Origin of the sequence: Aeromonas sp. 600282, from assembly GCF_049175755.1 — a bacterium.
Classification (GTDB): Bacteria; Pseudomonadota; Gammaproteobacteria; order Enterobacterales; family Aeromonadaceae; genus Aeromonas; species Aeromonas veronii_A.
The window spans coordinates 1-57,671 of record NZ_JAAKVR010000020.1 but is presented as its reverse complement, the minus strand read 5'-3'; the positions used below and the strand labels follow the sequence as shown (position 1 = coordinate 57,671).

General features: G+C 60.9%; 48 protein-coding genes (1 of these 48 running past the window's edge). 15 read left to right on the top strand and 33 right to left on the bottom strand.

Annotated elements, in window-relative coordinates; all coding sequences use genetic code 11:
* From G5137_RS17610 to G5137_RS17590, 5 genes are all read right to left on the bottom strand, one after another.
* Positions 1–708: the 5' portion of a PfkB family carbohydrate kinase gene (locus G5137_RS17610; RefSeq protein ID WP_216979891.1), read on the bottom strand. It extends 132 nt beyond the left edge of the window; only the first 708 of its 840 coding nucleotides appear in the window; it begins with the start codon at positions 706–708; its stop codon lies off the left edge, out of view.
* 106 nt (positions 709–814) lie between these two features.
* The gene (locus G5137_RS17605) at positions 815–1,786 is read right to left on the bottom strand and encodes a LysR substrate-binding domain-containing protein (RefSeq protein WP_033114758.1); all 972 of its coding nucleotides are present in this window, start codon (positions 1,784–1,786) and stop codon (positions 815–817) included.
* 155 nt (positions 1,787–1,941) lie between these two features.
* Positions 1,942–2,670 (bottom strand): glutamine amidotransferase-related protein, encoded by a 729-nt coding sequence (locus G5137_RS17600; RefSeq protein ID WP_421255735.1) that lies wholly within the window; start codon positions 2,668–2,670, stop codon positions 1,942–1,944.
* An 86-nt stretch (positions 2,671–2,756) separates the two neighbouring features.
* Positions 2,757–4,253 carry a CoA-acylating methylmalonate-semialdehyde dehydrogenase gene (locus G5137_RS17595; protein WP_227341755.1) on the bottom strand — a complete coding sequence of 499 codons (1,497 nt, stop codon included), beginning with the start codon at positions 4,251–4,253 and terminating at the stop codon, positions 2,757–2,759.
* Between the two features lie 81 nt (positions 4,254–4,334).
* Entirely contained in the window at positions 4,335–5,666 is a 1,332-nt protein-coding gene (locus G5137_RS17590) for an aspartate aminotransferase family protein (RefSeq protein WP_421255734.1), read from the bottom strand.
* A 186-nt stretch (positions 5,667–5,852) separates the two neighbouring features.
* On the opposite strand from G5137_RS17590, the gene G5137_RS17585 reads away from it, so the two are divergent.
* The 5 genes from G5137_RS17585 to G5137_RS17565 all read left to right on the top strand — a co-directional run bounded on the left by G5137_RS17585 (position 5,853) and on the right by G5137_RS17565 (position 10,594).
* A complete protein-coding gene (locus G5137_RS17585; protein ID WP_042012327.1) occupies positions 5,853–6,395 on the top strand; it encodes a cupin domain-containing protein in 543 nt (180 codons plus the stop codon).
* A 125-nt stretch (positions 6,396–6,520) separates the two neighbouring features.
* Positions 6,521–8,017 (top strand): aldehyde dehydrogenase, encoded by a 1,497-nt coding sequence (locus tag G5137_RS17580; protein WP_216952314.1) that lies wholly within the window; start codon positions 6,521–6,523, stop codon positions 8,015–8,017.
* Between the two features lie 125 nt (positions 8,018–8,142).
* Positions 8,143–8,313: a hypothetical protein gene (locus G5137_RS17575; protein ID WP_005341999.1), complete on the top strand. Its 171-nt coding sequence runs from the start codon at positions 8,143–8,145 to the stop codon at positions 8,311–8,313.
* A gap of 118 nt (positions 8,314–8,431) precedes the next feature.
* Positions 8,432–9,355 carry an EamA family transporter RarD gene (gene rarD / locus G5137_RS17570; protein WP_216952315.1) on the top strand — a complete coding sequence of 308 codons (924 nt, stop codon included), beginning with the start codon at positions 8,432–8,434 and terminating at the stop codon, positions 9,353–9,355.
* Positions 9,356–9,484: 129 nt separating this feature from the next.
* Positions 9,485–10,594 (top strand): YeeE/YedE thiosulfate transporter family protein, encoded by a 1,110-nt coding sequence (locus G5137_RS17565; RefSeq protein ID WP_216952316.1) that lies wholly within the window; start codon positions 9,485–9,487, stop codon positions 10,592–10,594.
* A gap of 129 nt (positions 10,595–10,723) precedes the next feature.
* Here G5137_RS17565 and mgtA read toward each other — a convergent pair whose 3' ends face one another.
* The 3 genes from mgtA to G5137_RS17550 form a co-directional block, all read right to left on the bottom strand.
* Positions 10,724–13,486, bottom strand: a complete 2,763-nt coding sequence (gene mgtA / locus G5137_RS17560) for a magnesium-translocating P-type ATPase (RefSeq protein WP_421255733.1) — start codon at positions 13,484–13,486, stop codon at positions 10,724–10,726.
* A gap of 1,221 nt (positions 13,487–14,707) precedes the next feature.
* Positions 14,708–15,802, bottom strand: coding sequence for a porin OmpA (gene ompA / locus G5137_RS17555; protein ID WP_216952325.1), 1,095 nt, complete (start codon positions 15,800–15,802; stop codon positions 14,708–14,710).
* A 125-nt stretch (positions 15,803–15,927) separates the two neighbouring features.
* Complete coding sequence (locus G5137_RS17550) at positions 15,928–16,494, bottom strand: TetR/AcrR family transcriptional regulator (protein ID WP_266135668.1); 567 nt, start codon at positions 16,492–16,494, stop codon at positions 15,928–15,930.
* A gap of 76 nt (positions 16,495–16,570) precedes the next feature.
* Between G5137_RS17550 and G5137_RS17545 the strand changes: the two genes are divergently transcribed.
* Positions 16,571–17,023, top strand: coding sequence for an HPP family protein (locus tag G5137_RS17545; protein ID WP_266135676.1), 453 nt, complete (start codon positions 16,571–16,573; stop codon positions 17,021–17,023).
* A 49-nt stretch (positions 17,024–17,072) separates the two neighbouring features.
* Here the strand turns inward: G5137_RS17545 and ilvA are convergent, their stop codons facing one another.
* The 5 genes from ilvA to ilvG all read right to left on the bottom strand — a co-directional run bounded on the left by ilvA (position 17,073) and on the right by ilvG (position 23,461).
* Complete coding sequence (gene ilvA, locus G5137_RS17540) at positions 17,073–18,593, bottom strand: threonine ammonia-lyase, biosynthetic (protein WP_421255732.1); 1,521 nt, start codon at positions 18,591–18,593, stop codon at positions 17,073–17,075.
* A gap of 3 nt (positions 18,594–18,596) precedes the next feature.
* Positions 18,597–20,438: a dihydroxy-acid dehydratase gene (ilvD, locus tag G5137_RS17535; RefSeq protein ID WP_257696752.1), complete on the bottom strand. Its 1,842-nt coding sequence runs from the start codon at positions 20,436–20,438 to the stop codon at positions 18,597–18,599.
* A gap of 144 nt (positions 20,439–20,582) precedes the next feature.
* The gene (locus tag G5137_RS17530; RefSeq protein ID WP_421255731.1) at positions 20,583–21,527 is read right to left on the bottom strand and encodes a branched-chain amino acid transaminase; all 945 of its coding nucleotides are present in this window, start codon (positions 21,525–21,527) and stop codon (positions 20,583–20,585) included.
* A gap of 12 nt (positions 21,528–21,539) precedes the next feature.
* Positions 21,540–21,818 (bottom strand): acetolactate synthase 2 small subunit, encoded by a 279-nt coding sequence (gene ilvM, locus G5137_RS17525; RefSeq protein WP_005342011.1) that lies wholly within the window; start codon positions 21,816–21,818, stop codon positions 21,540–21,542.
* On the bottom strand, positions 21,815–23,461 hold the full coding sequence (gene ilvG / locus G5137_RS17520; RefSeq protein WP_421255730.1) for an acetolactate synthase 2 catalytic subunit: 1,647 nt from the start codon (positions 23,459–23,461) through the stop codon (positions 21,815–21,817). Before ilvG ends, ilvM begins: the two co-directional genes overlap by 4 nt.
* A 384-nt stretch (positions 23,462–23,845) precedes the next feature.
* Here ilvG and G5137_RS17515 point away from each other — a divergent pair, with 384 nt between their 5' ends.
* The 3 genes from G5137_RS17515 to G5137_RS17505 all read left to right on the top strand — a co-directional run bounded on the left by G5137_RS17515 (position 23,846) and on the right by G5137_RS17505 (position 27,358).
* On the top strand, positions 23,846–25,360 hold the full coding sequence (locus G5137_RS17515) for a YifB family Mg chelatase-like AAA ATPase (protein ID WP_194494738.1): 1,515 nt from the start codon (positions 23,846–23,848) through the stop codon (positions 25,358–25,360).
* 126 nt (positions 25,361–25,486) lie between these two features.
* The gene (locus G5137_RS17510) at positions 25,487–26,386 is read left to right on the top strand and encodes an acyltransferase (RefSeq protein WP_005356150.1); all 900 of its coding nucleotides are present in this window, start codon (positions 25,487–25,489) and stop codon (positions 26,384–26,386) included.
* 6 nt (positions 26,387–26,392) lie between these two features.
* Positions 26,393–27,358: an acyltransferase gene (locus G5137_RS17505; protein WP_421255729.1), complete on the top strand. Its 966-nt coding sequence runs from the start codon at positions 26,393–26,395 to the stop codon at positions 27,356–27,358.
* Here the strand turns inward: G5137_RS17505 and G5137_RS17500 are convergent.
* Both G5137_RS17500 and G5137_RS17495 read right to left on the bottom strand, forming a co-directional pair.
* A complete protein-coding gene (locus tag G5137_RS17500; RefSeq protein ID WP_224969114.1) occupies positions 27,283–27,789 on the bottom strand; it encodes a DUF523 domain-containing protein in 507 nt (168 codons plus the stop codon). The genes G5137_RS17505 and G5137_RS17500 overlap by 76 nt on opposite strands.
* Positions 27,786–28,436, bottom strand: a complete 651-nt coding sequence (locus G5137_RS17495; RefSeq protein ID WP_005339607.1) for an NUDIX hydrolase — start codon at positions 28,434–28,436, stop codon at positions 27,786–27,788. The genes G5137_RS17500 and G5137_RS17495 overlap by 4 nt, the downstream gene beginning before the upstream one ends.
* Before the next feature lie 74 nt (positions 28,437–28,510).
* Here G5137_RS17495 and G5137_RS17490 point away from each other — a divergent pair, with 74 nt between their 5' ends.
* Complete coding sequence (locus G5137_RS17490; protein WP_005356142.1) at positions 28,511–29,146, top strand: nicotinamidase; 636 nt, start codon at positions 28,511–28,513, stop codon at positions 29,144–29,146.
* 89 nt (positions 29,147–29,235) lie between these two features.
* Positions 29,236–30,414, top strand: coding sequence for a nicotinate phosphoribosyltransferase (gene pncB, locus G5137_RS17485; protein WP_042062464.1), 1,179 nt, complete (start codon positions 29,236–29,238; stop codon positions 30,412–30,414).
* A gap of 72 nt (positions 30,415–30,486) precedes the next feature.
* On the opposite strand, the gene G5137_RS17480 is transcribed toward pncB, so the two are convergent.
* The 9 genes from G5137_RS17480 to rph all read right to left on the bottom strand — a co-directional run bounded on the left by G5137_RS17480 (position 30,487) and on the right by rph (position 40,255).
* Positions 30,487–31,095: a thiol:disulfide interchange protein DsbA/DsbL gene (locus G5137_RS17480; RefSeq protein WP_005356138.1), complete on the bottom strand. Its 609-nt coding sequence runs from the start codon at positions 31,093–31,095 to the stop codon at positions 30,487–30,489.
* A gap of 137 nt (positions 31,096–31,232) precedes the next feature.
* Positions 31,233–32,222, bottom strand: coding sequence for a serine/threonine protein kinase (locus G5137_RS17475; protein ID WP_058058952.1), 990 nt, complete (start codon positions 32,220–32,222; stop codon positions 31,233–31,235).
* A 103-nt stretch (positions 32,223–32,325) separates the two neighbouring features.
* A complete protein-coding gene (gene ccoG, locus G5137_RS17470) occupies positions 32,326–33,777 on the bottom strand; it encodes a cytochrome c oxidase accessory protein CcoG (RefSeq protein ID WP_005356121.1) in 1,452 nt (483 codons plus the stop codon).
* Between the two features lie 191 nt (positions 33,778–33,968).
* Positions 33,969–34,232 carry a YihD family protein gene (locus G5137_RS17465; protein WP_005339598.1) on the bottom strand — a complete coding sequence of 88 codons (264 nt, stop codon included), beginning with the start codon at positions 34,230–34,232 and terminating at the stop codon, positions 33,969–33,971.
* A gap of 30 nt (positions 34,233–34,262) precedes the next feature.
* Complete coding sequence (locus G5137_RS17460; protein ID WP_005339596.1) at positions 34,263–35,417, bottom strand: GGDEF domain-containing protein; 1,155 nt, start codon at positions 35,415–35,417, stop codon at positions 34,263–34,265.
* Positions 35,418–35,544: 127 nt separating this feature from the next.
* On the bottom strand, positions 35,545–35,934 hold the full coding sequence (cueR, locus tag G5137_RS17455) for a Cu(I)-responsive transcriptional regulator (RefSeq protein WP_005356117.1): 390 nt from the start codon (positions 35,932–35,934) through the stop codon (positions 35,545–35,547).
* Positions 35,935–38,364 carry a heavy metal translocating P-type ATPase gene (locus G5137_RS17450; RefSeq protein WP_421255728.1) on the bottom strand — a complete coding sequence of 810 codons (2,430 nt, stop codon included), beginning with the start codon at positions 38,362–38,364 and terminating at the stop codon, positions 35,935–35,937. It lies immediately after the preceding gene.
* 179 nt (positions 38,365–38,543) lie between these two features.
* Positions 38,544–39,197 (bottom strand): orotate phosphoribosyltransferase, encoded by a 654-nt coding sequence (gene pyrE / locus G5137_RS17445; protein WP_139460235.1) that lies wholly within the window; start codon positions 39,195–39,197, stop codon positions 38,544–38,546.
* A 341-nt stretch (positions 39,198–39,538) separates the two neighbouring features.
* Complete coding sequence (rph, locus tag G5137_RS17440; protein ID WP_005339589.1) at positions 39,539–40,255, bottom strand: ribonuclease PH; 717 nt, start codon at positions 40,253–40,255, stop codon at positions 39,539–39,541.
* Between the two features lie 147 nt (positions 40,256–40,402).
* Between rph and G5137_RS17435 the strand changes: the two genes are divergently transcribed.
* Complete coding sequence (locus tag G5137_RS17435; RefSeq protein ID WP_042055361.1) at positions 40,403–41,266, top strand: YicC/YloC family endoribonuclease; 864 nt, start codon at positions 40,403–40,405, stop codon at positions 41,264–41,266.
* Between the two features lie 120 nt (positions 41,267–41,386).
* Here the strand turns inward: G5137_RS17435 and G5137_RS17430 are convergent, their stop codons facing one another.
* Positions 41,387–42,292, bottom strand: coding sequence for a LysR substrate-binding domain-containing protein (locus G5137_RS17430; protein WP_421255727.1), 906 nt, complete (start codon positions 42,290–42,292; stop codon positions 41,387–41,389).
* 120 nt (positions 42,293–42,412) lie between these two features.
* On the opposite strand from G5137_RS17430, the gene G5137_RS17425 reads away from it, so the two are divergent.
* Together G5137_RS17425 and fghA are read left to right on the top strand one after the other, a co-directional pair.
* Positions 42,413–43,540 carry an S-(hydroxymethyl)glutathione dehydrogenase/class III alcohol dehydrogenase gene (locus tag G5137_RS17425; protein WP_058056263.1) on the top strand — a complete coding sequence of 376 codons (1,128 nt, stop codon included), beginning with the start codon at positions 42,413–42,415 and terminating at the stop codon, positions 43,538–43,540.
* Positions 43,541–43,588: 48 nt separating this feature from the next.
* Positions 43,589–44,425: an S-formylglutathione hydrolase gene (fghA, locus tag G5137_RS17420; RefSeq protein WP_421255726.1), complete on the top strand. Its 837-nt coding sequence runs from the start codon at positions 43,589–43,591 to the stop codon at positions 44,423–44,425.
* A gap of 50 nt (positions 44,426–44,475) precedes the next feature.
* On the opposite strand, the gene G5137_RS17415 is transcribed toward fghA, so the two are convergent.
* Positions 44,476–45,198: a head GIN domain-containing protein gene (locus G5137_RS17415; RefSeq protein WP_421231128.1), complete on the bottom strand. Its 723-nt coding sequence runs from the start codon at positions 45,196–45,198 to the stop codon at positions 44,476–44,478.
* 363 nt (positions 45,199–45,561) lie between these two features.
* On the opposite strand from G5137_RS17415, the gene ovoA reads away from it, so the two are divergent.
* Positions 45,562–47,712, top strand: a complete 2,151-nt coding sequence (gene ovoA, locus G5137_RS17410) for a 5-histidylcysteine sulfoxide synthase (protein ID WP_421255725.1) — start codon at positions 45,562–45,564, stop codon at positions 47,710–47,712.
* 79 nt (positions 47,713–47,791) lie between these two features.
* On the opposite strand, the gene G5137_RS17405 is transcribed toward ovoA, so the two are convergent.
* The 7 genes from G5137_RS17405 to ebgR form a co-directional block, all read right to left on the bottom strand.
* A complete protein-coding gene (locus tag G5137_RS17405; protein WP_058056266.1) occupies positions 47,792–48,742 on the bottom strand; it encodes a bile acid:sodium symporter family protein in 951 nt (316 codons plus the stop codon).
* A 293-nt stretch (positions 48,743–49,035) separates the two neighbouring features.
* The gene (locus G5137_RS17400; RefSeq protein ID WP_421255724.1) at positions 49,036–50,481 is read right to left on the bottom strand and encodes an amino acid permease; all 1,446 of its coding nucleotides are present in this window, start codon (positions 50,479–50,481) and stop codon (positions 49,036–49,038) included.
* Between the two features lie 166 nt (positions 50,482–50,647).
* Positions 50,648–50,986, bottom strand: coding sequence for a tRNA-binding protein (locus G5137_RS17395; protein WP_005342042.1), 339 nt, complete (start codon positions 50,984–50,986; stop codon positions 50,648–50,650).
* A 76-nt stretch (positions 50,987–51,062) separates the two neighbouring features.
* Entirely contained in the window at positions 51,063–52,508 is a 1,446-nt protein-coding gene (locus G5137_RS17390) for an amino acid permease (protein WP_421255723.1), read from the bottom strand.
* Positions 52,509–52,610: 102 nt separating this feature from the next.
* Positions 52,611–53,066 (bottom strand): beta-galactosidase subunit beta, encoded by a 456-nt coding sequence (locus G5137_RS17385; protein ID WP_149153830.1) that lies wholly within the window; start codon positions 53,064–53,066, stop codon positions 52,611–52,613.
* Positions 53,063–56,137 carry a beta-galactosidase subunit alpha gene (gene ebgA, locus G5137_RS17380; protein WP_421255722.1) on the bottom strand — a complete coding sequence of 1,025 codons (3,075 nt, stop codon included), beginning with the start codon at positions 56,135–56,137 and terminating at the stop codon, positions 53,063–53,065. Before ebgA ends, G5137_RS17385 begins: the two co-directional genes overlap by 4 nt.
* A 321-nt stretch (positions 56,138–56,458) precedes the next feature.
* Positions 56,459–57,424 (bottom strand): transcriptional regulator EbgR, encoded by a 966-nt coding sequence (gene ebgR / locus G5137_RS17375; protein WP_005342046.1) that lies wholly within the window; start codon positions 57,422–57,424, stop codon positions 56,459–56,461.
* Between the last annotated feature and the right edge of the window lie 247 nt (positions 57,425–57,671).

Sequence of the window (57,671 nt, the reverse complement as noted above, 5' to 3'; positions counted from 1 at the left end):
GATCAATCCGCCAGCGAAAGCATCCCCTGCTCCCGTGGTATCGACCACCGAGACTGGCCGCGCGGCGACCCTAATCTGCTCGTCGCCATGGATGGCCACCGCCCCCGCCTTCCCTTCGGTCAACACAAGCCATTCAAGCTGCTCACCCGCCAACTGGCGGGCATGTTGCCAGGGGTCACTTACCTCGCCGAGATCGGAGCGGGAGGCCACCAGCACATGGCAGGGACGGCGCGCTTGGCCGCCCTTGGGATACTGGGCCAACACAAAGCTCTTGCCGAGCATCTGGCGCATATAACTGATGATGGCGGTGCCGGGATAGTTCACGTAGAGGCAGTCGATCCCCTCCTGTGGCAGATCACCGGGCAGATCGGGACGACGGGGACGGCGAAGTATGGTGCGCTCGCCGGTGGAGTCCACCAGGATCAGCAACTCGCCGGTCTCGCCGCCAAAGCGCTCCACATGGCTGCAATCCAGCCCGTAACCGGCCGCCTGCTCCAGCAGCCAGTCGCCGGTCTCGTCCAGCCCGATGCGTGAGGCAATGGTCACCTCGTGACCCGCCCACACCAGCCCGATGCCGGTATTGGCGGCACCACCTCCCAGCCTGCGTCCCTGATCCACGTATTGCAGCCGGGCCCCCGCCACCAGCGGTTCGGAGAGGGAGAGCACATGATCACAGTTGAGATTGGCAAGCAGCAGAATACGTGACATAGAGACCTCGGACGATGGAGATAGCCCAAAAGAGACAGGCTGAACCCCGAGTAGAGCCCAGCCTGACTGAAGAGACAACCGTAAGCGATCGGTAATCCGATCGGGATCAATAGATGGGCAGTTCCACCCCGGCCAGCAGCTCGTCGATGCGCGCCTGGGTCGGTTGTTGCATCACGCTCTGGATCACCTCCTTGGTGAGGTGAGGCGAGAAAGAGCTGATGAAGTCATACATGTAGTTCTGCAGCAGAATGCTCTTGCTGAAGCAGATTTGGGCCGGACAGGGCTTGAACAGGTGCTCCAGATTGATGGAGACCAGCCCGGGGCTGTCGGTGTCGTTGGCCACCAGCGAGGAGATGATGCCGATGCCAAAGCCCAGCTCCACATAGCGCTTGATCACTCCGGCATCCATTACCGTCATGTAGTAGCTCGGGGTCAGCCCCGCCGCCTGAAACACCTCATCCTGCACCTGCCGACCGGTGGCACCGCTCTCGTAACTGAGGATGGGGTAGTGGCAGAGCTGCTCCAGGGTCGGCTTCTTCACCTTGGCCAGCGGGTGATCCTGCGGCACCACCAGCGAGAGGGTCCAGAGGTAGGCGGGCAGCGCGATCAGCTCCTTGTCGAAGCCAATTTCGTGGGCAACGATGGAAAAATCGGAGTAACCCTTGCTGATCTGCTCCTTGCTCGCCGACATCACCGGATGGAGGTGGAACGAGATTTTGGGGTACTTCTTGGTGAAGTAGGTAACCGACTTGGGCAGCAGATAGCGGGCGATAGTGTGGGTAGTGTGAATGTTGAGGGTGCCCACGGTCGGATCCAGATACTCACGGGAGATCGCCTTTATCTTGCTCTCGATGTTGAGCATCGCCTCGGCACACTTGATGATCTCCTCGCCCACCGGGGTGATGCGGTGCAGATGCTTGCCACGGCGCTCGAAGATCCGCACTCCCAGCTCGCTCTCCAGCAGGCCGATCTGCTTGCTGACCCCGGGCTGGCTGGTATAGAGCGCATCGGACGCCACCGAGACGTTGAGGTTGTGGTCCCGGATCGCGATCAAGTACTTCAATTGCTGTAGTTTCAAGGCTTCACCCTCTCAAGCTGGTACGGCGATCACGCCAGACAAACAGGCCGCCACAAAGGGCGGCCAGTGTATCATCCGATCCCGACATCGCAGCGCTTGATCCTTCATTTTGCTACAAAATCTAGCACCCGAAGGGGGTCGCTGACAAACCGGGCTCAGGCTGCGCCGGCCCGCAGCGGCAGGATCCCCAAAAACTGCAGCAACCACTGCATCATGGTGGTCGAATCCACCTCTCCCTCCAGCGAGGAGAGGCTGCTCTGGTAACGCTCGTCGGGTAACAGGCCTCGGCGCCGCTCGATCAGCGCCCGGTTGTACTCCACCGAAAATTCCGGATGTCCCTGAATGGCAACTATGTTGTTCCCCTGCAGGAACATGAAGTTGGGGCAAAAATCGTTGCCCGCCAGCCGGGTCGCTCCGGGGGGCAGCAGGGCCACCTGATCCTGATGACTGGCCAGAATACGGATCTGATCACGAGACGGCGCCATCCAGGGCTCATCAGCCAACATGGGGTGCACCGACACTCCCAGCCCCCACCCCTTGGTAGACTTCACCACCTCGCCCCCCAGCGCCTGGGCGATCACCTGATGACCAAAACAAATCCCGGCCAGCTTGACGTCGGCATCATGGGCCCGACGGATCCAGCCACGCAACGCCTGGATCCAAGGGATATCGCTATAGGCATCGTGGCGCGAGCCGGTGATGAGCCAGGCATCGCACTCGTGCAGATCCTCCGGCAGCTCCCCATCGATGGCTGACCAGACCCGAAACTCCAGCTCGGGTGCCAGCGGCTGAAACCCCCTGATAAACATCTCGGAGTAGACGGGGCCAAAACGATCCGCCAGATCGGGATCCAGCCGGTCACAATCGAGAATTCCCAATCGCATCTGTTGCTCCTTTACAGAAGTGCCCCCGCAGACCAGCGATCTGCGGGGGCAAGAGAATCAAATCATGGTGGTGAGCCCTGGGCTCATCACTTCATGGTTGGCATGGAGAACTCGGCACCACTGCGCAGGCTCTGGGGCCAGCGCGCCGTCACCGTCTTCATCCGGGTATAAAAGCGAACCCCATCCGGCCCGTGCATGTTGAGCGGCCCGAAGATGGAGCGCTTCCAGCCGCCAAAGCTGTGAAACGCCATCGGCACCGGAATGGGAACGTTCACCCCTACCATACCGACCTGTACCCGCGCCGTGAAGTCCCGCGCGGTGTCGCCGTCGCAGGTAAAGATGGCGGTGCCATTGCCGTACTCATGTTCATTGATGAGTCGCAGCGCCGTCTCGTAGTCCGGCACCCGCACGATGGAGAGCACGGGGCCGAAGATCTCCTCGCGATAGATGCGCATCTCGGGGGTCACCTCGTCAAACAGGCAGCCACCGATAAAGTAACCCTCGTCGTGGCTCAGCGTGCGACCATCGACTCGCAGCGCGGCCCCTTCGGCCACCCCCTGATCCACATAACCGCGCACCTTGGCCAGATGCTCCTTGCTGATAAGCGGCCCCATCTCGTTTTCCGGGCTCTGGCCCAGCCCCGGGCCCACCCGCAGCTTCTCAACGAGCGGTTTCAGTTTGGCTACCAAGGCATCGGCGGTCTCGTCACCCACTACCACGGCTACCGAAATGGCCATGCAGCGCTCACCCGCCGCCCCATAAGCAGCCCCCATCAGAGCTGAGACCGCCTGATCGAGATCAGCATCCGGCATCACCACCATATGGTTCTTGGCGCCGCCCAGCGCCTGCACTCGCTTGCCGTGGGCCGAGGCGGTGGCATAGATGTACTGGGCGATGGGGGTGGAGCCGACAAACGACACGGCGCCGACCCGCGGGTCGGTCAGCAGCACGTCCACCACCTCCTTGTCACCGTTCACCACGTTGAGCACGCCGTCCGGCAGACCGGCCTCCTTGAGCAGCTCGGCCATCCGCAGCGAGAGAGAGGGATCCTTCTCGGAGGGTTTGAGAATGAAGGTGTTGCCGCAGGCAATCGCGACCGGGAACATCCAGAGCGGCACCATGGCCGGGAAGTTGAACGGGGTGATGCCGGCGCAAACCCCGACCGGCTGCATCATGGAGTAGCTGTCTACCCCGCGACCGACGTTGAGGGAGTGCTCCCCCTTGAGCAGATGGGGAATGCCGCAGGCAAACTCCACTACCTCCAGCCCGCGGGTCAGCTCACCCTGCGCATCGGAGAAGACTTTGCCGTGCTCGCGGCTGATGAGCTCGGCCAGCTCGTCCCTGTGCTGCTCCATCAGCTCTTTGAAGCGGAAAAAGACCCGAGCCCGCACCAGCGGCGGGGTTTGCGACCAGTCGGCAAAGGCACGCTCGGCGATGGCGATCGCCTCCTGACACTCGGCGGCGCTGGAAAGCCCAACGCTCCCCTGCTGCTTGCCGCAGGCTGGGTTGAAGATGGCGCCCTGGCGCTCGCTACGACTCTCCTGCGGCTGGCCGTTGATGAAGTTGCTGACCCTGTATGTCATGTATCCTCCGTGATAATTGATGTGGTGATTGCGCTGAACAAGACAACGCAAGGCCCCGCCAGCGCGGGGCCATCAAATGGGTTAGGGTTGTGCCTGCAGGGCATCCTGCAGCAGGGTGAAGAGATCATCGATCTGGCTGCGCTCGATGATGAGGGGTGGCGACAGGGCGATGATGTCGCCGGTCACCCTGATCAGCGCCCCCTTCTCGAAGCAGCGGACAAACACCTCATAGGCGCGCTTGCCCGGCGCATCCGGCATGGATTCAAGTTCGATACCGGCCACCAGCCCGTAGTTGCGCACATCCTTCACATGCTTGCAGCCCTTCAGCGAATGGGCCGCCTCCTCCCAGTAGCCCGCCAGATCCGCGGCGCGGCTAAGCAGGTTCTCGTTGCGATAGATCTCGAGGGTCGCCAGACCCGCAGCAGCAGCCACCGGATGACCGGAATAGGTGTAGCCGTGGAACAGCTCGATAGCCCCCTTACCTACCGCCATCATGTCGTCATAAATATGCTTTTGCACCAGCACAGCTCCCATGGGGATAGCGCCGTTGGTGAGCCCCTTGGCGCAGGTGATCATGTCGGGGATGACATCGAACTCCTGCGCGGCGAAGGGAGAGCCAAGGCGACCGAAACCAGTGATCACCTCGTCAAAAATCAGCAGGATGCCGTGTTTGGTGCAGATCTCCCGCAGCCGCTTGAGGTAGCCTTTGGGCGGCATCAGCACGCCGGTACTGCCGGCGATGGGTTCGACGATCACCGCCGCTATGTTGCTGGCATCGTGCAGAAAAACGATCTTCTCCAGCTCGTCGGCCAGCGCCACATCCTCCTCAGGCAACCCTTTGGTGAAGGCATTTTTGGCGATGTTGAGGGTATGGGGCAAATGATCCACCCCGGTCAGCAGGGAGCCAAACCACTTGCGATTGCCAGGAATGCCCCCCACCGAGATGCCGCCAAAGCCAACCCCGTGATAACCCCGCTCGCGACCAATCAGCCGGGTGCGGGTGCCCTGACCGCGAGCCCGCTGCCAGGCCAGTGCGATTTTGAGCGCGGTATCAACCGACTCTGAGCCGGAGTTGGTATAGAAGACATGGCCAAAGCCCTGGGGAGCGATCTCCACCAGCCGGTTGGCCAGCTCGAACGGCAACGGGTGGCCCATCTGGAAAGTGGGGGCGAAATCGAGGTGGGAAATCTGCTGGGAGACCGCCTCGGCAATCTCGCGCCGACCATGGCCCGCGTTGCAACACCAGAGTCCGGCAGTGCCATCCAGTATCTTGCGGCCATCCTCTGAGTGATAATACATCCCCTCCGCCGACTTCAGGATGCGCGGCGCCGCCTTGAACTGCTGGTTGGCGGTGAACGGCATCCAGAAGGCGGACATGTCGGAGGGAGTATTGATGTCGCTGATCGGTTTCATGGTCACCTCATCCTTAAGGTGTTTAGCAACTATTGGCCATTGCCTATTAAATTAAACACCTGAATCCATAAAAAAGGGCTCATTATCGCCCTGTCTGATGCCACCCCTAGCTAGATGACTCTACAGGGTGGTATAAGATATTTAACACAAATTTAATAATAGTAAACAGTCAAGGAGTGTCTATCGATGGATATCGGTCACCGTCTCAAGGCGGTTCGCACCAAGGCGGCCCTCTCCCAGCGCGAGCTGGCCAAACGCTCGGGCGTGACCAACGGATTCATCTCCCAGATCGAAAAGAATCAGGTGAGCCCGTCAGTTGCCTCCCTGCGCAAGGTGCTGGAAGGGATCCCCATGTCACTGGCCAGCTTCTTTACTGACGAGACCGAAATGGACTCCGAAGTGATCTTTCGCGCCGCCGATATGCCGGATCTCGGCACTCACCCCATCAGCTACCGGCTGGTGGGCCACAGCCGTGCCAACCGTGCCATCGGCATGTTGCAGGAGGTGCTGCCACCGGGCGCCGACACTGGCGACGACATGCTGAGCCACGAGGGTGAAGAGTGCGGCATCGTTATCAAGGGCGAGGTTGAAGTGACCGTGGGTGAGCAGATCTACCTGCTGACACCGGGGGACGGCTACTACTTCGACAGCCGCACTCCTCACCGTTTTCGCAATGTGGGCGAGCAGGAGTGCGTATTGATTTCGGCCAATACCCCCGCCAGTTTCTAACAGGGTGATAAGGGGTCAGCCAGCCGCCAATGTTTAATGAATTGTTACAAAATGGATTTACAAGTGGCAGGATGTTTAGCATATTGATACGCGGACAATGACTTTTGCCGGTTCAAGGAGTGAACATGAGTGACCTGACCCTGGCCCAGTGGCAACACAAGGCCGCCCATCTGACCCTGCCCTCACAAGCCTTTATCAACGGTAGCTATCGGGATGCCGTCAATGGTGCCACCTTCGACTGTATCAACCCGGCCAACGGCAAGCTGCTGACCAAGGTAGCAGCCTGCAATGCCGCCGATGCCGAGCTGGCGGTACAGGCCGCGCGTGATGCCTTCAACGACAAGCGCTGGAGCGGCCTGCCGCCGAAACAGCGCAAGCTGATCATGCAGCGCTTCGCCGAACTGATGCGTCTCAACAAGGTGGAGCTGGCACTGCTGGAGTCGCTGGACATGGGCAAACCCATCGGCGATGCCATGGGCTACGATGCCCCTGCCGCCGCCAACTGCATCGCCTGGAACGCCGAAGCGATCGACAAGATCTACGATCAGGTCGCGCCGGTCGAGGAATCCGCCCTGGCGCTGGTGACCCGGGAACCGCTCGGGGTCGTTGCCGCCATCGTGCCGTGGAACTTCCCGCTGGTGATGGCCTGCTGGAAGCTGGGGCCGGCGCTCGCTACCGGCAACTCGGTCATTCTCAAACCTTCCGAAAAGTCCCCCCTGACCGCCTTGCGTATCGCAGGTCTGGCCAAGGAGGCAGGCATTCCTGACGGCGTGTTCAACGTGCTGCCGGGCTTTGGCCATACCGTGGGCGAGGCGCTGGCCATGCACATGGATGTGGATTGCATCACCTTCACCGGATCCACCAAAATCGGCAAGCACCTGGTGGAGTGTTCCGGCAAGTCCAACCTCAAGCGCGCCTTTATGGAGTGCGGCGGCAAGAGCCCCAACATCATACTGGCGGATGCGCTGGACCTGGATACCGCGGCCAAGAGCGCCGCTGGCGCCATCTTCTACAACCAGGGCGAGGTGTGTACCGCCGCCTCTCGCCTGCTGGTGCAAAACAGCATCAAGCCGCAATTTATGGAGCGACTGCTGGCCCATGCCCGCGAGTGGATCTCAGCCAACCCGCTCGACCCTGCGACCCGCATCGGCGCCATGGTGGATCACATCCAGATGGAGCAGGTGCTGCGCTATGTCGAGATTGGCAAGCAGGAGGGAGCCAAGCTACTGCTGGGAGGCAAACGCACCAATCTTGAGAGCGGCGGCTTCTATATCGAGCCCACCATCTTCGACGAGGTGACACCCGAGATGCGGATCTTCCGCGAGGAGATTTTCGGCCCTGTGCTGGCAGTGACCGGTTTCGACACGCTCGAAGAGGCCATTGCACTGGGCAACGACACCGACTACGGGCTGGCAGCAGCGATCTGGACCGCGGATCTCAACAAGGCGGTGAAGGGTTCCCGCGCCCTGCGTGCTGGCACCGTATTCGTCAACAACTGGGATGGCGGCGACATGACCATGCCGTTTGGTGGCTTCAAGCAGTCTGGTAACGGTCGTGACAAGTCGCTGCACGCGCTGGAGAAGTACACCGAGCTGAAAAGTACCTGGATCCAGCTCGAATAAAGGTATAAATAGCCATCATCATCAGCAATGGGGGAGAAATCCCCCCTTTTGCATTTTGGTCTTCCATCAGGCGGCACAATCGATATAATCATCAAATAAGCAAACCATTAAATATAAAGACAAAAATGCTATTTTTTCTGGGAAGCGTACTTTTTCTGGTGATCGGGTTGCCCCTGCTGTTTTTCGTGCTGGGGCACGGCGAGGCCTACGTGACCTGGGGCCCCTGGATCTCCGCCATCGCCCTGATGTTGTGGCTGTTGATGGACGTCGACAAGATCCGTCGCGGCAAAGGCTGACCAGCTTCCAACCGTATTCTCAAACTTCGTTTATTCGCTTCTTTCCTCGATAAAGGATCGCTACACTGATTTTTTGCGATGTTTTCCCGCATCCAACGCATCAGTAAAGGTCATCCGCATGCCGCAACAGATCCAGCGCCAGGGCGTCATCTACGCCCTGTGCGCCTATACCCTTTGGGGCATAGCCCCCATCTATTTCAAGACCATCTCTGCCGTCCCGGCCGCTGAAATTCTGACCCACAGGATGATCTGGTCCTGCGTGCTGCTGATGGTGCTCACCCTGGCTGGCCGCCAGTGGCACAAGGTGCAGGCAGTGCTGCGTCAGCCAAAAGTGCTGCTCACCCTAGCTTTTACCTCGGTCACCGTTGGCGGCAACTGGCTGCTGTTTATCTGGGCCATCAACAACGGCCACATGCTGGATGCCAGCCTCGGCTACTACATCAACCCGCTGTTCAACGTGCTGCTGGGGATGGTGTTTCTGAGCGAGAAACTGCGCCGCCTGCAGTGGTGGGCGGTGGCGCTGGCCTTTGCCGGGGTGACGATCCAGCTTATCGCCTTTGGCTCCCTGCCCTGGATTGCACTGGTGTTGGCATCGAGCTTCGCCATCTATGGCCTGGTGCGCAAAAAACTGGCCCTCGATGCACTTACCGGTCTGCTGATCGAAACCATGATCATGCTGCCACCGGCAGCAATCTATCTGTGGGGCATTGCCGACAGCCCCACCAGCCATCTCACCCAGAACGACTGGCACCTCAACCTGCTGCTGATCGCTGCTGGCGCCGTCACCACAGCCCCTCTGCTCTGCTTCACCGCCGCCGCGACACGGCTCAAGCTCTCCACACTGGGCTTCTTCCAGTACATAGGCCCCAGCCTGATGTTCATCCTCGCTGTCACTCTCTACGGCGAGGAGCTGGCAATGGACAAGGCTCTTACTTTCGCCTGTATCTGGAGCGCGCTGCTGATCTTCACGCTGGATGGGCTGCGCAACGGCAAGCGTCCTGCTGCAACGAGCAATATAAAGCCTTCAAAATCAAATCAGTAGCTAACAAAGTCATCAGAAGCGATATGCCATTTTCTCGCCCCCTGACCTGTTAAACCGGTAGCCTTGGACTCAATGTGGGAATAGGATCCGCACTCCCTATTCTCCATCCAGCTATAAGGAATTACAGCTATGACTCGAAAATGGTCGCTCCCCATCGTGGCAATCGCGGGGGGAGCGTTACTCTGGCTTGGCAACACCTTTGGTATGAAATGGGCCCTGATGGCCCTGATCGGATTCGGCTTTGGCTTCACCCTCTCCTTCAGCCGCTTCGGCATCGTGTTCGGTTGGCGCGAAATGCTGACCAAGCGCAACAGTTACTATGTGCGGGTTCACCTGCTCACCATCGCCATCGAAATTCTGCTGTTCACCACCTTCCTCTCCTTTAGTCACGCCCTGTTTGGCGATGCCATGGTGGGCAACGTGATGGCTATCGGCATTCCCTTCATCGTCGGTGCCTTCCTGTTCGGCATCGGCATGCAGCTGGCAGGCGTCTGTGCCACCGGCACTCTTTATTGCTGCGGCGAGGGACAACCCCGCTTCTGGCTGGTGCTGATCTGCTACGGAATCGGCACCCTCATCAGCAACCAGTTCCGCCCCGAACTGGAGGCCACCTTCTCCAGCCATGTGGTGCTGGCCAAGGATTTGACCGGCAATATCTGGAGCGGCATGCTGCTCAACCTGGCGCTGGTCGCCGCGCTGTTCCTGCTGTTTCGCAACAGCGAACTCAAGCGTACCGGCGAACTCAAGCCCCTCTTCAGCGGCGGCAACCTGTTCTGGCGCGATGGCCGCTTCACCGTGCTGACCGGCGGCATCATCATCGCCATACTCAACTCCACTGTCGTCGCCCTGCACGGCTCGGCCTGGACCATCACAGGCGCCGTCTATGACATGGCGCTGCGCGGCGCCTCTCTGTTCGGCCTGTTCGAGGGCAACCCCAAGCTGGCCCAGCCACTCTTCATCAATCCCATGGTCGGCATGTTCTGGCTCGGCATTCTGGGGGCCATGCTGGCGCGCTGCATCAGCGGTGGCGGAAACTTCGCCCCGATGCGGATCGGCAACAGTCTGGCATCCATCCTCGGCGGCCTGCTGATGGGGATGGGCGCCATGTACAGCGCCTGCAACCTCGGCGGCTTCTTCGACGGCACCGCCTCCGGCAGCCTGCACGGCTGGGTCTGGATGCTGATGGCCCTCGCCGGCAGCCTGATCGGTATTCGCCTGCGCCCGCTGTTCAAGCTCTAAGCCACAGGCCGGTACTCGCCAACAAGGGAGTCGGGTCACACCAAATAAAGAGAGCCAGTCCGCTTGCGTGGGCTGGCTCTCTTTTTTCTGTCGCGCCGGGATCACACCGGCCCGTCAGCTAGCACGTCATCAGAACCACTGGCCGTGGCGCTTGATGTAGATGCTCTTGACGGTCTGGGTCAGCCCCATGTAGGCCAGCATGGTGATCACCAGCCACATGAAGTACTTGGGCCCATCCAGAGTGATGAAGCCGAAGTGCTCAGCCACAGGCGAGAAGGGCAGGTAACAGCCGATGGCAATGGCGATCGAGGTGGAGAGCAGCACCGGCAGGGTAGCGGTACTCTGCAGGAACGGGATCTTGCGGGTACGCAGCATATGTACCACCAGCGTCTGCGACACCAGCCCCTCGATAAACCAGCCGGAGTTCATGATGGCCTGACCGTTGACCAGCGGATCCATACTGCCGTTGGCGGTGGCATAGAGGGCGCCAGCACCGAACACGAACCACATCAGGCAGTAGGTGCTGATATCGAACACCGACGAGGTCGGGCCGAGCCAGAGCATGAAGCGCTTGATGTTGCTCGCCTCCCACTTGCGCGGCCGCTTGAGGAACTCGGGATCCATCTTGTCCCACGGCAGCAGCATCTGGGAGACGTCATACACCAGGTTCTGGATCAGCATCTGCATCGCCAGCATGGGTGCCCATGGCAGCCAGGCGGAAGCCACCAGCACCGAGAAGACGTTGCCGAAGTTGGAACTGGCGGTCATGTTGAGGTACTTGAGGATGTTGCCAAAGGTCTCGCGCCCCTTGATCACCCCCTCCTCCAGCACCATCAGACTCTTCTCCAGCAGGATGATGTCGGCGGTCTCCTTGGCGATGTCGGCACCGCTGTCCACCGAGATCCCTACGTCCGCATCCCGCAGCGCCGGCGCATCGTTGATGCCGTCACCGAGGAAACCGACGGTGTTGCCGTTGGCCTGCAGCGCCTTCACCACCCGCGACTTCTGCAGCGGGGTGAGCTTGGCGAAGATGGTGGTCTGCTTGACCACCTCGCACAACGCCACGTCATCCATTCCTTCGATATCCTTGCCGAGCAGCGGTAAGCCGGGCTCCAGCCCTACGTCACGACACACCTTGCTGGTGATGATGGGATTGTCACCGGTCAGCACCTTGACCGCCACACCATAGTCGTTCAGCGCACGGATGGCCGGTGCGGCCGAATCCTTGGGCGGATCGAAGAAGGTGAGGAAGCCGCGCACCACCAGATTGACCTCATCACTGGTACGATAGCTCTGCTTGCACTCGCCTGCCGGGATCTCGCGGGTCGCCACGATCAGTACCCGATAGCCCTCGGCATTGAACTCCTCGCTCTGGCGCAGCAGGGCAAGGCGATCGGCGTCGGTCAGATCCCGCACCTCCTGGCCATCGGCGATCTGGCTGGAGACGGCCAGCATCTCTTCCACCGCCCCCTTGGAGACCATCAGCTGCTGGCCACGCTCATCCTGTACGATCACCGACAGACGGCGGCGCACGAAGTCGAATGGCAACTCATCCACCTTGCTGTAACCAGCCGGCTTGCAGCCAGCTCCCAGCACATCGGCATGCTCGATCACCGCGATGTCCATCAGGTTCTTCATGCCGCTCTGATGATAACTGTTGAGCCAGGCCAGCTGCAGGATCCGGTCGTCCCGGTTGCCACGCACGTCGTAGTGGTGCTCGAGGATGATCTTGTCCTGGGTCAGGGTACCTGTCTTGTCGGTGCAGAGCACGTCCATGGCACCGAAGTTCTGCACCGAGTTGAGCCGTTTGACCACCACCTTGCGCTTGGCCATGGCCACCGCCCCTCGCGCCAGGTTGGCGGAGACGATCATCGGCAGCATCTCGGGGGTGAGCCCTACCGCCACCGCCAGCGCGAAGGTGAGCGCCGACATCCAGTCACCACTGCTGATACCACTGAGCATGAAGACGATGGGCACCATCACCAGCATGAAGCGGATCAGCAGCCTGGTGACGCTGTTGACGCCGCGATCGAAACTGGTCTCGATGCGCTTGTGGCTCACCACGTTGCGGGCCAGCGAACCGAAGTAGGTGTCGCTGCCGGTGGCCACCACCACAGCCTTGGCTGTACCGCTCACCACGTTGGTGCCCATGAAGCAGATGTTGGGCTGATCGAGCAACCCCACGTCCCCTGTGCTGTTGCCGTCTGCCGACTTCTCGGCCACAGCTCCCAGAGTGTCATACTTCTCTACCGGCAGTGCTTCACCGGTCAGCACCGCCTGGCTGATGAAGAGATCGCGGGATTCAATCAGCTTGATGTCGGCGGGGATCATGTCTCCCGCCTGCAAGTGCACTATGTCTCCGGCCACCAGCTCGGTCATTGCCACCTCCTTGCGCTGGGGGGTAGCGCCCGGCGAGGGACGACGCTGTACAGTGGCAGTGTTGCGCACCAGTGACTTGAGCGCCTCGGCCGCCTTGGCGGAACGGTACTCCTGCCAGAAGCGCAGCAGACCGCTCAGGCCCACCATGACACCGAGGATGATCACCTTGACCCAGTCCTCATCACCCGGCTCGGCCATCAGCACGTCCATCACGTAACTGACCAGCCCAAGCACCATCAAGACCATCACAAACGGGTTTTTGAACGCCTGCAGCAGCTGGATCAATGGATGAGGCGGTTTGTCGTGGGTCACCTCGTTGGGGCCAAACTGGACCAGACGATTGGCCGCCTCGGTCGCGGTCAGGCCGTCGATATTGCCGCGCACGGCAGTGAGGGTGTATTCGAGGGACTTGTCGGCCTCGTCGAGCACCCGGGAGGAGAGCTTCTCATTGGCACGGCCCGGGGCGACGAACCCCTGTTGCTTGTGCCGGCTGGCAGTATGTTGTTGCTTCATAACTTTAAATCCTGATTTTCGCTTGCAGAAGGGCCCTGTCGCGGGCCAGGCCAGGCGTCAGTACTGATATCGAAAGCTGTGAACCCGACTCGTTGCCGGCACGCTCAACTGGCGCGCACGGGGCGGCTCGTCAGACAAATGTCTGCCGTCGAGCTAACCTGCATGGTTGGGTCAGATCAGGGGTCAGAACACCGCATCCCGTCCCCGCAGGGGGGATCAGGAGTGGGGAGACGTGAACCCCGAGGGTCGAGGTTTGGGCTCTTCGGTCATACGATATCCTCCGAGTGGGGTGGAGAGAGGGCCGGACGAACCATGGACAGCGATACACACTGTCGTTGGCAGGCATGGCCGCGAGTCTGCATTATCAGCGGACCAATCCGGTGATCCCGCAACTAGAGCGGCATCACCCATAAAGAAAATCAGGATTACGACAGTTTGAAATAACTGGATGCGGGCAGGAAATAGTATCAGTGATATCTGGCGGGTAAGAACATCGGAGAAAACCACGCCTATAGAAATATTACAGCGCGACCCTTGCCACCGCCGAAATATATTAATCAATCACATCATTTATTTTAATGTGCAACCTGCCATATCGAAAACGAAATAGTTTTCAATATGAGATTATCCATCTTGTTATTTTACGCTTGATCCCTTCCCGACCACGGCACGGATGCATGGTTCCGACGCTGTGACGGCCCTGACGGGCAGTACCGGGATGCATGATGAAGCGTTCAATTGCAGGGGTCGCGAGGCGCGCATGGCTCGCAGATGAGCGGAACGATCCAGATTTACAACCGGAATCCCTGATGAAGGCGGGATAAAGAGGTTGTGAGAGTCGATGCTGACTCATATAGATGCTGCACTCTATGCTTGTGATTCGAGCAATCAGAGTGAGAGAGAAGATAAAATATTCGGCCTCAGCTCTGGTAAACCCGCATCGCGATTTGCAATCGGCTACAACTGTCGCAGTCCATAATATTTACCTGTCTATTGATAACACGCAGAGATTCTAACCAAAAGGATCTTCAGGCGCAAAGTTTAATTCTATTTTTTTACCCTGTAATTTCCTGGAAATATAATAACTATTCCTATTAGGAAAAGATTCGATAACTCATGATGTTGGCAAATCAGGTCTGCACCACCATCCGATCACGCTGACCATAGAAAACGGGAGGCCTGGCCTCCCGTTCTTCTCGAATCCCATCTCTAGCCGCAGCATCACTGCGCCGGCTGGGAAACCCCTTCCAGATGGATTTCAACCCGACGATCCGGTGCCAGACAGGCAATCAGCTCCTGTTTGGAACGGCTGGCGCAGTTGTTGCCAGTGACCGGATTGGCCTTGCCACGCCCTTCGACCCGTACCTTGTCAGCATACAAGCCTTTGGCTACCAGATAGCTGGCCACGCTCTGGGCCCGCTTCTCGGAGAGGGCCAGGTTGTAGTTGTCGGAGCCGATGCGGTCGGTATAACCGACCACGGTCGCGACGCCATCCTTCGGATTGGCCGCCACAATCTGGCTGAACAGGGCATCGAGCGCCTGGCTGGCGGCTGGTTTCAGGGTCGCCTTGTTGAACTCGAACAGCACATCGGAACTCAGGCTGAAGGTCTTGGGCTCCACCACCACAGCCGGGGCAGGCTCGGCTGCCGGAGCTGGCGCCGGCACAGCAACCTCACCCCCTTGCTGACCGAAACGATAGAGCATGCCGAACGAAATCAGGCCGTTATCCAGCTCGATGCCTGAGCGATCGAGAGAGGCATCTCCCAGCGGCGTAGTGTACTGGTACTCCAGACGGGCGGCCCAGTCACGATCGATGGCGTACTCGGCACCCAGCGCCCCGACAAATGCGGCGCCATGCTTTTTACCGGTCTCGCTGCTATTGGCGAAGCTGATCTCGCTATCCGTCCAGGCATAGGCACCGCCGAGCCGGCCATAAAGATCGAGCACATTCGTTGCCGGGAAGCTGATCTTCATGGTGGCCTGAATCATCTGGCTCTTGGCTTCGGTATTGAGGGTATTGGCGCCGGTGCCCGAGGTGGTGTCGTATTTGCCAAGCCAGTCATAACCCAGCTCGAACCCCAGGTTGGGGTTGAGCTGGTAACCGGCGAACAGACCCAGACCCAGATCATCCGTGTTCTCGCTGGTATTACCCAACGTCTGGGCAATCGACTCGGCATACTGGTTGTGGTCAACGCCATAGTAATTGGACCAACCGGCCTTGCCACCGACATACCAGGTATTATCCTGAGCAGCGGCCTGCACGGCTCCGGCCGCCAGCAAACCACTGACCAATACGGCAAGCATGGATTTATTCATATTTTCGCCTCTGCAATAAGTCGTTATGGGCGCCTGAGTGCGCACTCTCCCTGTGTGAAGCCGTCAGGCGGCCTCTCCGCCGATCAGGGTATCCCATCCGAACGCAGCCTCAAATGACCAGCATCTCAGGAGTGTGAAGCGGCCTGCATTATCGCGCCATCGTCGGCCAAAATGGTCTTTGCCAGCATTCTGGCCTGCTCCAGCGCCAGTGGCTGCTGATAGCTGTGAGCCATCACGATCGCCCCCTCCAGCAACAGGCAAAGCTCGGTGGCCTGTGCCAGAGAACAGTTGAGCTGGTTTATCACCCAGCCCAATAACGCCTGCTTGTGGGCCATCACCAGCTTGCGCACCGGATGGCGTGGGTCGGCAAACTCGGCGCTGGCGTTGATAAAGTTGCAGCCATAGAAATCAGAGCGGCCAAACCACTCTGCAAAACCGTCAAACAGCGCCTGCAGGCGAGCTTCACGTCCGCTCACACCGGCCAGCCGCTGGTCAAGCAAGGCGAAGAACTCCCGGTCACGAACGAGCAGCACCTCCTCAATCAAGGCATCCTTGGTCGGGAAGTGGCGATAGAGGGTGCGCTTGGTACTCCCCGCCTCGGCCCAGATGCGATCTATGCCGGTGGCATGAAAGCCATGACGGTTGAACAGACGGTAGGCCGTCGCCACCAGTTGTTGACGCTTCTCACTCATGATTTGCCTCTTGAAGTACACCGATCTGTCTACCTAATGTGCCTAATCAGTTCTGGCAAACCAAGAGGAAAGCATGATGACAAAATGGTATGGCCCGTTATGGGCAGGTGTGAGCGCCGCACTCACCATCGGCATATTGGGATGGCTCAATCTGAGCTGGCATGTCGCGCTAGTCATGGCACCTTTCGGGGCCAGCTGTGTGTTGTTGTTTTCCCTGCCAGATAGTCCGCTGGCGCGCCCCAAAAACGTGCTGGGTGGTCACCTGCTGACGGCCTGCGTCGGACTGGTCATCGGCATGCTTCCCCTCCCTGCTGAAATGCAGATGGCTCTGGCAACCGGGCTGGCTATCGCACTGATGCAGGGACTGAATATTCTTCACCCTCCGGCAGGCGCCAATCCCTTGCAGATCCTGATGACAGGACAAGAGCCAGCATTCCTGTGGCAAACGGTGCTGCCCGGCACTCTGCTACTGATGGCGCTGGCCCATGGATTTCAATGGCTCAGACAGAAGTTCCCAATTGCAGCTTAAAAACAGAGGGAGGCCAACGCCTCCCTCCTTCTTCATAGCGATCTCGCCATCAACTAGCCAGGAATAACCGGTAGGCGGGGTCGTCGCTCACCTCTTTCCAGCCGTAGCCAATCTCGCGCAGGTAGTCGTGGAAGGCGGCCACGTCCTCGTCCGGCAGCTCGAAGGCGCAGAGCACCCGACCGTAGTCGGCACCGTGGTTGCGGTAGTGGAACAGGCTGATGTTCCAGCGACAGCCGAGGGTCTCGAGGAAACGCATCAGGGCGCCAGGCTGCTCCGGAAACTTGAAGCTGTAGAGACGTTCACCAAGGGGCCGGGCCGGGCGGCCGCCAATCATATAGCGCACATGATTCTTGGCCAGCTCGCTCTCGGTCATGTTGACCACCGGATAGCCGTTGCCGCCGAGCTGATCGATGATCTGGCCCAGCTCCTCGTCACCGCCGGTGAGGCGCACCGAGACGAACAGCGAAGCCTGCTCGGCATCGGCGTAGCGGTAGTTAAACTCGGTCACCATGCGCGGCCCGAGCTGACGGCAGAAGTCGAGGAAGGCCCCCTTGCGCTCGGGGATGGTCACCGCCAGCATGCCCTCGCGCTTCTCGCCGATCTCGCAGCGCTCCGACACGTAGCGCAGGCTGTGGAAGTTGACGTTGGCGCCGGACAGAATGGCCGCCATCCGCCCCCCTTTGATCTGCTCCCGCTCGCTGTAGGCCTTGAGGCCCGCCAGCGACAGGGCCCCCGACGGCTCGGCGATGGCGCGGCAGTCATCGAAGATGTCTTTGAGCGCGGCGCAGATCTGGTCGTTGGAGACGGTCACCACCTCGTCCAGATACTGGTTGCAGAGACGGAAGGTCTCCTCGCCGATGCGCTTGACCGCCACCCCATCAGCAAACAGCGAGACCCGCTCCAGATTGACCGGCTCGCCGGACGCCAGCGCGGCCTTGAGGCAGGCGGAGCCCTCCGCCTCCACCCCGATCACCTTCACATCCGGCAGCAGCTGCTTGATATAGACCGCCACCCCGGCGGCCAACCCGCCACCGCCCACCGGCACGAATACGTGGGTGAGGTGGGTATCCTGCTCCAACAGCTCCTTGCCGATGGTACCCTGGCCAGCGATCACCTCGACGTCGTCAAACGGCGGGATCAGGGTGTAGCCCTCTAGCGTGGCGAGGCGGCGGCTCTCGCCGTAGGCCTCGTCGAAGCTGTTGCCGAACAGCATGACGTTGCCGCCCTGACGGCGTACCGCATCGATCTTGATATCCGGCGTGGTCTTGGGCATCACGATGATCGCCTTGATGCCGAGCTTGGCGGCCGACAGGGCGACCCCCTGCGCGTGGTTGCCAGCAGAGGCGGCGATAACGCCGCGCGCCTTCTGCTCCTCGGTCAGGGTGGCGATCTTGTGGTAGGCACCGCGCAGCTTGAAGGAGTGGACCGGTTGCAGATCCTCCCGCTTCAAACTGACATGGTTGCCGAGCCGCTCGGAGAGTTTTTTCAACGTTTGCAACGGGGTCACTCGCGCCGCCTCGTAGACGGGAGAGAGCAACACCTTGCGTAGATAATCCGCCGCAGAGACCATGATTTATTCCCCCAGCATCGAGCGATCGCGAACCGCGCCTTTATCGGCGCTGGTGGCGAACATGGCGTAGGCACGCAGGGCAAAGGAGACCTGGCGCTGACGATCGAGCGGCTTCCAGCCACGGGCTTCCACGGCGACACGGCGGGCGGCCAGCACGCTGTCGGCCACCTCCAGCACCATGCTGCGGGCCGGGATATTGATGCTGATGATGTCGCCATCCTCCACCAGACCTATGGTGCCGCCAGAAGCGGCTTCCGGCGAGACGTGGCCGATAGAGAGGCCCGAGGTACCGCCGGAGAAGCGACCATCGGTGATCAGGGCGCACGCCTTGCCGAGCCCCATGGATTTCAGATAGGTGGTGGGGTAGAGCATCTCTTGCATGCCCGGGCCCCCTTTCGGCCCTTCGTAGCGGATCACCACTACCTCGCCCGCTTTAACTGTACCGTCGAGGATGCCGTTCACCGCGCTCTCCTGACTCTCGAACACCCGTGCCGGGCCACGGAAGGTGAGGTTCTCCTCATCCACCCCGGCGGTCTTGACAATGGCGCCGTTGACCGCGAGGTTGCCGGAAAGCACGGCGAGGCCGCCCTCCTGGCTATAGGCATTATCCAGCGAGCGGATGCACCCTTCGGCTCTGTCCAGATCCAGCTCCGGCCAGCGGCAATCCTGACTGAACGCCTTGGTGGTGCGGATCCCGGCAGGGCCGGCGCGGTAGAAGTCCACAACCTCCTGACTCGGCTGGCGGCTGACGTCATATTCATCGAGCTGTTCGACGAGGGAGCAACCCAGCACGGTACGGGTATCCCCGTGCACCAGACCCGCTTTTTCCAGCTGACCCAGAATGGCGACCACGCCGCCGGCGCGGTGTACATCTTCCATATGGTACTTCTGGGTGGAGGGTGCCACCTTGCAGAGCTGCGGCACCTTGCGGGACATACGGTCGATATCGGCCATGGTGAAGTCGACCCCGGCCTCCTGCGCCGCCGCCAACAGGTGCAGCACGGTATTGGTGGAGCCGCCCATGGCGATATCCAGCGCCATGGCGTTCTCGAACGCCGCCTTGGTGGCGATATTGCGCGGCAGTGCCGAGGCATCGTCCTGCTCATACCAGCGCTTGGCCAAAGTCACGATGCGCTGGCCTGCCAGCTTGAACAGCTGCTCGCGATCGGCGTGGGTCGCCAGCATGGAGCCGTTGCCCGGCTGGGAGAGGCCGAGCGCCTCGGTCAGGCAGTTCATGGAGTTGGCGGTAAACATGCCGGAGCAGGAGCCGCAAGTAGGGCAGGCACTGCGCTCAACCTGTTCGCTCTGGGCATCCGACACCTTGGGGTCGGCGCCCTGGATCATGGCATCCACCAGATCCAGCTTGATGATCTGGTCGGAGAGCTTGGTCTTGCCCGCTTCCATCGGGCCGCCGGAGACAAAAATGACCGGGATATTGATACGCAGGGCGGCCATCAGCATCCCCGGGGTGATCTTGTCGCAGTTGGAGATGCAGACCATGGCGTCGGCGCAGTGGGCGTTGACCATGTACTCCACCGAGTCGGCGATCAGCTCCCGCGATGGCAGGGAGTAGAGCATGCCGCCGTGGCCCATGGCGATGCCGTCATCCACGGCGATGGTGTTGAACTCTTTGGCAACGCCCCCCGCGGCTTCGATCTCGCGCGCCACCAGCTGGCCCAGATCCTTGAGGTGGACGTGACCCGGTACAAACTGGGTGAAGGAGTTGACCACGGCGATGATAGGCTTGCCGAAATCCTGATCGGTCATTCCGGTAGCACGCCAAAGGGCGCGGGCCCCGGCCATGTTACGTCCGTGGGTGGTGGTGGCGGATCTCAACTTCGGCATTGTCTCTACTCCCTGAATGCCCATATGGGCTCGATGCGTTATGCGGTGATGATACGAGTGGATCGGAATCGACCCTGGTGAAGACTCCTCAGGGAAGCGCTCACCGGAAGCGACTCGGGGAGGCATGACGCCTCCCCTCTCTCATCAGTCGTTGACGGGCGTCAGCCAGCCCCACTTGTCCTCGGTCTGGCCGTTAAACAGGCCGAAGAAGGCGTTTTGCAGCTGCTCTGTCACCGGGCCACGGCTGCCAACGCCCACCTTCATCCGATCGACGGAGCGCACCGGGGTCACCTCGGCGGCGGTGCCGGTCATGAAGATCTCGTCCGCCACATAGAGCGCCTCGCGGGGCAGCGCCTGCTCGCGCACCTCGTAACCCAAGTCACGCGCGAGCGTCATGATGGTGTCGCGGGTGATGCCGGGCAGGATGGCAGCGGTAGCAGGCGGGGTGAACAGTACGCCGTTCTTCACCAGGAACAGGTTCTCCCCCGCCCCTTCGCTCAGGTAGCCATTCACATCCAGTGCCAGCCCCTCGGCGAAGCCGTTGCGCTTGGCCTCGCGGCTGATCAGCTGGGAAGAGAGGTAGTTGCCGCCCGCCTTGGCGCCGGTGGGAATGGTGTTGGGAGCGAGCCGGTTCCATGAGGTGACGCAGACATCCACCCCGTTTTTCAGTCCCTCTTCCCCCAGATAGGCGCCCCACGGCAGAGCGGCGACCATCAGGTCAGCCTTGGCATCCAGCGGCGGATGCAGCCCCAGCCCCACATTGCCGACAAAGGCCAGCGGGCGCAGGTAGCCGCTCTTCAGGCCGTTCTCGCGCACCACGGTGCGGCAGGCTTCATTAACTTCGGACTCGCTGTATGGGACGTCCATCCAGTAGATTTTGGCGGAGTCGAACAGGCGGCGGGTGTGCTCCTGCAGACGAAAGATGCAGGTCCCCTTGGGGGTGTCGTAGGCGCGTACCCCCTCGAACACCGAGGAGCCGTAGTGCAGGGCGTGGCTCATCACGTGCACCTGGGCATCCTGCCAGGGCACCAGTTTGCCGTTGAACCAGATGTATTGCGGGTGAGTGGCGGATTGGGAAGGCTGTGACATTGGCTTGGCTCCTTAAGCTCTGATCCGGGGTTGCTGTTCCAGTGCATCGACCCGGGAGACGTCCACCAGCTTCACCAGCTGGCTCCACAACTGCTGGATGGGACGCACCGACTCGACAGTAACCGTGATCCGCAGCTGTTGGCAATCCTGCTCCATATTCAAGGCGCAGAGATTGAAGCCGCGGTGGCGCACCACCCGCAACACCCGCTCCATCACTTCGGGTCTGGGCTGGGCATGGATATGCAGGGTGTGCTGTGCAAATGCTGGCTGGGCAAGGGTGTGCGGGTTCATGGGCGTTGCTCCATCATCTGGTGGTTGGCGACTCCCGGCGGAACCAGGGGCCAGACGTTTTCTTCCTCTGAAATGGCCACATGCAGCAGGTAGGCACTCTCGCTTGCCAGCAGGCGATCGAGGGCGCCGGCTATCTGCTCCTTGCATGTGATGGTCTCGCCCGGAATGCCGAAAGCGGCAGCCAGGGCGACGAAATCGGGGTTGTCGGAGAGGATGGTCTCGCTATAGCGGCCGTCGAAGAACAGTTCCTGCCACTGGCGCACCATGCCGAGACGCTGATTATCCAGCAGCACCATCTTCACCTTGAGCTGGGCGCGGCGGATGGTGCCAAGCTCCTGCACATTCATCATGAAAGAGCCGTCACCGCTCACCAGCACCACTTCATCCTCCGGGCGCGACATCTTGGCCCCGATGGCGGCGGGCAGACCAAAGCCCATGGTGCCGAGGCCGGCGCTGGAGAGGTGGTTGCGCGGGCTGGTGAAGCGCATATGCTGGGCCACCCACATCTGGTGCTGACCCACGTCGCAGGCCACCACGCTGCTCTCCGGCAGCCGGGCGGAGAGCTGCTTGAGCAGGGCCGGCGCATAGATGGCCTGACCCGGATGGTCGTAGCGAAACGCATATTCGCGGGCCATGGCGGCACAGTGTTCACGCCAGGGGGCAATGTCGAGAGTCATGGCGAGGCGCGGCAGCACCTGTTTGAAGTCCGTGGTGATCCCCACCTCGGCAGCGCGGCGCTTGCCGAACTCTGCGGCGTCCACATCGAGATGGATCACCTTGGCCTCGGGAGCAAACTCCTCCAGCTTGCCGGTCACCCGATCATCGAAACGAGCCCCTACCACCAGCAGCAGATCGCACTGCTGCACCGCGTAGTTGGCCGCCTTGGTGCCGTGCATGCCGAGCATGCCCAGATAAACAGGGCTGTCGGGGTCGAGCGCACCAATTCCCTTGAGGGTGGTGACCGCTGGCATGCCGGTGACGGCAGCAAAGTCACGCAACTGCTGCTCGGCATTGGCCATGCCTACCCCGCCACCGACGTAAAGCACCGGACGCTCGGCGGCAGCCAGCAGGGTGCGGGCCGCGGCCAGATCCGAGGGGTTGAGCACCTCCGGCTCTTCCACTGCAAACAGCGGGCCCTGGGCAGGCACCGCGGCCAGTTGCACATCCTTGGGGAGATCGATCAGCACAGGGCCGGGGCGACCTTCGGTGGCGATGGCGAAAGCTTCTGCCAGCACTCGCCCCAGATCGGCGGCATCGGTCACCATAAAGGAGTGCTTGGTACAGGAGAGGGACATGCCGAGCACGTCGACCTCCTGAAACGCATCGGTGCCGATGGCGGAACAGGGCACCTGACCGCTGATGGCCACCAGCGGCACCGAATCGAGCAGCGCCTCCGCCAGACCGGTCACCAGATTGGTGGCGCCGGGGCCGGAGGTAGCGATGCAGACTCCCACCTGACCGGATGCGCGGGCATAACCGACCGCGGCCATGGCGGCACCCTGCTCGTGGCGGCAGAGCTGATGGGCCAGACCACCGTCATACAGGGCATCGTAGACCGGCATGATGGCCCCGCCCGGGTAACCAAACACCTGGGTCACACCCTGTTTCTTGAGAGCCTGTACCAAAAACTGCGCGCCGTTCATGTGGAAAATCCTGTCCTTTGGTCGAAAAAAAACCCCCGAGCTGTGAGGCTCGGGGGTCGCTTGTTTCGTTCTGTCCGGTGGTGGGTCTATCCCTTGTTCCGTGCAGCTAAACGAGCCCCGAGCGGTGAGATAATAATCACCACTAGGACCACAATAATGCTGACGAAACGGGAGGCCATGTTCATAGTTACAACCGGAAATCCTGTGAAATTGGGGCGGTTTCTACCGCTAATGGCTATTAGAACTAGCACGGTGATTTTTATTGGGCAAGCCTTTTTTCTGTGACAACCCACTGATTTTGGCTATTCCTCAGCCGGAACTCTGGAATAAAAAACCAACAACAAGCAGTTAGTCAGAACATATATCAACTCAAGGACGGGATTTATGTCATTAGCTGTGGTTTATAGCCGTGCCAGCCTCGGGATCGCGGCCCCGCAAGTTACAGTGGAAGTTCACCTCTCCAACGGCCTGCCCGCCTTCAACATGGTCGGCCTGCCGGAAACCTCGGTGAAGGAGTCGCGGGATCGGGTGCGCAGCGCCCTGCTCAACGGCAACTTCGAGTTCCCGAGCAAACACATCACGGTCAATCTGGCCCCCGCCGATCTGCCCAAGGAGGGAGGCCGCTTCGATCTGGCTATCGCTATCGGCATTCTCGCCGCTTCCAAGCAGATACCGGCAAAATATCTGCTCGATCACGAATTTTTAGGGGAATTGGCCCTGACCGGAGAGATCCGCCCCGTACTCGGGGTACTGCCTGCCGTACTCGCCTGCCGGGATGCGGGACGCACTCTGCTGGTGCCGCGGGAGAACGGCCCCGAAGCCTCCCTCATTCAGGATGCCGAGGTGCGCACCGCCCACCAGCTGCTGGCAGTCACCGCCTGGCTGGCAGGACAATACGAACTGCCACTGCCGAATCCCCAAAGCGCGGAGAGCCTGCCCGATGTGCCAGACCTGCAGGATGTGATCGGCCAGTCACAGGCCAAGCGGGCACTGGAGATCGCCGCCGCCGGCAGCCACAACCTGCTGTTCATCGGCCCGCCCGGCACCGGCAAGAGCATGCTGGCGAGCCGATTGCCCGGCATTCTGCCGCCGCTCAGCGAGCAGGAGGCGCAGCAGACCGCCGCCATCCACTCCATCGGCGGCCTCACCCCGCGCGCCGGTCACTGGCACCACAGGCCATACCGCACGCCGCACCACAGTGCCTCGGCAGTGGCGCTGGTGGGCGGTGGCAGCCACCCGCGGCCCGGCGAAATTTCGTTGGCCCACAACGGGGTGCTGTTTTTGGATGAATTGCCCGAGTTCGAGCGCAAGGTGCTCGACTCCCTGCGCGAGCCGCTGGAGACGGGCCACATCACCATCAGCCGGGCCGCCCGGCAGGTGGATTTTCCCGCCCGCTTCCAGCTGGTCGGTGCCATGAATCCCAGCCCCTGCGGCCACTATGGCGATGGCCAGACCCGCTCCAGCCCGGATCAGATCCTGCGCTACCTCGGCAAACTCTCCGGCCCCTTTCTCGACCGCTTTGACCTGACGGTGGAGGTGCCACTGCTGCCCAAGGGGAGCCTGACCGGCAAGGCGGAGCGAGGGGAATCGAGCCAGCAGATCCGCGATCGGGTGCTGGTGGCGAGAGAGCGTATGCTGAGCCGTAACGGCAAGCTCAACAACCTGCTGGATAGCCGTGAGATAGAGGATATTTGCCGCTTATCACCGCAAGATGCCGAATTTTTGGAGAACGCCATCCAGAAGCTGGGGCTCAGCATCCGGGCCTGGCATCGCATCCTGCGGGTGTCACGCACCATCGCCGATCTGGCCGGGCAACCCGCCATCGGCAAGGAGCATCTTATCGAAGCGCTCGGTTATCGCGCCATGGACAGGCTGCTGTCGCGATTGCGCAGCAGCTGACAGCAGGGAAAGGGTGAGTCCGACCCCGTAACGGCTCTGAATGGTCTCACGGGCAATCGGCTGATATTATGGCCACAGATCTGACCACTTGATGGCCCTTTATCGACAGCAAGACGGACCCGACTCATGCCCAACAAGCTGACAGAGCGACTGCGCGGCAGCCTCTCCACCCTGCTCTATTTTTTCAACACCCTCTTCTGGTTTGTCCCCATCTTCTCGCTGGGTCTGCTCAAGCTCCTGCTCCCCCTCAAGGGGTGGCGCACCCTCTGCAACTGGCTGCTGGATGGCTGTGCCAGCTGCTGGATCGGTTTCAACAATCTGATCCAGAAAACCATCATCAAAACTCCTTTCGAGGTGGTCGGAGTGGACAAAGGGCGCCGGAATGAGTGGTATATGGTGATTGCCAACCATCAATCCTGGGTCGACATACTGGTACTGCAGCGGGTTTTTAACCAAAAAATCCCCTTCCTGAAGTTTTTCCTCAAGAAAGAGCTGATTTGGGTACCTTTTCTCGGTCTGGCATGGTGGGCGCTCGACTTCCCCTTCATGCGGCGATATTCCAGAAAATTTCTGGAAAAACATCCCCATCTGAAGGGAAAAGACATAGAAACAACCCGTAAAGCCTGTGCCAGGTTCCGCCACATTCCGGTGAGTGTGATGAACTTCGTCGAAGGCACCCGCTTCACCAAGGGCAAACATCAGAAGCAGGGTTCGCCCTATCGTCACCTGCTCCAACCGAAAGCAGGCGGCATCGCCTTTACCCTGGCAGCCATGGGTGACCAGTTGCATCAACTGGTGGATGTCACCATCGCCTATCCGGACGGCATCCCCAGCTACTGGGACTTCATGTGCGGCCGGGTCGGGCAAATCAAGGTTCAGGTCCGCTATTTGCCGATCGACCGCAAGCTGGTGGGGGATTACTTCAATGACCCCGAGTTCCAACAAGAGTTTCAACAGTGGTTGAACGGGATCTGGCACGAAAAGGACCAGACCCTGAGCCAACTGCTGGCAACCAAGGCGCAGTAAACATTCATGCTATCCCTGCTTCCCGGCCCGCTGGTGCTGATCATCAGCGCGGGCCTGACCATCCTTTTCACCGCCTTGTGCGCCAGCCTGATCCTGCTGGTGTCGCTGGCCAAACTGCTGCTGCCGATCCCGGTCTTTAGCCGCGCCTGCAGCCGCCTCAACAACCGCTTCATGCGCCTGTGGCTGGCCTGCAATGCGCTGGTGATCCGCCTCACCACCCGCATCGACTGGCAGGTGGAGGACAGCACCAGGCTGCGCAAGGATGGCTGGTATCTCATCATCAGCAACCATATGAGCTGGACCGATATCGTGGTGCTCGGCCACCTGTTCCGCGATAGGCTGCCGGTGCCCAAGTTCTTCATGAAGCACGAGCTGATCTACATACCGCTGCTGGGGCTCGCCTGCTGGGGGCTCGATATGCCCTTTATGCGTCGCTACTCACGGGAGTTTTTGCTGAAGAACCCGCACCTGCGCGGCAAGGATATCGAGACCACCCGCAACGCCTGCGAGAAGTTCCGCCACATCCCCACTACCGTCATCAACTTCGTGGAAGGGACCCGTTTCACCGAGCAGAAACGGGATGCGGCCCGCTCCCGCTATCGTCACCTGATGCCGCCCAAGGCGGCGGGGCTGGCCTTTACGCTGGCAGCCATGGGCGAGCAGTTCGACAGCCTGATCAACGTCACCATCCGCTATCCGGACAACGCCGAGACCCCGTTCAAGGACTTCCTGATGGGACGGGTAAAACGCATTCAGGTGCGGATTGAGGAGCTGCCGGTGAATGAGCAGCTGATTGGAGATTACTTCAACGACAAGCAGTTCAAGCGCGGTTTTCAGGAGTGGCTAAACCAGCGCTGGCAGGAGAAGGACGAGGTGCTGGAGGGGTGGCAGAGCGGTCAGTCACCGCTGCCGGTTGCCGCCAAATCCGGGGAGGAATCCAAAGAGAGTGCCGAGGCCAACTCGGCCAACTGATCTTCGGAAAAGACTGCAATCCCGTGGCGGCGCAGCAGGGCAGTGGTCTTGCCCTCGCCCGCCACAGAAACACCTTCGAAGCGGCCGTTATAGATACGGCCGCTGCCACATGAGGGGCTCCCCTCTTTCAGCAGGGCGAAGCGAATGCCCTGCGCCTGACAAATAGCCAACGCCAGCTCGGCGCCGCGATCAAACTCTTCAGTCACATCCAGCCCGCTCGCCGTCACTACCAGCTCGCCCTGTCGCTCGGCAGGGGGGCGCGGGGTCGGCAAGCCGCCCGCCACTTCGGGGCAGAAGGCCAGCACCCGCCCCTCGGCACCCAGCTCACTCAGCCAGTCGCTGACAATCCCCTTGCTCTGACCGTCGTAACGCACCGGCTGACCAAGCAAGCAGGCACTCACCAGCACCTTGTGCACGCCGGTCTCACTCATGCTTCCGCTCCATGCATCACCTGATCGAACATCACGCAGCAGGGGCTCTCCAGCCGATAGAGAATGGCGGGGCGCTGTTTGCCGGTGCGCTTGCGGCCGGTATCCACCAGAATGTCGGCGCGATGGATCCGCTTGCGAAATGCCGCCGTATTCATGGGTGTTTGCAGGATGATTTCGAAGGCGCGCTGCACCTCGGAGAGGGTGAACTCGGGCCCCAGCAGTTGTAGCGGCAGGGTGCTGTAACGGCTCTTGATCCGCAGCCGCTCCAACCCCTTGGCGATGAGCTGGACATGGTCGAAGGCGAGGCTCAGCCCCGGCAGGTTGGCGAGCGGATGCCAGCAACCGTGGATCGCTTCCACTTCCGGATCGACCAGACAGAGATAGACCAGGGTCGTGGACCAGCCGCGGGGATCCCGCTCCAGATTGCCGAGGGTGCAGACCTGCTCGCTGTAGCAGTGACCGAGCCCCCACTCCGCCAGCAGACGGCGCTGGGCGGCATCCAGATCCCGATCCCGGGTCTCGTCGATGCGCAGCGCCGGCAGTTGCCAGCAGTGGGCAAAGGGGGGGCGATCGCGGGTCTCGAGCAGCAGCTCGAGCCGCTCCTCATGCAACCGCAGCACCACCATATCCAGACTCATTCTCAGCATGCCGATCGCCCTGCTCGCCTTCCATTAATGTTTGGTAGATAATATCACACGAATAGTATGTGCAGGAGCCAATCATGGGAACCGTCGCCAGCCTGGATATTGATGCGCAGAAGGGCTTTACCCCCCTCTGCCCGAACGAACTGCCCGTCGCGGGCGGTGATGATATTGTGGCTGCGCTCAACGCTCAGGCCACCCTCGCCACGCTGCGGATCGGCAGCAAGGACTCTCACCCTGCCAATGCCGACTGGGCCGTCTCTGACCCTGCCGGTATGCTGTTGCCGCTGGATCTGCCCAACGCCGACCTCACCTGGCCGGTGCACTGCGTACCGGGCAGCAAGGGCTTCGAGCTGCTCGACGGCCTGCCCGCTCCCATCGACTATGACTTCTTCGTCTGGAAGGGGGTCGAGCCGGATCTCCATCCCTACGGCACCTGCTTCCACGACCTGGCAGAACGGCGCAGCACCGGACTCATCGAATTTCTGCAAGCCCGCCAGGTCGATACCGTACTGGTCGGCGGCCTCGCCACCGACTACTGTGTCAAAACCAGCGTGCTGCAACTGCGCCGCGCCGGTTTCCGGGTGATCGTCCATCTCGATGCCTGCCGTGGCATCGCCCCCGCGACGGTTGCCAGCGCCCACACCCAGATGATCGAGGCAGGGGCCGAACTGGCCCAGACCCTGATCGATGTACAACGCCTGCTGGACGCCTGATATGCCCCTCATCCTCACCAGCCTGTCCGATAGCGGCGCCTGCAATTTACCTATGCAACTGGCGTTCGCCCGCCTGCGGGGAGCCTGATATGCCACCGATTCTTACCAGCCTGCTCGACACCGACGCCTACAAGCTGCATATGCAGCAGGCGGTGTTCCATCGCTATCCGGATGCCGAGGTGGTGGCCGAGTTTCACAGCCGCAATGAAGAGGATCTGCTGCCCATGATGGGGCAGATCGAGGAGCAACTGCGCCTCGCCGGATCCCTGCGACTGACCAAGCCCGAGCTCGATTTTCTGGCCGAGCGCCCCTTCTTCACCCCTGACTACCTCGACCACCTGCGCCGCAAGCCGCTAGACGCCTCCCTGCTCAAGGTGTTCGAGCAGGATGGTCGTATCAATGTGCGGGTCGAGGGCCCCTGGCAGGATGTGATCCTGTGGGAGATCCCGGTGCTCGCCATCATCAGCGAGATGCGCAACCGCTTCCGCTACCCCCAGTTCGGCGTCAGCCACGCACTGGAGCGGCTCGATCAGAAGATCGACAAGCTGGAGAAGGAGCTGAGCCGCGACGAGATGAGCGAGTTCAACCTCATCGACTTCGGCACCCGCCGCCGCTTCTCCCACGCGGTACAGGATGCGGTAGTGGGTCGCCTCAAGGAGCGGCTGCCGGCGTTTCGCGGCACCAGCAACTACATGCTGGCCCAGAAGTACAAGCTGCCCGCTGTCGGCACCCAGGCCCATGAGTGGTTCCAGGCGCACCAGCAGCTCGGCTTCCCGCTGGAGCACAGCCAGCGCGCCGCCCTCACCAGCTGGCTGGACGAGTTCACCGACCATCTCGGCATCGCCCTGACCGACTGCATTACCATGGATGCCTTCCTGCGCGACTTCGACTTCGAGCTGGCCAGCAGCTATCAGGGCTTGCGTCACGACTCCGGCGATCCCGTGGTGTGGGGCGAGAAGGCGATCAGCCACTATCAGCGCCTTGGCATCGACCCCACCGACAAGACCCTGGTCTTCTCCGACGGGCTCAACCTCGACAAGGCGGTGCAGCTGTTCCGCCACTTCCGTGGCCGCATCAACACCAGTTTCGGTATCGGCACCAAGCTCACCTGCGATCTGCCCGGTGTCAGCCCGATGAACATCGTGTTCAAGCTGATCGAGTGCAATGGCGGCCCGGTCGCCAAGATCTCCGACAGCCCGGGAAAGACCCTCTGCCGGGATGCGGAGTTTATCCGCAACCTCAAACAGGCGTTCCACGTCGGGGTCTGATCTTCGAGATCGCCAGAAGACAAAAAGCCCGCCGGTTCGCACCGGCGGGCTTTTTTATCGACTCAAGGGGTATCAGTCTTTCTTGGCCAGCAGGAACTGCACCAGCTTGTTGAACTGCTCTTGAGAGGTGATGGATTCAATCTTCACCATGTACTTTCCGTTCACCAGGAAGGCCGGTACACCGCGAATGTTGTAACTCTCGGTGTTGCGATCGAACTGGGAGACCATGCCGGAGACGGCGAAGCTGTCGACGGCACCGTCGAACTCTTCAGCCGGTACGCCGTTGTCCACGAAGATCTTCTTCACATCGTCACGGCTCATCGGCGGCTGACGCTGGGTGTGGATCTTGTTGAAGATGGCCGGAGTCAGCTTGGCTTCGGCGTTGAGCAGGCTGGCAACGGCGTAGGCACGCTGCATCTCGGGGCCCATCTCGCGACCGAGGAAAGCAACCGGGTTCTTCTTGAGGGGCACACCCTCTGGCAACCCGGCCTTCAACTGTTCAACGATCGGTTCGAAGGTAGCGCAGTGCGGGCAGTAGTAGGAGAAAAACTCCATCACTTCCGGCTGGGCACTGCCAGTCTGTTTGACCACATCGTAGTTGACGCCTTCCTTGAACTCGGGGGCGGCGTGAACCATGGGGATCATCAGCATGGCAGCAAGGAAAAATAGAACTTTTTTCATGATGTTTCCTGTTAAGGGATCACTGTGAGGCACGCCCGGCGAACCGAAGCAGTGCCAAGCCTATTGTTTCGCCATGCTGACGTCAATGGTCAGGGCCGGAGATCGAGTCCCCCTTGCCGCACAAGATCCCTTCTATTTCACCAGTTTGGCATCAGGGTCAACGGTGGCGCCTTGAGTGCCTCCAGCTGATCGTGCAGTGTCGCTATCTGTTGACGCCAGTAGTGATCGGTATTGAACCAGGGGAAGTGACGGGGGAAGGCGGGATCTTCCCAGCGCCGTGCCAGCCACGCCATGTAGTGAACGATGCGCATCGCCCGCAGCGGCTCGATCAGCGCCAACTCCCGCGAGTCGAACTCCATAAACTCCTCGTAGCCCGCCAGCAGGGTGTCGAGCTGGATCTGCTGCTCGTGGCGCTCGCCGCTCAGCATCATCCAGAGATCCTGAATCGCGGGGCCGGTGCGGCAATCATCGAGGTCGACAAACATGGGGCCATCGCGCCAGAGGATGTTGCCCGGGTGGCAATCGCCATGCAGGGAGATCTGCGCCACATCGAGCGTCATGGCGTCGCTGACATGCTTGATCAGCTCGTCGAGCACCCCGAAGAATTGCTTCGCCAGCCCGCTTGGCAGCCATTCGCCAGACGCCAGCAGCTGACGCGGTTCGTGCAGCATACTCTCCACATCGAGCCGCACCCGATGGTGAAACGGCTTGCTGGCGCCGATCTGATGAATGCGACCGAGGAAACGCCCCACCCACTCAAGCTGGTCGAGATTATCCACCTCGAACTGGCGGCCACCGACGCTCTGCCAGATGGCAAAGGGGTAGCCCTCGTGCTCCAGCAGGGTCTCGCCCGCGAAGGCGAGCGGTGCGGCGACCGGGATCTCAGCCTCCGCGAGACGGGTGGCAAACTCGTGCTCCTCGAGGATCTGGGCCCGGCTCCAGCGGCCGGGACGGTAGAACTTCACCACATAGCGGCGACGATCCTCATCCTGAAACTGGTAGACCCGGTTTTCGTAGCTGTTGAGCTCGATAAGGCCGGAGTCGAGCCGCAGGCCACTGAGATCGAGCGCATCCATGATGAGGTCGGGATTTAGGTCGGAATAGTTGAAACGCATGTCATCCACCATAAGAAAGGGGCGCCGTTGCGCCCCATTCTATCACTACTGACCGGCATTGCCGTGCTCACTGGTGACCGGACTGGTGTCACGCCCGGCCCGCAATCACACGCAGTTACAACCGGCTGATAAACTTGCTGCCCTGGCGCAGGTTGCCCTTGCTGTCGTCGGGCGCCGCCCCCTCCCGTTTCAGCACGAACTGGATATCCAGCGCCGGCCGTTTCAGGTTGTAGGGATCGACCGCCAGACTGACCGGCAGGGTGTAGATCTCGCCCGCCTTCAGGGTCACTTCACGGGGGCCGAACCACTGATACTCGGGCAAGCCCTCCACATCCAGCTGGTAGGTCTGGGACTGCAGGGTCTTGTTGAGGATCTTGAGGGTGTAGGTGTTCTCAATCAGCCCCTCGCTGTTTTCGCGGAACAGCTGGTTGCGATCCCGCAGGATATCGAGCCCCATCGGCATGATGGACATGGCGTTGTAGACAAAGACCCCCAGCATCACCGCCATCACCAGCCCGTAACCAATCAACTTGGGCCGCGCCACATGGGTGGAGTCGTTGGCCAGCTTGTGCTCGGTGGTGTAACTGATGAGCCCTTTCGGGTAGCCCATCCGCTCCATGGTCTGGTCGCAGGCATCGACGCAGGCACCGCAGTTGATGCACTCGTACTGCAGGCCGTCGCGGATGTCGATACCGGTCGGGCAGACCTGCACGCAGAGATCGCAGTCGATACAGTCGCCCAGCCCCATCGCCTTGGGATCCGCCTTGCGGGAGCGGGCGCCACGGGTCTCGCCACGCTTGGTGTCATAGCCGACGATGAAGGTGTCCTTGTCGAACATGGCGGACTGGAAGCGGGCATAGGGGCACATGTGGATACACATGATGGCACGCATCCAGCCTGCGTTGCCGTAGGTGATGATGGTGAAGAAGAGCACCCAGAACAGCACCCATCCGCTGGCCTGCAGGGTGAAGAGATCCGGCACCAGTTCAGTTACATCCTGGAAGTAGGCGACGAAAGTCAGGCCGGTCACCAGCGAGATCGCCAGCCAGGCCAGATGCTTGGCTCCCTTGCGGGCCAGCTTCTCGCCGCTCCAGGGCGCCTCGTCCAGCTTGCGCCGCTTGTTGGCGGGCCCTTCCAGCTTCTCTTCAAACCAGATGAACATGAAGGTCCAGACCGTCTGCGGGCAGAGATAGCCACACCAGACCCGACCGAGGAAGGTGGTAATAAAGAAGAGTCCGAAGGCGGCGATCATGAAGAGCCAGGCGAGCAGGGTCAGATCCTGCGGCCAGATGGTGGCGCCAAATATATGGAACTGCTGGTGACCGAGGTCGAACAGCACCGCCTGTCGCCCGTCGTAACGCAGCCAGGGCAGCAGCACGAACAGCGCCACAAAGAACCAGCCCATGGCCTTGCGCATCCGCTGCCAATACCCTTTCTGGGCCCGCACATAGATGCGGTTGCCCGGATTGAATCTGTCGTCGCTGGCTTTGAACGTATTGGGGTTGAAGGTCCCGGTTACGCCCTTGTCGGTGACGTCCTTGATATCGATTTTATCGTGGTCGGCCATTGCAAGACATCGCTCCCTTAATTGTTATGGCGCGGATTATATCTTAAACAACCTGCTAACCGTGTGGATTAGATGTATCTAATGTTGGCGTTGGATCGCAAATTTCATTAACAAAAAAGGCGTTTCGCCTGTTGACGAAACACCTTTTTTAGATTCCATTGAGGCCTTTCTGATGCGACCGGCTAAATGGCTTATTTGATACCGCGCGCCTTGAGCAGCGCCTCTTTGAAATCGGGCACATGATCCTTGGCCAGACCCGGGATCATCGCCTGCTTGTCGGATTCCCGCATCTTGAGGTGATAGATCAGCATGTCGTCGGTCAGCTCGGACAGAGGCCCTTCAAATCCCGCTTCTTGGGCCAGTTTGGCAACAAACTGCACCAGGCTGAGATCCTGTTCCTTGATCCAGGCAGGCTGCAACAACTCCAGCAGCTCTTCGATACGATGACATTGCATAGACAACCTCTTTAATCTGTCACGTTAAATTCAGGCAACCTTACCCATCAAGGCTACTTCGATTCGATCCCGCCCATTATGCTTGGCCTGATACAGGGCCGCATCCGCTTTTTGGATCAAATCGGCGATTTTCATGCTGTTGTCCGGTATCAGTGTCGCAACACCAAAACTACATGTGACCCGACCGGAGACCAGTGACTTCTGGTGCGGGATGGCCAGCTCCTTGAGCGCCTGCCGCACATTGTCGGCCACCTGCAGTGCCCCCTGCATGCCGGTGCAGGGCAGCAGCAAGGCGAACTCTTCGCCCCCGTAACGGGCCGCCAGATCATCCTCGCGCCGCTCCACTTCGGCCAGCAATCCAGCCACCTGTTGCAGGCAGTCATCCCCCAGCTGATGGCCGTAGAGATCGTTGAACTGCTTGAAGTAATCCACATCCACCAGCACCAGCGACAACGGCGCCCGGGCGCGGTGACAGCGCCGCCAGGCCCGCTCCAGAGAGTCGTCGAGATGGGCGCGGTTGGCGATGCCGGTCAGGCCGTCGAGGCGAGAGGTGAGACGCAAATGCTCGGAGACCGCCTTCAGTTCGGCCACCAGTTCGGCGTTGGAGAAACGGTGGTGGAGCGAGGCGATCTGATCCCGCCGCATCCGGCGGAGCAGGGTCGGCAGAAAGACAAACAGATAACCCGCCAGCATGCAGGAGACGATTCGTTCCTGCTCGTTGCCATTGCCCAGCTCGAACAGCATCGCCATACCCAGTGGCAGAGCGGAACCATAGAGGGTGCGGCGGCTGCCAAACAGCATGATGGCGCTGCCGGTAAGAATGAGGCTGGAGAGCATCATCATGGCGGCCCGGTAGGTATCGGGCAGCTTGTCCATGTAGAGCAGCACCCCGAGAGCCCAGATGATGGAGGTGATGGTGGCTCCGATAAAGAGCTCCCGCTCCAGCACCGGCAACGGTGTCTGGTGCAGGCGGGCTCGGCGCCAGCGCAGGTGCCAGCCCCGACCAAGCAGCCACAGAAAAGTGCCTGCCAGCCAACCGAGCGCTTCGATAGCGGGTAGATAGTCGTGAAACAGCAGACTCCAGCCAAATGCCAACACGCCCAAACAGGGGAGACTGAACGATGCATGGGTATAGAGCTGGGCCATAATGGCCTGCTTAACCTGGCGTGTCACACTCTGGGTCAACTGAGTACTCCTGTACAAGAGCCGAGCAGTCTACCATTACCCCCTGACCCGCAACAATAAAGCGCCGCTTATTAAGAAGTTAATCAATCAACAACGATTTCTTCTGCGCTGGCAGGTGAGTCCTTGCTCACCCCTTCTCCAATTCGTCGAGGATCGGGCACTCGGGATTTTCATCCCCGTGGCAGCAGCAAACCAACCCTTCCAGGGAGGTAAGCATGGCCTGCAAACCGGCAATGCGGGCGCGCAGATCGACGATCTTCTCCTGCGCCAGCTTCTTCACCTGGGCGCTGGTTCTGTGTTCGTCCCGATAGAGCGCCAGCAGCTCCTGACACTCCTCCAGATTGAAGCCGGTCTCCCGCGCCCGTTTGACGAAACGCAGCTCACGCAGCGCCCCCTCGGTGTAACTGCGATAACCGTTGTCACTGCGTACCGGGGCTGTGATGAGGCCAATGCTCTCGTAATAACGGATGGTCTTGGCGGTCAGCCCCGTGGCCTTGGCAACCTTGCTGATGTTCATTTATGCCTCCTTACTGATCGGGTTGGATGCTGGCACGTGCGCCGCCCTGGGCTGCCAGCGTTTCAATAACAGGGAATTGCTCAATACTGTGATGCTGCTCAGGGCCATGGCCGCCCCCGCCAGCTCGGGGCTCAGGTAGCCCAGCGCCGCCAGCGGAATGCCGATGATGTTGAATACGAAGGCCCAGAACAGATTCTGCTGTATGGTGCGCCAGGTGGCCGCCGAGATATCGATGGCATCGGCCACCAGCCGCGGGTCGGATCGCATCAGGGTGATGGCGGCGGTCTCCATCGCCACGTCGGAGCCGGAGCCCATGGCGATGCCGACGTCCGCCGCCGCCAGCGCCGGGGCATCGTTCACCCCGTCCCCCACCATGGCCACCAGCCCGCGGGTTTGCGCCCGCAGCGCCTCCACTTTCTCCACCTTGCCCGCTGGCAGCACGGAGTCAAAGGCCCCGTCCAGCCCCAGCTTGGCGGCAATATGGGCCACCGGCGCCGGTGCATCGCCACTCACCAGCCAGCTGGCGATACCGCGCTGGCGCAGGGTGGCGATGGCTTCCGGGCTCTCGGGGCGCAGGGTATCGGCCAGTGCGGCGATACCAGCCACCGTGCCGTCGATGGCCACCCAAACCCGGGTCGCGCCATCGGCGGCTTGTTCATCCTGTTGCGGCGGTTCAATCCCGAGCTGGGCCAGCAGGGAGCCATTACCGATGGCGACTGTGTGACCCGCTACCTGACCGACAATACCGGCCCCGACCCGCACTTCCACCGCCTCCGGCTGGGGCAGCGTAGCCTCTTTGCCGACCGCCTCGCGCATGGCCAGCGCCAGCGGGTGTTCACTCGCCTGCTGCAGGGCGGCAGCGAGGCGCAGTTGCTCGTCGTTGCCGCTCCAGCTGGCCAGCACCGGCCGCCCCTGGGTCAGGGTACCAGTCTTGTCGAAGATGAGCGCCTTGATGGCGTGGGCCTTCTGCAGGGTATCGACATCCTTGATCAGAATACCGTGGCGCGCCGCTACCCCGGTGCCAGTGACGATGGCGGCCGGGGTCGCCAACCCGAGGGCGCAGGGACAGGAGATCACCAGCACCGCCACCGCTGCCAGCAGCGCCTGACCGAAGTCATTGCTGATGGCGTACCACACCAGCAGGGTGAACAGAGCGATGACCATCACCACCGGCACAAACACGGCGGAGACCTTGTCCACCAACTGTTGCAGCGGCGCCTTGCCCATCTGGGCACTCTCCACCAGTGCGATGATCTTGCTGAGACTGGAGTCCTCCCCCACGGTAGTGGCTTCAATCTCCAGCACGCCGGAGCGGTTGATAGCGCCGCCCAGCACCTTGTCGCCCACACTGCGCGGCACCGGCAGGCTCTCACCGGTGAGGATCGACTCGTCCAGCTCGCTGGCGCCGCTCACTATTCTGCCATCCACCGGCACCCGCTCACCCACCAGCACCCGCAGCCGATCGCCGCGCAGCACCTCGTCGATGGCGACGCTTTGCCAGTTCTCGCCACGCCAGACGGTGGCGGTTTCCGGCCGCAGCGCCATCAGTTCGCGAATGGCGGACTGGGTGCTGCGGCGGGCTCTCGCCTCCAGCAGTTTTCCCAACGAAATCAGGGTAATGATGATGGCGCTCGCCTCGAAATAGAGCTTGCCGCTGGCGGCCATCCCCAACGTCAGCAGCAGATAGAGGCTGTAGAAGTAGGCGGCGCTGGTACCGGTGGCCACCAGCACATCCATATTGGCTGCGCGATTCTTGATGGCAAGCCAGGCGCCGCGATAGAAACGGGCCCCGATCCAGAACTGCACCGGGGTGGCGAACACCAGCTCCAGCCAGGCGGGTAGATGCCAGGGGAACAGTCCGGCCATGGCCAGCATCCCCACCAGCAGCGGCAACGTCAGCAAAGCCGAGACGATGACCCGGGTTTGAGCCTGACGGGCTGTGGCGGCCTCCTGCGCTTCCCGCTCCAGCAACTGCTGGCGGCGGCCGCTGGCCGAGCCTTGTGCCAGCTGGGCGCCAAAGCCGAGCGCTTCGATCTGCTCGCGCAAAGCGGCGGGCGTCTGCATCCCGGGGACCAGCACGATGCGGGCCTGTTCGATAGAGAAATTGACCTCGGCCGAGATAACGCCGGGCAGCGCGGCCAGCATCTTGTTCAACCGAGCCGAACAACCGGCACAAGTCATGCCGGTAATTTGGAACAAAAAGGTCTCGCTGCCGTAGTCGTAACCCTGACTCTTGATGCTGTCGAGCACCGCAGGCAGGCGATCGGGGCTGGCCAGCTCGATGGCCGCCTGCTCCAGCGCGAAGTTGACGGTGGCCTCGACCCCTTCAAGCTTGTTGAGGGCGGTCGCGATGCGGCCTGCGCAGTTGGCGCAGCTCATGCCGCTGAGCGGCAACTGCAGATGAATGGGTGATTGAAGATGAGTGGTCATGTTGTTCCTCCCCGGAACCCGTCGGCACAACAAAACGCCGACTGGCAAACCCTAACCTTTACTGTAAGGGCAAGCTCAAGCCACATGATCCACTTTTTGCAGATGAAAAAAACGGCGCCCGTTTGCTGCCAGAGAACAAACGGGCGCCGCATTCAGCTATTGCGCGGTGCGAGCGGAGCTCAGATACCGTACTGGGCGCGATAAGCCTTCATGGCCGCCAGTTGCGCCGCCAGCTCCGGCTGTTCGGCCTGCTTCTCTTCCAGATACTGGATCAAGTCGCTCATCTGGATGATGGCGATGATGTGAGCGCCGTAGTCACGCTCCACTTCCTGAATGGCGGAGAGTTCGCCCTTGCCCTTCTCCTGACGGTCCAGCGCGATCAGTACGCCAGCCAGCGAGGCGCCGTTGGCCTGGATCAGATCCATGGATTCGCGGATGGCAGTGCCGGCGGTGATGACGTCGTCCACCAGCATGACGCGCCCCTTGAGCGGGCTGCCCACCAGATTGCCGCCCTCGCCGTGATCCTTGGCCTCCTTGCGGTTGAAGCACCAGGGCACGTCCACATCGTGCTGCTCCACCAGCTGCACGGCGGTAGCGGAGGCGATGGGGATCCCCTTGTAGGCCGGGCCAAACAGCACATCAAACTCGATACCGGCATCCATCAGAGCGGCGGCATAGAAGCGGCCGAGACGGGCCAGATCGCGGCCGCTGTTGAACAGACCGGCGTTGAAGAAGTAGGGGCTTTTACGACCGGATTTCAGGGTAAATTCACCGAATTTGAGGACCTGTTTCTCCAGGGCGAACTCGATAAATTGACGCTGGTAGGCTTTCATTCTGGCTCCTTGCTTGGCTTGTCGTTGTCTTGTGTGGGGGTATAAAAAAACGCGGTCAATGCCGCGTTTGCAGGATCTGTTGACGCTTCGTCACAGCCGCGACGGAGTCGGTTTTTGCGCAGAACTAGGCATGAGATGCGAAGTTTGGTAATCCAAACGAGGCATCGAATAACGACGTTATGCACAAAAACAGACCCGTCCCTACGGGTTGCGTGGCAAAGGATGCCATGCGTTGTTGCAGGACTTGCCAAGGGAATAACCATTGGCGGCATCCTGCGCCTAGCCTGGCATCCTTTGACACTGCAACGCGACTTGTGCCGAAACATCAACAGGTCCTGGTATCAGGAGAGCGACTGCTTCTGCAGCGCAATGATGTCGGCGATGCCGCCCTTGGCGAGCGCCAGCATCTCCAGCAGCTCCTCATGGGTGAAGGGCTCGGCCTCCGCGGTGCCCTGCACCTCGATGATGCGACCATCTTCGGTCATCACCACGTTCATGTCGGTCTCGGCGGCGGAGTCTTCGATGTACTCCAGATCGCAGATGGCTTCACCCTGATACATACCGACGGAGACGGCGGCGATCATCTGCTTGAGCGGGCTCTGCTTGATCATGCCCTTCTCGACCATCCAGTTCAGCGCATCCACCAGCGCCACGCAGGCACCGGTAATGGAAGCGGTGCGGGTGCCGCCATCGGCTTGCAGCACGTCACAGTCAACTGTGATGGAGTGCTCGCCCAGCGCAGTCAGGTCTACCGCCGCGCGCAGGGAGCGGGCGATCAGACGGGAGATCTCCAGAGTGCGGCCACTCTGCTTGCCGGAGGCCGCTTCGCGGTTCATCCGGGAGTGGGTGGAGCGCGGCAGCATGCCGTATTCGGCAGTTACCCAGCCCTGATTCTTCCCTTTCAGGAAGCGCGGCACGCTGGTGTCAACGCTGGCGGTGCAGAGCACGCGAGTGTTACCGAACTCCACCAGCACTGAGCCTTCTGCATGTTTGGTGAAATTGCGGGTAATGGTAACTGGGCGAAGTTGCGCGGCACTGCGATCGCTTGGACGTGACATGGAACGGACCTCTGGGCTGGCTCAAATTGGCGGGGGATTATAAGTGATCCCGCCCCAAATATCAGCCGCTAAAACCAACACTTCGGCTGACGCCCTGCCCCCAGCTGGGTATAATCCCGCCACACTTCATCAAGCCCGGAACAATCAATGATTCACAGCATGACCGCCTACGCCCGCAAGGAATTCAAGGGCGACTGGGGCACAGCCGTTTGGGAAATTCGTTCGGTAAACCAGCGCTATCTGGAAACCTACATTCGCCTGCCGGAGCAACTGCGCAGCCTGGAGCCGGTACTGCGTGAGCGTTTCCGCGCCAAGCTGCAGCGCGGCAAGGTGGAGTGCAACCTGCGTTTTGAAGCCGCTCAGGCCGCTGCCAGCCAACTCCATATCAATGAAGAGCTGGCCAAGCTGATCATCGACAGCGCCAACTGGGTAATGAAAGAAGCAGGCCAGGGCCAGCTCAACCCGGTCGACGTACTGCGTTGGCCGGGCGTCATGGCTGCCGCCGAACAGGACATGGACGCGGTTGCCACCGAGCTGCTCGGCGGGTTTGACCAGACCATGGAAGATTTCCTCGCCTCCCGCGCCAGCGAAGGGGCCAACCTCAAGGCGCTGATCGAACAGCGTCTGGCCGGTATTCAGGTGGAAGTGAAGAAGGTGCGCGTCCACCTGCCGCAGATCATCGAGTGGCAGCGCCAGAAGCTCACCGACCGTCTGGCCGAAGCCAAGGTGGAGCTGGATCCGGCCCGCATCGAGCAGGAGATCGTGCTGCTGGCCCAGAAGATCGACGTGGCCGAAGAGCTGGATCGTCTGGAGATGCACATCAGCGAAACCAACAAGATCATGAAGAAGGGTGGCGCCTGCGGTCGTCGTCTCGACTTTATGATGCAGGAGTTCAACCGCGAGTCGAACACCTTGGGCTCCAAGTCCATCAATGCCGAAGTGACCCAGTCCGCCGTCGAGCTGAAAGTCCTCATCGAGCAGATGCGCGAGCAGATCCAGAATATCGAGTAATGGGTCACTGACCATCCGGTTGCTACCTGCAAAAGAGCCCTTGATTCCTCAAGGGCTCTTTTATTTTCAGGCCATCGCACCTGTCGCCCGCCGCCAGTGAGTCAACAGGCGGGGAACACCCTAGCCTATCGGCATCACCAGCGCCGGTTGGTGAGGGTCGCTCAGCCGTTCGGCCAGATAGTCCACCAGCAGCCGCACCTTGGGAGATAAGTGGCGGTTGTGGGGATAGAGGGCCCAGATCCCCTCCGCCGGCGCCCGCAGCTCCGGCAGCAGCTCGATAAGCTCGCCCCGGGCCAGGTGGTCGCTGACGTAGTAGTCCGGCAGCTGGATGATGCCGATCCCCTTGAGCGCCGCATCCAGCAGGGCGTGACCGCTGTTGCAGTGCAGCAGGCCGTGCACCCGCACGCTGTGGGGACGGCCATCCAGGGTGAAGTGCCACTCGTCGCTGTTGCCCACCAGGCAGGTGTGGCGAGTCAGCTCGGAGAGGCTGTTGGGTATGCCGTGGCGGGCGGTGTAGGCCGGTGAGGCGCAGACATAGGGCACCCGCTGCGCCAGCTTGCGCGCCACCAGCGTCGAATCCTTGAGGTGGCCGAGCCGCAGCGCCAGATCGTAGCCTTCGTGCACCAGATCCAGCAGCTGGTTGGTGAGGTTGAGGGTCACCTCCAGCTGGGGGAAGCGCACCATGAAGTCGTTCACCAGCGGGGCGATGCGGCTCTCGCCGTAGGAGACGGGGGCCGTAATGCGCAGGGTGCCCTGCGGCACCGCCTGATGGCGCCCCACCGCCAGCTCCGCCTCGTAGAGGTTGTCCAGCAGCTGACGGCAGTGGCGATAGTAGATCTCGCCAAGCTCGGTGAGCCGTACCTGACGGGTGGTACGCAGCAGCAACTTGGCCTGCAGCCGATCTTCCAGCTGTGCCACCTGACGGCTGACCTGCGCCACCGACACTCCCAGCTTGCGTGCCGCCGGGGTAAAGCCCCCCTGCTCCGCCACGCTGACAAATTCACAGATCCCTTCCCAGCCGAACATTATTACCTGTGTGTAAAAGTGATTTGAGATTTGCCCTCATTATCACCAAATCGGCGGGAAACTACACTGAGTGCCCGAACTCATCTCTGTTCACCCTGCTCAACAAGAAGGATGTCATTCATGGCACAGGTTCAAAGCATCAAGTGTAAAGCCGCCATCGCCTGGGGCCCGGGTCAGCCCCTCTCCATCGAAGAGGTGGAAGTCATGCCACCGCAAGCGGGCGAAGTGCGGGTGCGCATCGTCGCGACCGGCGTCTGCCACACCGATGCCTTCACCCTCTCCGGTGAGGATCCGGAAGGGGTCTTCCCCTGCATTCTCGGCCACGAGGGGGGCGGCATCGTCGAATCGGTCGGCGAGGGCGTCACCAGCGTCAAAGTGGGGGATCATGTGATCCCGCTCTACACCCCCGAGTGCGGCGAGTGCAAATTCTGCAAATCCGGCAAGACCAACCTCTGCCAGAAGATCCGCGCCACTCAGGGCAAGGGGCTGATGCCGGACGGCACCACCCGCTTCTCGAAAGATGGCCAGCCCATCTATCACTACATGGGCACCTCCACCTTCAGCGAATACACGGTACTGCCGGAGATCTCCATCGCCAAAGTGGACCCGGCCGCCCCACTGGAAGAGGTCTGTCTGCTCGGTTGTGGCGTCACCACCGGCATCGGCGCCGTGATGAACACCGCCAAGGTGAAGGAGGGTGAGAGCGTCGCCATCTTCGGGCTGGGGGGCATCGGCCTCTCGGCGGTGATCGGTGCCCGTCTGGCCAAGGCCGGTCGCATCATCGCCATCGACATCAACGAGAGCAAGTTCGAGCTGGCCCGCAAGCTGGGCGCCACCGACTGCATCAATCCGAACGATTACGACAAACCGATTCAGGAGGTGATCGTCGAGCTGACCGATGGCGGCGTCGACTTCTCCTTCGAGTGCATCGGCAACGTCAAGGTAATGCGTGCGGCGCTGGAGTGCTGCCACAAGGGCTGGGGCGAGTCGGTCATCATCGGCGTCGCCGGAGCGGGTCAGGAGATCAGCACCCGTCCGTTCCAGCTGGTGACCGGTCGGGTCTGGCGCGGCAGCGCCTTCGGCGGGGTTCGCGGTCGCAGCGAGCTGCCGAGCTATGTGCAGCGCTATATGCAGGGTGAGTTCCGCCTCGATGACTTCATCACCCACACCATGCCGCTGGAACAGATCAACGAGGCGTTCGACCTGATGCATGAAGGCAAGAGCATTCGCACCGTCATCCACTACTGAGCATGATCACCCCGCCCGCCATCGTGGGCGGGGTGCAGGAGTCTTTCGATGAATCTGGAGATTATCAGCAGCAACAAGAGCTTCGGCGGCTGGCACAAGCGCTGTCGCCACCACGCCAGCGTGCTCGGCTGCGAGATGAGTTTTGCCATCTATCTGCCGCCCCAGGCCCTCACCGGCCAGAAGGTGCCCGTGCTCTACTGGCTCAGCGGCCTCACCTGCACCGATGAGAACTTCATGCAGAAGGCGGGTGCCCAGCGCATCGCCGCCGAGCTTGGCATCGCCCTGGTGGCACCGGACACCAGCCCCCGCGGCGACGGCGTGGCCGACGATCCCGGTTATGACCTCGGCATGGGCGCAGGTTTTTACGTCAATGCCAGCCAGAGCCCCTGGCAGGCGCACTACCAGATGTATGACTACGTCACCCGCGAACTGCCTGACTTGATCGAGACCCACTTCCCGGTCTCGACCCGACGCGCCATCAGCGGCCACTCCATGGGCGGTCACGGTGCGCTCATCGCCGCTCTGCGCGAGCCCGGTCGCTACCGCTCGGTCTCGGCGTTCAGCCCGATCTGCCACCCGAGCCGCTGCCCCTGGGGCCAGAAGGCGCTCGGCGCCTACCTCGGCAGCAATCCCTTGTTGTGGCAGGAGTGGGATGCCTGCCAGCTGCTGCGCCACCAGCCGGTCACGCCGCTGCCCACCCTGGTGGATGTGGGACTGGATGATCCCTTCCTCGCCGAGCAGTTGCACATCGATGCGCTGGCCGAGGTGGCCACCAGCAAGGAGTGGCCGCTGGAGCTCAACCGCCACGAGGGCTATGACCACAGCTACTACTTCGTGGCGAGCTTTATCGAGGCGCACCTGCGCTTTCACGCCCGCCACCTCTGATCAAAACAGGCCCGTTGCGGGCCTGTTTCAGTTGTGGTGATCGGTTGATATCAGCTGCCCGCTCGGGTCACGCCGCCGGAGCCTGCGATCTGCTGCTCCACCTTGGGATCGCCCCAGTAGGCGATGTTGCCTGAGCCGGCGATGCCGACTTTCAGCGTCTCCTGCGCCCGTACCGCCACATCACCACTGCCGGCGATATTGACCTCTACCTCGTTGCCGCGCATCTCGCTCCCGAGCACATCGCCAGCACCGGCAATGTTCAGCTCGATAGCCTGTGCCGAACCGCTGCCCAGCTCCAGACTGCCGGTGCCAGCGATATTCCCTTCCAGCCGTTGCAGCTCCAGCTGACTGGCGACGATGTCACCGGTACCGGCCACCGACAGCACCAGCTCATCGCCCTTGAAGCCGCTCAGATCGCCGTTGCCGGTCCCGGCCAATGCCAGTTCGTTCAACACCGGCAAGGTGATGGTCAGCTCCAGCGGCTCGGTAGGCTCGAGCCGGTAACCCTCCTTCACCTCGATCTCCAGCTTGTCGCCGCTCTCGGTCAGCACCAGATAGGGCAGCAGGTTCTCCTGCCCCTTGATCAGGATACCGCGCGGCTCCCCCGCTACCAGATGGAGGGTGGCAGGCACACCCGCCAGCACCCGGGTCACCCCGTCACCGAGCGCCTGCTGGCGCTCGACCACAGCCCCCGTTCCGGTCACTCTGGTCTGATCCAGCCAGTGACAACCACTGAGCCCTGCCATCAACATGACAACCATCATCCATTTCATCGCTACTCTCCTCCTTATGTGTTGGCCATCCAGGGCCAATTGGTTTTCATGCTATGCAAAGCGCGAGCCAAAAATTAACCTAATGATTCAAAAGGAAATAACTTTTTCACCCAGAACAGAACGAAGAATTAAGAGAGCCATTTAGACCATATTTTGGTGAAAATAACCATTCTCGAACGGATATGATTGTGGCTGATTGGCGGGTCGTCCTGCCGGTCACTATGCTGACAGCCCGTGGAAGTTTTTAATTGTCCTGCCGGTCTGTTGAGCCAATAGTGGTACTTCGTGCGTACCAAGCTCTCCATTGCGGTAATGTCATTACCACTGTCTTGTCAGTCTTCACTGCCAACAAGGAGTCAGAGCGTGACCCAAGCAAGCCCTCTCTATGCCACCGCCACCGGTCTGCCGGAACCGACTCGCACCCCGTTGCTGACCGGCAGCGATCCCGAGCAGAAACGGCGCGAGCTGCTCGCCTACTTCTGCCAGACCTTCGATCTCTACGACTCGCTGTTCGACTGTCTGGCCGATGAGCGGGCCTGGTTCAACAAGGCGATCCCGCTGCGCCACCCGCTCATCTTCTACTACGGCCACACCGCCGCCTTCTTTATCAACAAGCTGCTGGCGGCACGCCTGATCGATCAGCGGCTGGATGCCCGCATCGAGGCCATGGTCGCCATCGGGGTGGACGAGATGAGCTGGGACGATCTGGACGAGACCCACTACGACTGGCCCAAAGTTAGCGAGCTGCGCAGCTATCGGGCCAAAGTCCGTTCGCTGGTGTGCGACTTCATCCGCCAGATGCCGCTCACCCTGCCCATCGACTGGCAGAGTCCGGCCTGGGTGATCCTGATGGGGATAGAGCACGAGCGCATCCACCTCGAGACCTCCAGCGTGCTGATCCGCCAGTTGCCGATCGCCTGGGTGCGGCCGCAGCCTTATTGGCCCGCCTGCGCCGAAGCACGCCACCGCATTGATCAGGTGCCCGCCAACAGCCTGCTGCCGGTGGCCGGCGGCAAGGTGCGCCTTGGCAAGCAGGACGCCACCTACGGCTGGGACAACGAATATGGCGAGCGCCAGATCGAGCTGGCCCCGTTTCAGGCCAGCCGCATGCTGGTGAGCAATGCCGAGTACCTCGCCTTCGTCCAGGCGGGCGGCTATGGCCAACAACAGTGGTGGGATGAGGAGGGATGGGGCTGGTGCCAGTACGCCAAGGCGCAGATGCCCACCTTCTGGGTGGGTGATCCCACCGAGCCCGAACAATTGCAGCTGCGGCTGATGACCGAGCAGGTCGCCATGCCCTGGGACTGGCCGGTCGAGGTGAATCAGCTGGAAGCGGCTGCCTTCTGCCGCTGGAAGGCGGCCCGGACCGGACTCCCCATCCAGCTGCCGAGCGAGGCGGAGTGGCAGCTGCTGCGCGAGCAGCTACCCGGCGATCAGCCGGACTGGACAGAGGCCCCCGGCAATATCAATCTGGCCCGTTTTGCCTCCTCCTGCCCGGTGGATGCCTGCCCGCAAGGGGAGTTCTTCGATCTGGTGGGCAATGTCTGGCAGTGGACCAGCACCGCCATCGATGGCTTCGACGGCTTTAAAATCCACCCGCTCTACGACGACTTCTCCACCCCGACCTTTGATGGCAAGCACACCCTGATCAAGGGGGGCAGCTGGATCAGCACAGGTAACGAAGCGCTCAAATCATCCCGTTACGCCTTTCGGCGTCACTTCTTCCAGCATGCGGGTTTCCGCTATCTGGTCTCCCGTTATCAGGAACCCGTTATCGTGAATCCCTATGAAACCGACACGCTGGTCGCTCAGTACCTCGACTTCCAGTACGGCCCCAGCCACTTCGGGGTCGCCAACTACGCCAAGACGCTTGCTGATCTTGCTGGCGAGCTGTGCAGCAACCACCAGCGGGCACTGGATATCGGCTGTGCCACCGGCCGCGCCAGCTTCGAACTGGCTCGCCACTTCCAGCATGTGGACGGGGTCGACTACTCGGCCCGCTTCATCGATGTGGCGCTGGCCCTCGCCAGCCAGGACAGCTTCCGCTACGCCATTCCGCTGGAGGGTGAACTGGTGGAGTATTGCGAGGCACGCCTGTCGAGCCACAGGCTGGGGGCGAGTCAGGCTGAGCGCATCCACTTCAGTCAGGGGGATGCCTGCAACCTCAAGCCCAAATATGACCACTACGATCTGGTGCTCGCCTCCAACCTGATCGACCGGCTGCGGGAGCCCGCCCGCTTCCTGCGGGATATCGCTCCCCGGCTGCGCAGCGGTGGCCTGCTGGTGCTCACCAGCCCCTATACCTGGCTGGCGGAATATACTCCGCCCGCCAACTGGCTCGGCGGCATTCGTGAAAACGGCGAGGCGCTCACCACCTATCAGGCGCTGCAACGGCTGCTGGCGGCGGAGTTCGAGGAGCACTGCCCGCCGCGGGATGTGCCTTTCGTCATCCGCGAGACCGCCCGCAAATACCAGCACACGGTGGCGCAGCTCACCGTCTGGCGCAAACGCTAGCACGCCGGTCGACATGCAGATGAAAAGAGGGAGGCCAACGGGCCTCCCTCTTTTCATGGCAGTCAAAATGGCGCGAGTATCAATGCCCCTGCTCGTGATAGCGGCGGGCCAGCACGGCGCAGACCATCAGCTGGATCTGGTGGAAGATCATCAGCGGCAGCACCATCACCCCGACGCTGGCGGCGGGGAACATGACGTTGGCCATGGGTACCCCGTTGGCGAGGCTCTTCTTGGAGCCGCAGAATACGATGGTGATCTCGTCCGCCTTGTCGAAGCCGAGGCGACGGCTGATCCAGACGTTCCAGCAGAGCACCAGCGCCAGCAAGACGCAACTCAGCAGCACGATACTGGCCAGATCGTACCAGCCCACTTGGTGCCAAATCCCCTGCACCACCGCCTCGCTGAAGGCCACATAGACCACCAGCAGGATGGAGCTCTGATCCAGCTTGCCGATGAGCGGCCGGTGGCTGTCGACCCAGCGGCCAATGAGCGGACGCGACAGGTGGCCCACCACAAAAGGCAGCATCAGCTGCATCATGATGGACTGGATGGAGTGCCAGGTGTCGATCCCCTCCCCCTGTACGTGGATCATCATCCCCACCAGCACCGGCGAGAGAAAGATACCGAGGATGCTGGAGGCCGAGGCGCTGCACACCGCCGCCGACACATTGCCGCCAGCCATGGAGGTAAAGGCGATAGCCGACTGCACGGTGGCAGGCAGAGCGCAGAGATAGAGGAAGCCAAGGTAGATGGCCGGGCTCAGCCAGCTCGGCACCAGCGGGGTGAGCAGCAGCCCCAGCAGCGGAAAGAGCACGAAGGTGCTGAGCATCACCACCAGATGAAGCCGCCAGTGGCCGAGGCCCGCCAGCAGGTTCTGGCGCGACAGCTTGGCGCCATGCATGAAGAACAAGAGCGCCACCGCCAGCTTGGTCAGCAGACCGAACCAGACGGCCACCTGCCCCTCGCAGGGAAAGAGGGAGGCCAGGGTGACCACCGCAATCAGCACAACAGTAAAGGGATCCAGACGCACGAAAGGTCTCCATCAGAGGGGCATCCTGCTGCCGTGACGGCAGTCAGGATTGGGGATGACAAGAAACAGAGCGGGAGATGTCTGGCACCTCCCGCTAAAACGAACCTCCAGCTTACCCCGATAACGGAGAGGCGCAACGTTGTGCAGCGGTTAATTGTTCATCAATGCTTAACGCCTTTGCTTTGTCGAATAGCGGAAGTTGATGACCCGCGGCCAGATAGCGCCAAACCGGCGCGAAATGGATAAAAAAACGGGCGACCAAGGCCGCCCGTCTCGCTTTTTCGTTCTGCCGATCAGCGCTGGCTGGCCAGCTTGCCGTTGCCGATCTTCTTGTCATTGCCGGCGAGCTTGCGGGACTGCCGCTTCTCGAAGCGGGAGATCCACCAGTATGCCAGTGCCGAGAAGACCGCGGTCATAAAGACGTTGATGAAGAAGGCGCGTACCAGATCCACTCCGGCCGGGAAGGCAGAAGCGCTCATGCTCACCACGAAGATGGCGATCAGCACCGACACCACGCCCATCCCGAAGGTGCGCGACCCCATGCGGAAGTCACGGGGGGTGTCGTCATGTTTCCAGCGAAACACGAAGTAGGCCACCATGATGAAGATCGGCGGCAACATAGCGGTGCCGGCGGTAAGGTTGATGGCGGTGTTCATCATCTGCTGCACCGACTCGGAGCCGAAGCCGTTGACCACCAGCATCGCGAACACAAAGACAAACTGCCACCAGGCGGCGCGCACCGGCACGCCGTGCTCGTTGAGCTGGGTGGTCTTCTCGCCGTAAACCCCCTGCGGGATCTCGGAGAAGTGGATCTTCACCGGCGCCGAGGTCCACATCATCATGGAGCCGAACATGGCGATAAACAGCACCACGCCGACGAAGCGGCCCACCAGCGCCTCGGAAAGCCCGAAATACTGCGCCATGCCGGTGAAGATCTCCACCATGCCGCCGGCATAGGTGAGGCTCTCGCGCGGCACGAACACGTTCACCAGCAGGGAACCGACCGCATACATGGCGCCGATGACGATGCCGGCGCTGATGATCACCTTGATGAAGGACTTCTGGCCACCCTTCACATCATTGAGGTAGGCCGCTGCGGTCTCGGCACCACCCGCCGCCTGGAAGATCCAGCACATGATGCCGAGGGTCGCCCAGTTGACGGTGGGAGTCATCGCCTCCAGCGTGATGGGCTGGGCCGGCACATGATCGCCACTCAAAGCCATCAGGGCGCCCAGCACATAGATGGCGAACAGGGCAAACACACCGTAGGCCACTATTTCGGCAATCTTGCCAAGCCAGCTCGCCCCCTTGGTGGAGATATGGGTCGCCGCCGCAAACAGCACGATGGAGATGATCGAAGTGACCATGGGCGAGAAGCTGTACTCATAGCCCAGCATGGCGTAGGAGGCGTAGGCGATGACGTTGGGCAGCAGAGAGACGAACCAGAACAGGTTCACGAACCAGTAGAGAAACGAACCCAGATAGGCCATCCGGGTACCGAGCGGCTTTTTCAGCCAGTCGTACATCCCCGACTCGGAGTTTTTATTGGCCGAGACGAACTCGGCGATGATGAAGACGAACGGGATGAAGTAGACGATGGTCGCCAGCAGGAAGATAGGGGCTGAGCTGAGCCCCAGTTCGATGTTGTTGTTGACGATGTTGCGCACGTTGAATACGGCGGCAAAGGTCATCGACAACAGGGCAAACTTGCCTATGGTGCCGCGTACGGATTCAGACATGGTGTCCTCCAGTGGACTCGCGCTCCCTGCGGGTAACGCTGTGACTCTGTGATGTGTTCGGCAAGGGTCTGTCGGCCCTGCGCTTTACTCTCTTGTTATGATCGGGCCGCGTGGGCGGCCTCGTTGGTGAACCGGTGCCGTCTCCAGCACCGGCTCGCAATACCAGTCAGACGATCGGAGTGCCCGGCGCCATCGGCACCCGCGGCTGCAACAGCACGCTCTGGCTCTCGTCCGGGGTCTCGGCGCAGAGCAACATGCACTCGGAGCGCTCGCCGCGCATTTTGGTGGGCTTAAGGTTGGTCAGTACCACCACCTCGCTGCCCATCAGCTCCTCTTCGCTGTAGTAGGGCACCAGACTGGTGACGGTCTGCAGCGGCCGCTCGCCACCCACGTCGATCTGGACGATGTAGAGTTTGTCGGCCCCGGGGTGACGCACCACCTCCAGCACCTTGCCCACCTTCATCTCGACCCGTTTGAATTCGGCAAACTCGATCGTCTCGCTCATGCTCTTTTCCTTTTCTGGTTCAACGGTTTGCGGGTGGCCAACGGCCACCCGGTTTGATTGGGATTCAATGCAGTGGCTATGGCGTCTGCATGGCAACCTGCGCTGTCGGCTCGGCCTCTTTGGCACGCGCTTCGGCACTGAGGGAGGCCTCGTATCTGTTGTATTTCCACCAGGCGAAGCCGAGGAAAATCACGATCCCGCCGACGTTGTAGAAGATGATGGTCATGATGTCGGCGCCGGTCGGGAAGGTGGAGGCGAGGAAGCCCACCGAGAAGATGGCGATCAGCACCGAGACCACGGCGATGCCGGTGGTGCGCGAACCCATCCTGAACTCCCGCGGCAGGTGGTCGAGCTTCAAACGCAGATTGAGGTAGGCCAGCATGATGAACAGCGGCGGCAGCATGGAGGCGGCGGCGGTCATGTTGATGACGGTGTTCATCAGATCCTGCGCTGTGTTGGAGCCCAGGGTCGGGATCACCATCAGCGGCAGCACGATGAGGTACTGGATCCAGGCAGCACGGGCGGGCACGCCGTTCTCGTTCAGCTCGACGGTTTTCTTGCCAAAGATGCCGGCCGGGATTTCGGAGAAGAAGATCTTCACCGGGGTCGCCGTCCACATCAGCAGGGAGCCGAACATGGCGGTGAAGGAGACCAGCCCGACAAAGCGGTTCATCAGGATCTCCGGCAGGCCGAAGTAGGCTGCCAGCCCTTCAAACACCTGCACCGAGCCGCCGGTATATTTCAGGGTACCGCTCGGCACGAACACGTTGATCAGCAGGGAGGCGATGGAGTAGAGCACGCCGATAAAGATCCCGGCGATGATGATCACCTTCACGAATGACTTGGAGCCCCCCTTCACGTCATTGACGTAGACCGCCACCGACTCGGCGCCACCGGCTGCCATAAAGATCCAGGTGGTGATACCGAGGAAGGCCCAGCTGAAATCGGGGACCATGGCCTCTACCGTGATGGGGTCAGCCGGTTGCACACCGCCCACCAGAGCCGCACCTGCCAGCAGAATGTAGGAGAGGGTCAGCAGCAGCATCAGGGACGAGGTCACCGAGGTGATGGGGCCGAGCATCTTGGCGCCGTTGGTGGAGACGTAGGTGGCAAAGGCAAACAGCACCATGCTCAACGCCGTGGTCGCCACCGGGGTGAGAATGTACTCGTAGCCGAGGAAGGCATAGGAGGCGTAGGCGATAACCCGCGGCAGCAGCGAGGTGAAGAAGAAGAGGTTCACGAACCAGTAGGTGTAGGCGGAGATGAAGGCCCAGCGACCGCCGAGGGAGCTCTTCACCCAGGCATAAACCCCCGCTTCGGAGTTCTTATTCAGTGACACAAATTCCGCAATGATCAGACAAAACGGAATGAAGTAAAAAATGGTGGCCAGAAAGAACATCGGGGCCGAGGCCAGACCGATCTCGATGTTGTTGTTGATGACGTTGTTGAAGCTGAATACCGCCGCGAAGGTGAGCGACAGCAGACCAAACTTGCCTATCGTATTGCGTTTGGAATCAGACATGGTGCATCTCCAGACCTGTAGTTATCTCGCGAAAGGGCGGGGCATGATTTGTAGGGTGAGCCCCGCCCTTCCGGCTTTTGTCAATGCAGAACCGGCGGCTTGTTATTTGTTCTTGAAGTAGCCGCCTTCGACGGTGACCTTGATGATCACTTTGCGCACCGGCCCGTCGCCGACGAACCGGTAGGCTTCATCGTTCTCGAAGATCACCACCTGACCGTTACCGACTTTCTGGCGCTCACGCACCTCGCCGGCCAGCCACTCGCGGTCGGTGGTGTCGTCATAGGCCTGCTCGACCCGCAGATCCGGCTTGGCAGCCCACTCCACCGTCTCTTCCCCTTCCAGGTAGTAGTGGACGTCGAAGTAGCGGCGCTGCCCCTCGAACAGGGAGGTGGCCGGGCTGGCCCCCTCCTGCAAGCGGTAGGTGAGGGAGTCACCGATGGAGTGGCAGATGCCGGGCTTGAGGTTCGGCAGGTTGTTGATGGCCTCCACGCAGCGGCCCCACTTCTTGCCCTCCCGGTAGATGTTTTTGAACAGGGTCAGGTTGTCCAGGGTGATCATGCGAGGTTCCTCCCGCCGTTGATGGTGAGGTCGAGCCCGGCCAGCGCAGCCGGATTGAGGTTGCCACGGGCGATGGGCAGCAGGGTCAGGCCGAAGCAGAACGGCTCGAAGCGCACCCGCCAGGAGTCCAGCACCTCGGAGCCCCAGGAGTTGGAGCCGAGCCCCAGTACCTTGTGATCCAGATTGAGGGTGAGATAACCGCAGGGCTCCAGCTCGTTGATGTGCTGCGCCGCGTGGATATGCTCCCAGCTGTAGGGCCAGACGCTCAGGTTGATGGGGGCATCGGGCCGCACGTAGAGACCGGCGCCGTGACGGTTGGTCAGGGTCGCCCAGCGCACCTGCTGGCGGTTGCCGTTATCCTGTGGGAAGGGGTAGTGCTCCCACATCTCGCTGACTGTACTCTGGAAGCTGTCGATCCAGTTGCTCTGGCGGCTGTCCTGATAGTTCTCGCCCGGTCCCATGCCGTAGTAGTGCACCCGGTCGAGATCCTGACGAATACCCAGCTCGAAGCCGATCTTGGGGATGATGTCGTCATAGCCACCGTAGGGCTGGCCGGACAGTGCCACGTGCAGCTGGCCGTTCGGGCTCAGGGTGTAGACGTAGCGGCAGCGCATGCCGAAATCGAACACCGGCGGCGCGATCAGGCTCTCGACCGTCACCTCGACCACCTCACCCAGCTGGCGCCAGCTTAAGGTGCGGAAGTGCTCCTGCATGATCTGCAGGTGATTCGGGTGCCACAGGCTCTCGTACTCCTGCTTGTGGTTGTCGATCATCGGCTTGAAGAAGGTGAGGCGCGGCGCGCGCTCAATCAGCTCGATACCATCCTGCTGCCAGCTCACCAGCTTGCCGTCGAGGCGCGAGAAACGCAGGGCAAAGCCGCTGCCACTCAGGGTCAGCGCGAGGCGCTCATCGGCAATCTGCAGCGCAGTAGCATTGGGATTGGCAAAGGGCAGCAGCTGGCGAGTCGACTCTTTCAGCCGGAACTGGTACTGGCCCAGCTCGTGCTCCGCCGCGCTGTAGCGGGTGGCACTGGCCTTGATGACCCGCAGCTGGACGAAGGTTTCCCGCCCATCGAGGGATGGCAGTTCGAGTTGCAGATCGGTAGTGGCACCGGGGGCAATCCCTTCAAGTCGGATTTGCTGGCTGGCCAGCAGTTCGCCCTCGGCTTTCACTTCGACCAGCAGACGGATATCGTCGAGAGTGGAGAACCAGTAGCGGTTTTCGACCGCCAGCTTGCCGCTCGCCAGATCCAGAGCGCGCACCTTGACCGGGCAGATCACCTGCTTGTATTCGCGCAGGCCAGGCCCCGGGGTCTGATCCGGATAGATGAGGCCATCCATGCAGAAGTTGTAGTTGTTGGGGTAGTCGCCGTAGTCGCCGCCGTACTTGTAAACGGGGCGCCCCTGCTCGTCCTGATCCAGAATGCCGTGATCGCACCACTCCCAGATGTAGTGACCCTGAATGTGGGGATGGCGGTCAAACACCTGCTGGTACTCGCTGAGGCCACCCGGGCCATTACCCATGGCGTGGGCGTATTCGCAGAGGATGCGCGGCTTATCCATCGGGAACTCGCCGAAGCAGTTCATCTGGGAGACGCGGGAATACATGGTACTAACCACGTCCACCACCTCGGCATCGCGATCCTCTTCGTAATGCACCAGCCGGGTCGGGTCGATCGCCTTGCAGCGCTGGTACATGGCCCTGATGTTGCAGCCGTAGCCGGATTCGTTGCCGAGTGACCAGATGATGATGGAGGGGTGGTTCTTCTGGGCGTGCACGTGGCGCTCTATGCGATCCACGAACACCGGCTCCCAGAAGGGGTCATCGGTGATGCGGCTGAGATCGCCGACGTTGGCAAAGCCGTGGGTCTCCACGTCGGTCTCCGCCATCACGAACAGGCCGTACTGGTCGCACAGCTCGTAGAAGCGCGGGTCGTTCGGGTAGTGGGCAGTGCGCACCGAGTTGAGGTTGTGCTGCTTCATCAGCACGATATCGCGCTCCACCCGATCCATGCCGACCGCGCGACTCTTGAGGTGGTCGTTGTCGTGACGGTTCACCCCGTGCAGCTTGAGGTAGTGGCCGTTGACGTAGAAGAGGCCATCCTTGACCTTGATTTCACGCACCCCGACCCGCTGCGGGATCACTTCCAGCAGCTCACCCCGACCGTTGTAGAGGGAGAGTTGCAGCTGGTAGAGGTAAGGGTCTTCGGCGCTCCACAGATGGGGGTTGGCCAGATCCAGCGTGAAGTGGCAATCACACTTGCCGTCGATGGCGAGATGGTCGAGGGAGCCGCTGGCGATCTCGCTGCCCTGATCCAGCAGGGACCAGACCAGACGGTGATCACGGGCGGCCGCCCCCAGGTTCTCGAGCTGGATATCGCAGCTCAGGGTAGCGCTCTGATTGTCATCGGCCAGCGCGGTGCGGATGAAGAAGTCCTGCACATGGGCGGCCGGTTTGCCCACCAGATAGACGTCGCGGAAGATCCCCGCCATCCACCACATGTCCTGATCTTCGATATAGGTGGAGTCGGCCCACTGCATCACCCGCACCGACAGCAGGTTCTCCCCAACCTTGGCGTAGGCGCTGATATCGAACTCGGCGGTGAGACGACTCCCCTTGCTGAAGCCGACGTAGTGGCCGTTCACATAGACCTCGAAGTAGGTCTCCACCCCGTCAAACTTGATGATCACCTGCTCGCCGTCCCAGGCCGGGCTCAGCGTGAAGCTGCGCTGATAGGCGCCGGTGGGGTTGTTAGTCGGCACGAAGGGCACGTCGATGGGGAAGGGAAAACCTTCGTCAGTGTACTGCAGCTGGCCATGACCCTCCATCTGCCACATGTTGGGCACGGTGATCTGGCTCCACTCGTTCATGGGGCTGTGATAGAAGGCCTCCGGCACCTGCAGGGGGTGGTCGAAGTAGTGGAACTGCCACTGGCCGCCAAGGCTCAGAAAACGGCGACTCAGCTCGCGCTGCATAGTGGCCGCCAGCGCGTGGTCGGCATAAGAGAAGAAGTAGGCGCGCGGAGCCAGCCTGTTTTCACCAACGAATTGGACGTTTTCCCAGTTATTCACATGTCCTCCCGGAACAAGGCAACGTTAACTGGGTAAACTCTAGATAAACATTTACTAAATATCAGCTTTAGATTGGTAAAGTTTTAACCTGATCACAATGAACAGATGGTTTTGTGAGCGAGATCAGAAGCGGGAGATAAAGGAGGGCAAGATATGGATGAGTGGCATGGATGTTGATAAGAGTTGGCTGGTTAGCAATAAAATCAACTATAAAACAATATGATATGAAGTTACTGGATGATATGGGAAAGAGGTTTGCTTGGGAGAGGTGTCGCACCACCGCAAGATGGCGCGACTAAAAAGTGACTTATTTTACTAAAATCAGCGGGTGGTGCCACGCAGGGTCAACTTGCTCGGTACCAGCACCCGAAGGGGAATATCCCGCTCGTCTCGCAGCCGCTCAACCAGCAAATTGACCCCCTGGGAGCCCATCAACTCGGAGTGGATCCGCACCGTGGAGAGCGGCGGGAAGGTGAACTTGGCGGTCGGAATATCGTTGACGCTGATAAGCTCGATCTGCTGGGGAATCGCCAGTCCCTTCTCATGAATGGCACGCAGCACACCAATGGCGATGGAGTCGGAGGCGACGAACAGCGCCTTGGGCCAATCCCCTGCCAGCATCTCCTTCGCCAACTGGTAGCCGGAGGCGCTGGAGAAGTCGCCGCGATAGAGATCGCTCTCCTGCACCACCCCCAGCCGCTGGCCATAATCCCGGAAGGCCAGTTCGCGCAGATCAGGATTCTCATCCTGGCCACCGATATAACCGATACGCTGGTGCCCCTGCGCGATGAAGTAATCGACGACCTGCTGGCTGATCAGGGCGAGATCCACATCGACCGAGTCGAACTCTCCCTGTGAACGGCAGTCGACAAACACCAGCTGGCTGGAACAAGCCCTTAGCTGGACGAGACGTTCGGCTGTGAGTGTGCCGACCACCAGAATGCCATCCACGGCGCTCAATTCACGCCCTTCACCACAGTTGTAGAGATGGGTCAGTTCGATATTGAGGCGGGCACTCTGGGTCTCGATGCCATAACGGATAGCGAGATAGTAAGGGTCGTTGACCTCGGTACTCTGGGGATAGGCATAGACCACCAGAAAGTGCAGCTTGCTCTTGTGCACCCCCTTGCGGGCGCTGCTGGTCTTGTACTCCAGCCGTTCGGCAATCTCGAAGATCCGCTGCTTGGTCTCTTCCTTGACGCTCAGGCTGGGATCCTCGTTCAGTACCCGGGATACCGTGGCGAGAGAAACCCCCGCTTCCTGTGCAATTTCCTTCAACGTAGCCATCAATACCTCGCTGGCAGCATCACGTGTTAATCGGCAACGGCTAAAGAGTAACGGGCAATCCCTTGATAGCCCAGCACTTTTACTAAAATGCCGGCGGCAGGGCAGTTTTTGAATTGCAGAAATGCAAAAAGGCCTCCCGAATGGGAAGCCTCTTCTAAATAGGTGCCTGACAGTGTCCTACTCTCGCATGGCGAATGCCACACTACCATCGGCGCTACCGCGTTTCACTTCTGAGTTCGGCATGGGA

What these genes read in the sequence shown, in the direction of transcription:
- cueR (WP_005356117.1), bottom strand. Translation starts at nt 35,934, where the DNA reads ATGAACATCAGCAAGGTTGCCAAGGCCACGGGGCTGACCGCCAAGACC.
- G5137_RS17515 (WP_194494738.1), top strand. Translation starts at nt 23,846, where the DNA reads ATGTCATTAGCTGTGGTTTATAGCCGTGCCAGCCTCGGGATCGCGGCC.
- G5137_RS17510 (WP_005356150.1), top strand. Translation starts at nt 25,487, where the DNA reads ATGCCCAACAAGCTGACAGAGCGACTGCGCGGCAGCCTCTCCACCCTG.
- G5137_RS17575 (WP_005341999.1), top strand. Translation starts at nt 8,143, where the DNA reads ATGCTATTTTTTCTGGGAAGCGTACTTTTTCTGGTGATCGGGTTGCCC.
- G5137_RS17600 (WP_421255735.1), bottom strand. Translation starts at nt 2,670, where the DNA reads ATGCGATTGGGAATTCTCGATTGTGACCGGCTGGATCCCGATCTGGCG.
- G5137_RS17415 (WP_421231128.1), bottom strand. Translation starts at nt 45,198, where the DNA reads ATGAAATGGATGATGGTTGTCATGTTGATGGCAGGGCTCAGTGGTTGT.
- ilvA (WP_421255732.1), bottom strand. Translation starts at nt 18,593, where the DNA reads ATGGTCTCTGCGGCGGATTATCTACGCAAGGTGTTGCTCTCTCCCGTC.
- G5137_RS17465 (WP_005339598.1), bottom strand. Translation starts at nt 34,232, where the DNA reads ATGCAATGTCATCGTATCGAAGAGCTGCTGGAGTTGTTGCAGCCTGCC.
- fghA (WP_421255726.1), top strand. Translation starts at nt 43,589, where the DNA reads ATGAATCTGGAGATTATCAGCAGCAACAAGAGCTTCGGCGGCTGGCAC.
- G5137_RS17400 (WP_421255724.1), bottom strand. Translation starts at nt 50,481, where the DNA reads ATGTCTGAATCCGTACGCGGCACCATAGGCAAGTTTGCCCTGTTGTCG.
- ompA (WP_216952325.1), bottom strand. Translation starts at nt 15,802, where the DNA reads ATGAATAAATCCATGCTTGCCGTATTGGTCAGTGGTTTGCTGGCGGCC.
- G5137_RS17500 (WP_224969114.1), bottom strand. Translation starts at nt 27,789, where the DNA reads ATGAGTGAGACCGGCGTGCACAAGGTGCTGGTGAGTGCCTGCTTGCTT.
- ilvM (WP_005342011.1), bottom strand. Translation starts at nt 21,818, where the DNA reads ATGAACCCGCACACCCTTGCCCAGCCAGCATTTGCACAGCACACCCTG.
- G5137_RS17475 (WP_058058952.1), bottom strand. Translation starts at nt 32,222, where the DNA reads ATGGTGGATGACATGCGTTTCAACTATTCCGACCTAAATCCCGACCTC.
- G5137_RS17430 (WP_421255727.1), bottom strand. Translation starts at nt 42,292, where the DNA reads ATGTTCGGCTGGGAAGGGATCTGTGAATTTGTCAGCGTGGCGGAGCAG.
- G5137_RS17595 (WP_227341755.1), bottom strand. Translation starts at nt 4,253, where the DNA reads ATGACATACAGGGTCAGCAACTTCATCAACGGCCAGCCGCAGGAGAGT.
- G5137_RS17425 (WP_058056263.1), top strand. Translation starts at nt 42,413, where the DNA reads ATGGCACAGGTTCAAAGCATCAAGTGTAAAGCCGCCATCGCCTGGGGC.
- G5137_RS17550 (WP_266135668.1), bottom strand. Translation starts at nt 16,494, where the DNA reads ATGAGTGAGAAGCGTCAACAACTGGTGGCGACGGCCTACCGTCTGTTC.
- pncB (WP_042062464.1), top strand. Translation starts at nt 29,236, where the DNA reads ATGCCACCGATTCTTACCAGCCTGCTCGACACCGACGCCTACAAGCTG.
- G5137_RS17490 (WP_005356142.1), top strand. Translation starts at nt 28,511, where the DNA reads ATGGGAACCGTCGCCAGCCTGGATATTGATGCGCAGAAGGGCTTTACC.
- G5137_RS17530 (WP_421255731.1), bottom strand. Translation starts at nt 21,527, where the DNA reads ATGTCACAGCCTTCCCAATCCGCCACTCACCCGCAATACATCTGGTTC.
- G5137_RS17565 (WP_216952316.1), top strand. Translation starts at nt 9,485, where the DNA reads ATGACTCGAAAATGGTCGCTCCCCATCGTGGCAATCGCGGGGGGAGCG.
- G5137_RS17545 (WP_266135676.1), top strand. Translation starts at nt 16,571, where the DNA reads ATGACAAAATGGTATGGCCCGTTATGGGCAGGTGTGAGCGCCGCACTC.
- G5137_RS17480 (WP_005356138.1), bottom strand. Translation starts at nt 31,095, where the DNA reads ATGAAAAAAGTTCTATTTTTCCTTGCTGCCATGCTGATGATCCCCATG.
- G5137_RS17505 (WP_421255729.1), top strand. Translation starts at nt 26,393, where the DNA reads ATGCTATCCCTGCTTCCCGGCCCGCTGGTGCTGATCATCAGCGCGGGC.
- G5137_RS17385 (WP_149153830.1), bottom strand. Translation starts at nt 53,066, where the DNA reads ATGATCACCCTGGACAACCTGACCCTGTTCAAAAACATCTACCGGGAG.
- pyrE (WP_139460235.1), bottom strand. Translation starts at nt 39,197, where the DNA reads ATGAAAGCCTACCAGCGTCAATTTATCGAGTTCGCCCTGGAGAAACAG.
- G5137_RS17580 (WP_216952314.1), top strand. Translation starts at nt 6,521, where the DNA reads ATGAGTGACCTGACCCTGGCCCAGTGGCAACACAAGGCCGCCCATCTG.
- G5137_RS17585 (WP_042012327.1), top strand. Translation starts at nt 5,853, where the DNA reads ATGGATATCGGTCACCGTCTCAAGGCGGTTCGCACCAAGGCGGCCCTC.
- G5137_RS17495 (WP_005339607.1), bottom strand. Translation starts at nt 28,436, where the DNA reads ATGCTGAGAATGAGTCTGGATATGGTGGTGCTGCGGTTGCATGAGGAG.
- ebgR (WP_005342046.1), bottom strand. Translation starts at nt 57,424, where the DNA reads ATGGCTACGTTGAAGGAAATTGCACAGGAAGCGGGGGTTTCTCTCGCC.
- G5137_RS17395 (WP_005342042.1), bottom strand. Translation starts at nt 50,986, where the DNA reads ATGAGCGAGACGATCGAGTTTGCCGAATTCAAACGGGTCGAGATGAAG.
- ccoG (WP_005356121.1), bottom strand. Translation starts at nt 33,777, where the DNA reads ATGGCCGACCACGATAAAATCGATATCAAGGACGTCACCGACAAGGGC.
- ilvG (WP_421255730.1), bottom strand. Translation starts at nt 23,461, where the DNA reads ATGAACGGCGCGCAGTTTTTGGTACAGGCTCTCAAGAAACAGGGTGTG.
- rarD (WP_216952315.1), top strand. Translation starts at nt 8,432, where the DNA reads ATGCCGCAACAGATCCAGCGCCAGGGCGTCATCTACGCCCTGTGCGCC.
- ilvD (WP_257696752.1), bottom strand. Translation starts at nt 20,438, where the DNA reads ATGCCGAAGTTGAGATCCGCCACCACCACCCACGGACGTAACATGGCC.
- G5137_RS17450 (WP_421255728.1), bottom strand. Translation starts at nt 38,364, where the DNA reads ATGACCACTCATCTTCAATCACCCATTCATCTGCAGTTGCCGCTCAGC.
- G5137_RS17435 (WP_042055361.1), top strand. Translation starts at nt 40,403, where the DNA reads ATGATTCACAGCATGACCGCCTACGCCCGCAAGGAATTCAAGGGCGAC.
- G5137_RS17390 (WP_421255723.1), bottom strand. Translation starts at nt 52,508, where the DNA reads ATGTCTGATTCCAAACGCAATACGATAGGCAAGTTTGGTCTGCTGTCG.
- rph (WP_005339589.1), bottom strand. Translation starts at nt 40,255, where the DNA reads ATGTCACGTCCAAGCGATCGCAGTGCCGCGCAACTTCGCCCAGTTACC.
- G5137_RS17590 (WP_421255734.1), bottom strand. Translation starts at nt 5,666, where the DNA reads ATGAAACCGATCAGCGACATCAATACTCCCTCCGACATGTCCGCCTTC.
- mgtA (WP_421255733.1), bottom strand. Translation starts at nt 13,486, where the DNA reads ATGAAGCAACAACATACTGCCAGCCGGCACAAGCAACAGGGGTTCGTC.